At 68.8% G+C, this 54,865-nt stretch carries 60 protein-coding genes, 5 pseudogenes and 1 riboswitch; of the genes and pseudogenes, 37 read left to right on the top strand and 28 right to left on the bottom strand.

The features are described from left to right. Positions 1–14 precede the first annotated feature (14 nt). Together SSPN_RS0128930 and SSPN_RS0128925 are read left to right on the top strand one after the other, a co-directional pair. Positions 15–2,813, top strand: coding sequence for a tetratricopeptide repeat protein (locus tag SSPN_RS0128930; protein ID WP_143539661.1), 2,799 nt, complete (start codon positions 15–17; stop codon positions 2,811–2,813). Between the two features lie 83 nt (positions 2,814–2,896). Next, complete coding sequence (locus tag SSPN_RS0128925; protein WP_010311900.1) at positions 2,897–3,106, top strand: hypothetical protein; 210 nt, start codon at positions 2,897–2,899, stop codon at positions 3,104–3,106. Between the two features lie 336 nt (positions 3,107–3,442). Here the strand turns inward: SSPN_RS0128925 and SSPN_RS0128920 are convergent, their stop codons facing one another. After that, positions 3,443–3,994 (bottom strand): dihydrofolate reductase family protein, encoded by a 552-nt coding sequence (locus SSPN_RS0128920; protein WP_010311898.1) that lies wholly within the window; start codon positions 3,992–3,994, stop codon positions 3,443–3,445. 365 nt (positions 3,995–4,359) lie between these two features. Between SSPN_RS0128920 and SSPN_RS0128915 the strand changes: the two genes are divergently transcribed. Further along, positions 4,360–4,674: a hypothetical protein gene (locus SSPN_RS0128915; protein WP_010311897.1), complete on the top strand. Its 315-nt coding sequence runs from the start codon at positions 4,360–4,362 to the stop codon at positions 4,672–4,674. A gap of 28 nt (positions 4,675–4,702) precedes the next feature. On the opposite strand, the gene SSPN_RS46355 is transcribed toward SSPN_RS0128915, so the two are convergent. Then, positions 4,703–5,065, bottom strand: coding sequence for a hypothetical protein (locus tag SSPN_RS46355; RefSeq protein WP_010311895.1), 363 nt, complete (start codon positions 5,063–5,065; stop codon positions 4,703–4,705). 171 nt (positions 5,066–5,236) lie between these two features. Here SSPN_RS46355 and SSPN_RS62280 point away from each other — a divergent pair, with 171 nt between their 5' ends. Continuing rightward, a complete protein-coding gene (locus SSPN_RS62280) occupies positions 5,237–5,449 on the top strand; it encodes a DJ-1/PfpI family protein (RefSeq protein WP_010311894.1) in 213 nt (70 codons plus the stop codon). A gap of 57 nt (positions 5,450–5,506) precedes the next feature. After that, the gene (locus SSPN_RS62275; protein WP_010311893.1) at positions 5,507–5,827 is read left to right on the top strand and encodes a hypothetical protein; all 321 of its coding nucleotides are present in this window, start codon (positions 5,507–5,509) and stop codon (positions 5,825–5,827) included. 141 nt (positions 5,828–5,968) lie between these two features. Here SSPN_RS62275 and SSPN_RS0128895 read toward each other — a convergent pair whose 3' ends face one another. Then, a complete protein-coding gene (locus SSPN_RS0128895; protein WP_010311892.1) occupies positions 5,969–6,463 on the bottom strand; it encodes an FBP domain-containing protein in 495 nt (164 codons plus the stop codon). A gap of 78 nt (positions 6,464–6,541) precedes the next feature. Here SSPN_RS0128895 and SSPN_RS0128890 point away from each other — a divergent pair, with 78 nt between their 5' ends. The 3 genes from SSPN_RS0128890 to SSPN_RS63020 all read left to right on the top strand — a co-directional run bounded on the left by SSPN_RS0128890 (position 6,542) and on the right by SSPN_RS63020 (position 8,285). After that, the gene (locus tag SSPN_RS0128890) at positions 6,542–7,114 is read left to right on the top strand and encodes a TetR/AcrR family transcriptional regulator (protein ID WP_029535810.1); all 573 of its coding nucleotides are present in this window, start codon (positions 6,542–6,544) and stop codon (positions 7,112–7,114) included. Positions 7,115–7,140: 26 nt separating this feature from the next. Next, entirely contained in the window at positions 7,141–7,359 is a 219-nt protein-coding gene (locus SSPN_RS0128885) for a hypothetical protein (protein WP_010311890.1), read from the top strand. Between the two features lie 329 nt (positions 7,360–7,688). After that, on the top strand, positions 7,689–8,285 hold the full coding sequence (locus SSPN_RS63020) for a DUF899 family protein (protein ID WP_083822158.1): 597 nt from the start codon (positions 7,689–7,691) through the stop codon (positions 8,283–8,285). Here SSPN_RS63020 and SSPN_RS0128880 read toward each other — a convergent pair. Continuing rightward, a complete protein-coding gene (locus SSPN_RS0128880; RefSeq protein WP_010311888.1) occupies positions 8,177–8,665 on the bottom strand; it encodes an ArsR/SmtB family transcription factor in 489 nt (162 codons plus the stop codon). The genes SSPN_RS63020 and SSPN_RS0128880 overlap by 109 nt on opposite strands. Before the next feature lie 52 nt (positions 8,666–8,717). On the opposite strand from SSPN_RS0128880, the gene SSPN_RS46345 reads away from it, so the two are divergent. From SSPN_RS46345 to SSPN_RS0128865, 3 genes are all read left to right on the top strand, one after another. Beyond that, the gene (locus tag SSPN_RS46345; protein WP_010311887.1) at positions 8,718–9,014 is read left to right on the top strand and encodes an SRPBCC family protein; all 297 of its coding nucleotides are present in this window, start codon (positions 8,718–8,720) and stop codon (positions 9,012–9,014) included. 150 nt (positions 9,015–9,164) lie between these two features. Then, a complete protein-coding gene (locus tag SSPN_RS57160) occupies positions 9,165–9,329 on the top strand; it encodes a hypothetical protein (protein ID WP_010311886.1) in 165 nt (54 codons plus the stop codon). A 417-nt stretch (positions 9,330–9,746) separates the two neighbouring features. Beyond that, positions 9,747–10,166, top strand: a complete 420-nt coding sequence (locus SSPN_RS0128865) for a CAP domain-containing protein (protein ID WP_010311885.1) — start codon at positions 9,747–9,749, stop codon at positions 10,164–10,166. A 137-nt stretch (positions 10,167–10,303) separates the two neighbouring features. Here SSPN_RS0128865 and SSPN_RS46340 read toward each other — a convergent pair whose 3' ends face one another. Further along, on the bottom strand, positions 10,304–11,752 hold the full coding sequence (locus SSPN_RS46340; RefSeq protein ID WP_101376795.1) for a helix-turn-helix domain-containing protein: 1,449 nt from the start codon (positions 11,750–11,752) through the stop codon (positions 10,304–10,306). A 254-nt stretch (positions 11,753–12,006) separates the two neighbouring features. On the opposite strand from SSPN_RS46340, the gene SSPN_RS55595 reads away from it, so the two are divergent. The 3 genes from SSPN_RS55595 (at position 12,007) to SSPN_RS57155 (ending at position 13,343) form a co-directional block, all read left to right on the top strand. Further along, the gene (locus SSPN_RS55595; protein WP_143539659.1) at positions 12,007–12,360 is read left to right on the top strand and encodes a hypothetical protein; all 354 of its coding nucleotides are present in this window, start codon (positions 12,007–12,009) and stop codon (positions 12,358–12,360) included. Further along, complete coding sequence (gene hemC, locus SSPN_RS46335) at positions 12,357–13,121, top strand: hydroxymethylbilane synthase (RefSeq protein WP_010311880.1); 765 nt, start codon at positions 12,357–12,359, stop codon at positions 13,119–13,121. Before SSPN_RS55595 ends, hemC begins: the two co-directional genes overlap by 4 nt. A gap of 66 nt (positions 13,122–13,187) precedes the next feature. Next, positions 13,188–13,343 (top strand): NUDIX hydrolase, encoded by a 156-nt coding sequence (locus tag SSPN_RS57155; protein WP_158309664.1) that lies wholly within the window; start codon positions 13,188–13,190, stop codon positions 13,341–13,343. A 211-nt stretch (positions 13,344–13,554) separates the two neighbouring features. Here the strand turns inward: SSPN_RS57155 and SSPN_RS0128840 are convergent, their stop codons facing one another. Then, positions 13,555–14,340 (bottom strand): IclR family transcriptional regulator, encoded by a 786-nt coding sequence (locus SSPN_RS0128840; RefSeq protein WP_044575067.1) that lies wholly within the window; start codon positions 14,338–14,340, stop codon positions 13,555–13,557. A gap of 156 nt (positions 14,341–14,496) precedes the next feature. Here SSPN_RS0128840 and SSPN_RS0128835 point away from each other — a divergent pair, with 156 nt between their 5' ends. The 3 genes and pseudogenes from SSPN_RS0128835 to SSPN_RS46330 all read left to right on the top strand — a co-directional run. Next, complete coding sequence (locus SSPN_RS0128835; RefSeq protein ID WP_010311875.1) at positions 14,497–15,210, top strand: CoA transferase subunit A; 714 nt, start codon at positions 14,497–14,499, stop codon at positions 15,208–15,210. 9 nt (positions 15,211–15,219) lie between these two features. Further along, the gene (locus tag SSPN_RS0128830; protein ID WP_010311873.1) at positions 15,220–15,864 is read left to right on the top strand and encodes a CoA transferase subunit B; all 645 of its coding nucleotides are present in this window, start codon (positions 15,220–15,222) and stop codon (positions 15,862–15,864) included. 147 nt (positions 15,865–16,011) lie between these two features. Further along, positions 16,012–16,602, top strand: a pseudogene (locus tag SSPN_RS46330) (thiolase family protein); the annotation flags it as partial. A gap of 139 nt (positions 16,603–16,741) precedes the next feature. Here the strand turns inward: SSPN_RS46330 and SSPN_RS0128820 are convergent. From SSPN_RS0128820 to SSPN_RS0128810, 3 genes are read right to left on the bottom strand one after another with little or no spacing between them, the layout of a single operon-like run. Further along, positions 16,742–17,401, bottom strand: a complete 660-nt coding sequence (locus tag SSPN_RS0128820) for a GntR family transcriptional regulator (protein WP_010311869.1) — start codon at positions 17,399–17,401, stop codon at positions 16,742–16,744. Between the two features lie 46 nt (positions 17,402–17,447). Beyond that, positions 17,448–18,188: an ABC transporter permease gene (locus SSPN_RS0128815; protein WP_010311866.1), complete on the bottom strand. Its 741-nt coding sequence runs from the start codon at positions 18,186–18,188 to the stop codon at positions 17,448–17,450. A gap of 24 nt (positions 18,189–18,212) precedes the next feature. Continuing rightward, positions 18,213–19,169, bottom strand: a complete 957-nt coding sequence (locus SSPN_RS0128810) for an ATP-binding cassette domain-containing protein (protein WP_029535807.1) — start codon at positions 19,167–19,169, stop codon at positions 18,213–18,215. 302 nt (positions 19,170–19,471) lie between these two features. On the opposite strand from SSPN_RS0128810, the gene SSPN_RS0128805 reads away from it, so the two are divergent. Further along, a complete protein-coding gene (locus tag SSPN_RS0128805; RefSeq protein WP_010311863.1) occupies positions 19,472–20,134 on the top strand; it encodes a hypothetical protein in 663 nt (220 codons plus the stop codon). Between the two features lie 246 nt (positions 20,135–20,380). Here the strand turns inward: SSPN_RS0128805 and SSPN_RS0128800 are convergent, their stop codons facing one another. From SSPN_RS0128800 to pdhA, 3 genes are read right to left on the bottom strand one after another with little or no spacing between them, the layout of a single operon-like run. Beyond that, positions 20,381–21,721 carry a dihydrolipoamide acetyltransferase family protein gene (locus tag SSPN_RS0128800; protein ID WP_010311861.1) on the bottom strand — a complete coding sequence of 447 codons (1,341 nt, stop codon included), beginning with the start codon at positions 21,719–21,721 and terminating at the stop codon, positions 20,381–20,383. Next, entirely contained in the window at positions 21,718–22,746 is a 1,029-nt protein-coding gene (locus SSPN_RS0128795; protein ID WP_010311859.1) for an alpha-ketoacid dehydrogenase subunit beta, read from the bottom strand. The genes SSPN_RS0128800 and SSPN_RS0128795 overlap by 4 nt, the downstream gene beginning before the upstream one ends. Next, positions 22,746–23,798 (bottom strand): pyruvate dehydrogenase (acetyl-transferring) E1 component subunit alpha, encoded by a 1,053-nt coding sequence (gene pdhA, locus SSPN_RS46325; RefSeq protein WP_010311857.1) that lies wholly within the window; start codon positions 23,796–23,798, stop codon positions 22,746–22,748. The genes SSPN_RS0128795 and pdhA overlap by 1 nt, the downstream gene beginning before the upstream one ends. A 105-nt stretch (positions 23,799–23,903) precedes the next feature. Here pdhA and SSPN_RS0128785 point away from each other — a divergent pair, with 105 nt between their 5' ends. Both SSPN_RS0128785 and SSPN_RS0128780 read left to right on the top strand, forming a co-directional pair. After that, positions 23,904–24,404, top strand: coding sequence for an Lrp/AsnC family transcriptional regulator (locus SSPN_RS0128785; protein ID WP_010311855.1), 501 nt, complete (start codon positions 23,904–23,906; stop codon positions 24,402–24,404). Between the two features lie 215 nt (positions 24,405–24,619). Then, entirely contained in the window at positions 24,620–25,549 is a 930-nt protein-coding gene (locus tag SSPN_RS0128780; RefSeq protein ID WP_029535805.1) for a glycoside hydrolase family 16 protein, read from the top strand. A gap of 159 nt (positions 25,550–25,708) precedes the next feature. On the opposite strand, the gene SSPN_RS0128775 is transcribed toward SSPN_RS0128780, so the two are convergent. From SSPN_RS0128775 to SSPN_RS49380, 4 genes are all read right to left on the bottom strand, one after another. Continuing rightward, entirely contained in the window at positions 25,709–26,509 is an 801-nt protein-coding gene (locus tag SSPN_RS0128775) for an exodeoxyribonuclease III (RefSeq protein WP_010311850.1), read from the bottom strand. Positions 26,510–26,945: 436 nt separating this feature from the next. Further along, positions 26,946–27,161 (bottom strand): hypothetical protein, encoded by a 216-nt coding sequence (locus SSPN_RS0128770; protein ID WP_010311848.1) that lies wholly within the window; start codon positions 27,159–27,161, stop codon positions 26,946–26,948. 96 nt (positions 27,162–27,257) lie between these two features. Next, positions 27,258–28,439: an acyl-CoA dehydrogenase family protein gene (locus SSPN_RS46320; RefSeq protein WP_010311847.1), complete on the bottom strand. Its 1,182-nt coding sequence runs from the start codon at positions 28,437–28,439 to the stop codon at positions 27,258–27,260. Beyond that, positions 28,351–28,899: an acyl-CoA dehydrogenase family protein gene (locus SSPN_RS49380; RefSeq protein WP_029535804.1), complete on the bottom strand. Its 549-nt coding sequence runs from the start codon at positions 28,897–28,899 to the stop codon at positions 28,351–28,353. The genes SSPN_RS46320 and SSPN_RS49380 overlap by 89 nt, the downstream gene beginning before the upstream one ends. 218 nt (positions 28,900–29,117) lie before the next feature. Between SSPN_RS49380 and SSPN_RS49375 the strand changes: the two genes are divergently transcribed. From SSPN_RS49375 to SSPN_RS0128725, 8 genes and pseudogenes are all read left to right on the top strand, one after another. Then, positions 29,118–29,702: a beta/alpha barrel domain-containing protein gene (locus SSPN_RS49375; RefSeq protein WP_143539658.1), complete on the top strand. Its 585-nt coding sequence runs from the start codon at positions 29,118–29,120 to the stop codon at positions 29,700–29,702. Positions 29,703–30,038: 336 nt separating this feature from the next. Beyond that, positions 30,039–30,608, top strand: coding sequence for a DNA polymerase ligase N-terminal domain-containing protein (locus SSPN_RS0128750; protein ID WP_010311841.1), 570 nt, complete (start codon positions 30,039–30,041; stop codon positions 30,606–30,608). A gap of 132 nt (positions 30,609–30,740) precedes the next feature. After that, positions 30,741–31,028: pseudogene (gene ligD / locus SSPN_RS62270) on the top strand (non-homologous end-joining DNA ligase LigD); the annotation flags it as partial. A gap of 44 nt (positions 31,029–31,072) precedes the next feature. Continuing rightward, positions 31,073–31,531, top strand: coding sequence for a non-homologous end-joining DNA ligase LigD (gene ligD, locus SSPN_RS62265; RefSeq protein WP_337466360.1), 459 nt, complete (start codon positions 31,073–31,075; stop codon positions 31,529–31,531). Between the two features lie 90 nt (positions 31,532–31,621). Beyond that, positions 31,622–31,855, top strand: coding sequence for a hypothetical protein (locus tag SSPN_RS0128740; protein WP_010311838.1), 234 nt, complete (start codon positions 31,622–31,624; stop codon positions 31,853–31,855). A 64-nt stretch (positions 31,856–31,919) separates the two neighbouring features. After that, a complete protein-coding gene (locus SSPN_RS0128735) occupies positions 31,920–32,411 on the top strand; it encodes a 2Fe-2S iron-sulfur cluster-binding protein (RefSeq protein WP_010311837.1) in 492 nt (163 codons plus the stop codon). After that, positions 32,408–33,394, top strand: coding sequence for an FAD binding domain-containing protein (locus SSPN_RS0128730; protein ID WP_010311834.1), 987 nt, complete (start codon positions 32,408–32,410; stop codon positions 33,392–33,394). Before SSPN_RS0128735 ends, SSPN_RS0128730 begins: the two co-directional genes overlap by 4 nt. Then, positions 33,391–35,472 (top strand): xanthine dehydrogenase family protein molybdopterin-binding subunit, encoded by a 2,082-nt coding sequence (locus SSPN_RS0128725; protein WP_010311833.1) that lies wholly within the window; start codon positions 33,391–33,393, stop codon positions 35,470–35,472. Before SSPN_RS0128730 ends, SSPN_RS0128725 begins: the two co-directional genes overlap by 4 nt. Positions 35,473–35,523: 51 nt before the next feature. On the opposite strand, the gene SSPN_RS46300 is transcribed toward SSPN_RS0128725, so the two are convergent. From SSPN_RS46300 to SSPN_RS57150, 5 genes are all read right to left on the bottom strand, one after another. After that, positions 35,524–36,270: a GNAT family N-acetyltransferase gene (locus SSPN_RS46300; RefSeq protein ID WP_237710769.1), complete on the bottom strand. Its 747-nt coding sequence runs from the start codon at positions 36,268–36,270 to the stop codon at positions 35,524–35,526. Continuing rightward, positions 36,264–37,169 carry an SGNH/GDSL hydrolase family protein gene (locus SSPN_RS46295; RefSeq protein ID WP_237710768.1) on the bottom strand — a complete coding sequence of 302 codons (906 nt, stop codon included), beginning with the start codon at positions 37,167–37,169 and terminating at the stop codon, positions 36,264–36,266. The genes SSPN_RS46300 and SSPN_RS46295 overlap by 7 nt, the downstream gene beginning before the upstream one ends. An 82-nt stretch (positions 37,170–37,251) precedes the next feature. After that, positions 37,252–37,623 (bottom strand): nuclear transport factor 2 family protein, encoded by a 372-nt coding sequence (locus SSPN_RS0128705; protein ID WP_237710767.1) that lies wholly within the window; start codon positions 37,621–37,623, stop codon positions 37,252–37,254. A 222-nt stretch (positions 37,624–37,845) separates the two neighbouring features. Beyond that, positions 37,846–38,805 (bottom strand): type IV toxin-antitoxin system AbiEi family antitoxin, encoded by a 960-nt coding sequence (locus tag SSPN_RS0128700; protein WP_237710766.1) that lies wholly within the window; start codon positions 38,803–38,805, stop codon positions 37,846–37,848. Between the two features lie 210 nt (positions 38,806–39,015). Further along, positions 39,016–39,237: a transposase gene (locus SSPN_RS57150; RefSeq protein ID WP_272941784.1), complete on the bottom strand. Its 222-nt coding sequence runs from the start codon at positions 39,235–39,237 to the stop codon at positions 39,016–39,018. Between the two features lie 608 nt (positions 39,238–39,845). Between SSPN_RS57150 and SSPN_RS46290 the strand changes: the two genes are divergently transcribed. Next, complete coding sequence (locus tag SSPN_RS46290) at positions 39,846–40,391, top strand: IS110 family transposase (protein WP_010311817.1); 546 nt, start codon at positions 39,846–39,848, stop codon at positions 40,389–40,391. 384 nt (positions 40,392–40,775) lie between these two features. Next, a pseudogene (locus SSPN_RS0128680) lies at positions 40,776–41,066 on the top strand (transposase); the annotation flags it as partial. A gap of 127 nt (positions 41,067–41,193) precedes the next feature. On the opposite strand, the gene SSPN_RS0128675 reads toward SSPN_RS0128680, so the two are convergent. Further along, positions 41,194–41,586, bottom strand: coding sequence for a VOC family protein (locus tag SSPN_RS0128675; protein WP_010311813.1), 393 nt, complete (start codon positions 41,584–41,586; stop codon positions 41,194–41,196). 184 nt (positions 41,587–41,770) lie between these two features. Between SSPN_RS0128675 and SSPN_RS46285 the strand changes: the two are divergent. Next, positions 41,771–43,307, top strand: a pseudogene (locus SSPN_RS46285) (helicase HerA-like domain-containing protein). 47 nt (positions 43,308–43,354) lie between these two features. Next, positions 43,355–43,468: riboswitch (TPP riboswitch) on the top strand. Then, the gene (locus tag SSPN_RS0128665) at positions 43,459–44,784 is read left to right on the top strand and encodes a purine-cytosine permease family protein (protein WP_010311809.1); all 1,326 of its coding nucleotides are present in this window, start codon (positions 43,459–43,461) and stop codon (positions 44,782–44,784) included. It overlaps the preceding riboswitch by 10 nt. Before the next feature lie 37 nt (positions 44,785–44,821). On the opposite strand, the gene SSPN_RS0128660 is transcribed toward SSPN_RS0128665, so the two are convergent. Further along, entirely contained in the window at positions 44,822–45,001 is a 180-nt protein-coding gene (locus tag SSPN_RS0128660; RefSeq protein WP_010311806.1) for a hypothetical protein, read from the bottom strand. A 26-nt stretch (positions 45,002–45,027) separates the two neighbouring features. On the opposite strand from SSPN_RS0128660, the gene SSPN_RS0128655 reads away from it, so the two are divergent. After that, positions 45,028–45,411, top strand: coding sequence for a hypothetical protein (locus SSPN_RS0128655; protein ID WP_010311804.1), 384 nt, complete (start codon positions 45,028–45,030; stop codon positions 45,409–45,411). Here SSPN_RS0128655 and ispH read toward each other — a convergent pair. The 5 genes and pseudogenes from ispH to SSPN_RS63015 all read right to left on the bottom strand — a co-directional run. After that, positions 45,391–46,317, bottom strand: coding sequence for a 4-hydroxy-3-methylbut-2-enyl diphosphate reductase (gene ispH / locus SSPN_RS0128650; RefSeq protein WP_010311801.1), 927 nt, complete (start codon positions 46,315–46,317; stop codon positions 45,391–45,393). The genes SSPN_RS0128655 and ispH overlap by 21 nt on opposite strands. Before the next feature lie 101 nt (positions 46,318–46,418). Beyond that, the gene (locus SSPN_RS0128645) at positions 46,419–47,462 is read right to left on the bottom strand and encodes a family 2 encapsulin nanocompartment cargo protein polyprenyl transferase (protein ID WP_010311800.1); all 1,044 of its coding nucleotides are present in this window, start codon (positions 47,460–47,462) and stop codon (positions 46,419–46,421) included. 48 nt (positions 47,463–47,510) lie between these two features. Next, positions 47,511–48,746, bottom strand: coding sequence for a hypothetical protein (locus SSPN_RS0128640; protein ID WP_010311799.1), 1,236 nt, complete (start codon positions 48,744–48,746; stop codon positions 47,511–47,513). 154 nt (positions 48,747–48,900) lie between these two features. Further along, a complete protein-coding gene (locus SSPN_RS60485) occupies positions 48,901–50,028 on the bottom strand; it encodes a Crp/Fnr family transcriptional regulator (protein ID WP_420188317.1) in 1,128 nt (375 codons plus the stop codon). After that, a pseudogene (locus tag SSPN_RS63015) lies at positions 50,005–50,448 on the bottom strand (cyclic nucleotide-binding domain-containing protein); the annotation flags it as partial. The gene SSPN_RS60485 and the pseudogene SSPN_RS63015, both read right to left, overlap by 24 nt. Positions 50,449–51,196: 748 nt before the next feature. On the opposite strand from SSPN_RS63015, the gene SSPN_RS0128630 reads away from it, so the two are divergent. The 4 genes from SSPN_RS0128630 (at position 51,197) to SSPN_RS46275 (ending at position 54,646) form a co-directional block, all read left to right on the top strand. Then, positions 51,197–51,457 carry a helix-turn-helix domain-containing protein gene (locus tag SSPN_RS0128630; RefSeq protein WP_010311796.1) on the top strand — a complete coding sequence of 87 codons (261 nt, stop codon included), beginning with the start codon at positions 51,197–51,199 and terminating at the stop codon, positions 51,455–51,457. Further along, positions 51,454–52,221, top strand: a complete 768-nt coding sequence (locus SSPN_RS0128625) for a bestrophin-like domain (RefSeq protein WP_010311795.1) — start codon at positions 51,454–51,456, stop codon at positions 52,219–52,221. Before SSPN_RS0128630 ends, SSPN_RS0128625 begins: the two co-directional genes overlap by 4 nt. Then, positions 52,221–53,387 carry a DUF6923 family protein gene (locus SSPN_RS0128620; RefSeq protein ID WP_029535801.1) on the top strand — a complete coding sequence of 389 codons (1,167 nt, stop codon included), beginning with the start codon at positions 52,221–52,223 and terminating at the stop codon, positions 53,385–53,387. Before SSPN_RS0128625 ends, SSPN_RS0128620 begins: the two co-directional genes overlap by 1 nt. Before the next feature lie 218 nt (positions 53,388–53,605). Then, positions 53,606–54,646 (top strand): cation diffusion facilitator family transporter, encoded by a 1,041-nt coding sequence (locus SSPN_RS46275; RefSeq protein WP_237710765.1) that lies wholly within the window; start codon positions 53,606–53,608, stop codon positions 54,644–54,646. The last annotated feature ends 219 nt before the right edge of the window (positions 54,647–54,865 follow it).

Raw genomic sequence — 54,865 nt, 5'->3', positions numbered from 1 at the left:
GAGAGGTGGCACCGTTGTCTGACGCCGTGACCGAGATCGAGCGGTTGCTGGAGGAGAGCGAGGTGATTCCGTACGGCCCGGAGGAGTCGGCGATGGTCGCCGATGCCGTCCGGCTCGCGCAGGACGCGGGTGAGGACGATCTGCTCTACGTGGCGCGGATGCGGCAGATCGCCAGCGCGTCGATGACCGGCGACAGCGACACTATGTTCACCGCGTTCTCCTGGTGCCTGGGGCAGCACGACTCCGACCCGGCCAGGTTCCCGAGCGAGATCGACGACATGGACCTGCTCTGGTACTACAAGTGGACGTCCGAGGCGGTCGCCCTGAACCCGGCCTTCCCGCAGAGCCAGGTCGACCAGGTGCTCGACGACATGGAGCGGCGTTACCGCAGGGCCGGTCTCGGGCTGTCCGGCGTCTGGCAGGCGAAGATGTCCAATGCCGCCGCCGCGGGGCGGTTCGACGACGCGGCACGGTTCCGGGCGGCTCGCGAGGAGCTCCCGCGGGACGACTACAGCCACTGCGACGCGTGCGTCCGCAGCGACGACGCCGACTTCTTCCGTCGCTCCGGCGATGAGGCGACCGCGTTGAAGTTGTTCGACGAGATCATCGGGAAGAACGTGTCGTGCGGTTCGGAGCCGGCTCGGGCGCAGGGCGCGGCGTTGCTGCCGCTGCTGCGCGCCGGCCGGTTCGACGAGGCCAGGTGGCACCACTTCCGAAGCTACCGCGCGGCGGCGGCCGACCCTGACGGGTTCGGAATCCTGGCCAGCCACCTGGTCTTCCTCGCGGTGACGGGAAACGCGGAACGCGGTCTTTCGCTGCTGGAGCGGCACATCGGCGACCTGCCGAAGGATCCGCTGGACGTGGCCCGGCGCTTCTACGCGCTGGTGTCCTACGGCGTGCTGCTGGACGCGGTGGCCCGGACCGGGCACGGCGAGATCGAGGTCCGGGGCAGCGATATCCCGGATGTGGCGGCGATTTTCGGTACCGAGACCCGGCGGCGCACCGTCGCCGAACTGGCCGCGGGCTCGTGGCGGTTAGCCGCAGAAATCGCCGAGTGCTTCGACGCGCGCAACGGGAACCAGTACTTCGCGTCGGAGATCGAGCGCGCCCGCGCCTTCGCGGACGAGCACCACGACCTGCCGATCGAGCACCAGACGTTCGTGCCGACGGAGATGACCGAGCCGCCTCAGCCGCAGACCGCGGCAGAAGGCCTGGAACTGGCGCGGGAAGCGATCATCGTCAAGAACGATCCGGATGCCGCGCTGGCGCTGCTGGGGGAATTCGACGACCTGCCCGAGCCCGAGCTGCAGCCCCGGCTCTACCGCACCGTCCTGACGATCTGCCGCGCCCGGGACGACCGGGACGGGGCGTTGGAAGCCGTCAAGGCCCGCACCGAGGCCCTGCGGGCGCAAGGCCTGGTGCAGCTAGCGGACGTCGAGGACGAGCTCGGGTTAGCGCTGTACCCGCCGTTCAACACCGATGAGGAAGCGAGGCTCCGCGCAGTGCTGGACCGCGCCGACCTGGAAGCGGCGACGTGGGTCGAGGTCCTGGTCTCGTTGGCCGGGTTGCTGGGCTCCACCGAGCATCCGGACGAAGCGCTGGAGCTGGCGCGGGAAGCGGTCGGGCTCGCCGAATCCGCGGAGCTGGACCAGCTGTCGGGGGCGCGCTACCTGCTGGCCCAACTGCTGCTGCAGGCCGGTCAGCCGGAGACCGCGGCCGAGGCCCTGGACGCCGTGTTGGCGGTCGAGGCGGAACGGGTCTGGCGGATCCGGGTGCTCGACATGCGGGCGCGGCTCGCCGGCGGCCTCGGCCAGTTCGACGCCGGTGCCCGATTGGCCGATGAGCTGCTGGACCTGCTGACCACGGCCGGATACCGCGACGGTGCTTCTGCCGCGGCCATGCTGGCCGCCCACCTGCTGGCCGACGGCGGGCAACCGGACGAGGCGGTGAACCGCGCGCAGGTCGCGGTGCGGCACGCGGAGCTCGGCGACACCGAAGGCCTCAACGGGCACCGGTTCTGGCTCGGCCGCTTCCAGCTGCAGTCCGGACAGCCGGATCTGGCGGTGGAATCACTGGGCGATGCGGTCGCGGGTTACGACCGCGGCGAAGCCGAGGAGGCCGCCGGCCTGGAGGCGCGGTACTGGCTGGGCATCGCTGCCGGCCGGGCCCAGGACTTCCGCACCTCGTACCAGGCGCTCGTCCAGGTGGCGACCGGGGCCGAAGAGTCGGCGGAGGAGTCGCTGGTCGAGCTGGCGGTCCGGTCCTACCTGGAGCTGGGCAACCTGCTGCTCGCCGTCGAGGAAGCCGACGCGGTGGGCAACTACGAGACCGCGCTCCAGCTGGCCCGGAAGCACGAACGGCGCGAGCTGATCGCCGAGGCCCTGCACCACCTCGGCCAGGCCAAGATGAAGTTCGGTGACGAGACGGGGCTGGCCGATCTCGATGCCGCGATCGCGGTCGGCCGGGAGGCGGAGCTGGACTGGTTCATCGCCGACGTGACCGATACGAAGGCGCGAGTGTTGGCCGCGCTGGAGCGGGTGGAGGAGGCGGTCTCGCACGCGCTGACCGCAGCCGACGGCTACGCGGCGGTTGGTGACGAGGGTTCGGCGGCGCTGGCCGAGCTACTGGCGGGCCGGGTCCTCGCCGAAGCCGGTCGGTCCGCCGAGGCCGTGGGTTTGTACCGGGCGTCGCTGCGGTGGCTGCCGGTGGGAACCCCGGCGCACACCGGCGTGTCCCTCGAATTCGGGGAACTGCTGGAAAAGCTCGGCCAGACGACGGAGGCCGCGAAGGTTCGTGCCGACGTCGCCGAGTGATAGGCGCGTAGCGCGGGGCCCGGCTTCCGGCTCGGAGGGGGCGCCCCTATAGCAATGTCCACAGTGGATCAGGGTGGACATAGTTGTTATTTATCAAGGAGTTTCGCGCCTTCCTGAACAAGCCGGTCCTGAGGTTGGGCAGCGGCAAAGCCCGCTCGGTGCGGGTGGATCTGGTCACGATTCCGAAGGCGCAGTCCGCTCCGACCGTGGACGGCGTGGACGACGACGGCGAGCACACAAGCCCGGAGCTGGACCTCTCCTCGCTTTGGGAGGGAACCCTGGCTTGGTCGTAAACCGGTGCTGCCGGACACTGCGGCGAAGAGCTCGCTGATCGTGCTTGGCGCTGCCGGGATCTGAGCCGGCCTCCGCACGGACCGGACCAAGCACTCGCCCGTTGTGAGCGCTGCAGGTGGTCACGCTCGAGCCAGCCTGGCGGTGGGATTCCGGGCCGATCTCATCGCATTCGCGGACGATGCGCTCGCAGTTCCGGAGGCGGATCTGCCGCAGCTCAGTGTCCTCGACGAACGACCGACCTACCACGCCGCCGACCTGCAGCCAGGGTGGTCCGCGAGTGCTTTTCGGCGCTGTAGCCGACGAAAAGCACGCACGGACCCCCTCGGCGGAGCGGCTCAGGACTTGGCGGGGCCGTAGGTCAGGTGCACAACCCCGTTCTGGAACGCTTCCTGCGCGGCCAGTGCCAGCGGGATGCGCTGCGTGCCCTCGGGGAACAGCTTCGCCCCCGAGCCCAGGACGACCGGGTAGACCAGCAGGTGCAGTTCGTCGATCAGGCCATCGGCCAGCAGCGCGCGCACCAGGGTGCCGCTGCCGCTGATGTAGATGCCGTCGGTCTCCTCCTTCAGCTTGCGGATCGCCTGCAGGTCGTAGGCCCCGAACACCGTCGAGTTCTGCCATTCGCCGGCGGAGGTCAGGGTGGACGACACCACGTGCTTCGGGGAGTCGTTGAAGAACGGCGCGCCCGGATCGTCCTCGGCAGTGCGGCCGGACCAGGCCGGGGCGAACATCTCGTAGGTGGTGCGTCCCAACAGGATCGCCGAGCTGGACTCCGTCAGGTGGCCGATCGACTCGCCCATTTCGTCGGTGAAGCCGTATTCGGCGGTCCAGCTCGGGTTCTCGAACACGCCGTCGAGGCTGACGAACTCTTGAACGCGGATCTTGCCCATCGGTGGACTCCTGTCTCGGCGACGACGCGCAGGTCCGGGCCGAGCGCTCCTCGCCCGGTGCCGACCCCCGCAGCCGATCATCCTGTTGTTCCGGTTTGGCCGATAGTGACTGAAGCAGATCCGCGAACTCATCGGTATCCGGCGAAGTTCCCGCGCGGAGTGCGCGAGGTCACTCGGGTGCTGCCGACGGCCGTCGACCGAAAATCCGCTCGGTTGAGTGGCAAGACCTTGCCACGCTGGGGGAATGCGCTCCGCTGGCGGTGTTGGACGCCGCGACTGCGGGGTTGTGGGCCCTGGGCGCGCTGCCCAGGTCTGGCGAATGCGGTAGTACTCGGCGTGTCGCCGGATTCGCAGGGAGAAAGCGCATGACAGCCGCGGACGTGCCCTTCTCGATGTATCCACGGACCACCGCCGTGCGCATCCGAGATCTGATGCGACGATGCGCGATCACCCACGACCACGCCGAACGGGCCGCCCTGCTGGAGAGGCTCGCCGCCGAACTGGACCGGGCCGCGCGAGACCTGCTCGACAACCGACCGACCGAGGAGTGCAGCCGACGTGAGCTGGCGGCGGGCCTGCACGGCCAGGCCGGCATGGTCCGGTTCTTCGCCGACCTCGAACGTCGTGATCGCGCCAGGCAGGCCTTCGATCCCGCGCATCCGCGGGTGCGCTACCCGTGACGCCGATCGAAGAGCCGGCTGGCGAGCGTCAGCAGAAACCGCGCGGCGGCCAGAACGGTCCGGACCGGATCACCCGGCTCGGCGCACCGGGCTCATCGGGCGCGGGGAGGGCGCGAAGCGCGTCGATGGCGGCGGTCAACGAGCCCGAGGATTGCCAGACGACCCCTCCGCGCGTGCCCGGCGAGTCGACGCGCAGCCGAACCGCGAGGGCCTCGCGGCGATCGACGATCCACAGCGCATCGCTGTACTCCGGCCAGTTCAGCACACCGACGAGCCACTCCGGGCGCCCGGCCGTGTCGGTCAGGTACCAGAAGGTCCACAGGGCGTGCGAGAGCCCGATCAGGACAGCGAGCTCCGGGTAGAGCTGCAGGGCCTCGTCGATGCTGGTCACGGATCGGCATCTTTCGTGACGTTCGGGCGTCTGGGTAGCAGATCCGATGGCGCGTCGCTACCTGCCGCCCTTATGGGTGATACGCCGGAGTTCTCGATCGGTATCGGGGGCGGGGATCCTCGGCGGTGGATCTCATGTCCGAATCTGTAGGTTATATGCCGTTGTGGTCATGTGGACGGCGGGCCGGAAACCCTGCCCCGGCGGATCGGGACCGTCGTCGTGCCCGGGCGACGCGACTGGCCGCAGGCAGTTGCCAACCGGGAACTGGTCGCCCTCGCGGCAGGTCTCGCGCGTCGAACCGCACGCCTGACCTCCGTGTGCGCCGGGGCGTTCGTGCTGGCCGCGACCGGCGCGCTGGACGGCCGACGAGCCGCAACACACTGAGAACTCACCCGGAAACTGGCCAAGGCCTTCCCGGAGGTGCGGGGCGAGGCAGATCCGGTGTTCGTTCGCGACGGCAACGTCACCACGTCGGCCGGGGTCACCGCCGGTATCGATCTGGCGCTCGCGCTGGTCGAAGAAGATCACGGAGCCGACCTGGCCGGCCGCGTGGCAGCCGCTCAGCCGTGCAGTAGCCCTGGGCGCTTGCGCAACGGTCTGGGCGCCTACCAGGTCGATTGCGGGCAGGCGTTCTTCGGCGCGAAGGGGCCGTTGTTGTTGAAGGCGTGTCCGGCTAAGCGCTCTCCCATGCGGCGTTGGCCCGCCGCGTCCGGGTCGAGCTGGTCGGGCAGCGGTAGTTCCTCGAAGTCCGGTTCTCCGTAGCGGGCGCGACCGTCCAGGTAATGGAGGTTCGGGTCGTCGGTCGCTCGTTGTGCGGTGATTCGGGAGAGTCCGTCCCGGATGACGTTGAGCGTCAGCCGCCCTACGGCCCGGTCCGACGGGGTGCCGAAGCCCGGAACGCGGTCACCCGACCACTTTGTTCAGGAATCCGGTCAGGTTGGCCGTGGTCCGCTCGACCTTCTCCGCCAACGTGAGCGACTCGTGGAGCCGCTCGCCGGAGGCGACTTCCTTCTTTCCGCGCAGGTAGAGCGAGCAGGCCAGGTCGGTGCAGATGTAGGAGCCGACGGAGTTGCCCTGTTGCCCGGCCCGCCCAGCCCTGCGGGCGGTCATCAGCGAGACGCCGTCTCCGGTGTGCGTGGTCAGGCACAGCGAGCACATGCTGCGCCGCAGATGTCTGGCATGCGGCGCAGCCAGCCGCAGCGCGACGCCCACCAACCCGTCGCCGGACTCGGTGACGAGGTAGGCCCGCTGCGGCGCGGCGGGATCCCGCCACCCGAAGAAGTCCAGGTCGTCCCACGGTTGCGCGGCCAGGTCCCGGGGGACGGGCAGGCGTTTGGCCTCGCCTTTGGTGCAGTTGACGAACGATGCGCGGATGTCGCGCTCGGTAGCAGGCCTCATAAATATGAAGCTACCCCTTCTAGAGTTTTACCACGAATCATTTAGTTGTAACCTAGGAGCCCTAGGAAAGGGGTGCGGATGGCACGCGCGGGGTTGAACGCCGAACGCCTGACCCGGGCTGCGGCGGAACTGGCCGACGAGGTCGGCTTCGCGAACGTGACCGTTTCGGCGCTCGCGCGCCGATTCGGCGTCCAGGACGCGAGCCTGTATTCGCACATCAGGAACGTGCAGGATCTGAAGGCCGGGGTGGCGGCGCTCGCCCTGGCGGAGCTCGCCGACCGGGCCGCCGGCGCGCTGGCCGGTCGCGCGGGCAAGGACGCCCTCGTCGCCTTCGCCAACGCCTACCGCGATTACGCCAACGAGCACCCGGGGAGGTTCGCGGCAGCGCAGATCGAGCTCGACGCGGAGACGGCGGCAGCCAGTGCGGCGCGTCGGCACTCGGAGATGACGCGGGCGATCCTGCGCGGCTACGACCTGTCGGAGCCCGACCAGACGGATGCCGTGCGGCTGCTGGGCAGCGTCTTCAGCGGGTACGTGAGCTTGGAGGCGGCGGGCGGGTTCCGCCACCACCCGCGCGAGGCGGACGCCTCCTGGTCCAGGGCCTTGGACGCCCTCGACGCCGTCCTCCGGAACTGGCCGCCCGCTTCGTGATTCGTGCCAGCCAGTCGAGGCCGAGCATGCGGATGCAGCGGTTGATCGCGTCCGACTCGCCCTTGATCGAGACGTCGCCCGGTGGCAATCGCTTCGAGCAGGGCCAGCATCCGGGCGCCGACCCAGATGAACATGTCGGCGCATTTGACGACGAGATCCGGTTCGGCGCCGCTGACTTGCTGGAACGACACCTACCCGTCCTGGACCTCGATCGTGACCGTCTCGTCGCCGCCCGGAACTCGTAGCGCTGGTCGGCATCGGGGATCTCGGACTCGGTGATCATCGACTGCACGGCCAGGAAGCCCCACTCGGCGCGCTTCGTGCCGATGCATCAACTCGCCGACCGCGACCGAACGGCGGGTTGGCGCCTCGAGCATTTCCAGTCCCTGCCAGCGGTTTCGGCGTCCCGGACTGCCGCAGCGAGGACGTCCATCGCGGGATCGGGCGCGATGAGCGACAAGGCTCCGCCTGCGTGCCCACGGCGTTTGCTGCCAGGCGAGCCAATTCTCGGCCGCACGGTCGAAACACCACGCGGCTTTCCTGTGAGGAGGAGGAATCAACATCATGACGCCTCATGCAGTGGTGGCAGGCGATCTCGCTTCACCAGCGGATAGCGACGTCGTTGAGACCCCTCCGTCTGCCCCGCGCAGCGGAAGGGGATAGGCGTACACCTGATCAGGATAGGGAGCGTTTCGGGGTGTGGCCGCGCACTTGGCGCAGCACACCGCGTTTGAGGTGGTCGCCTCAAGGCGCCGCTGGCGGACCCGCGCTCGTGGTGGCGCCGCCGGGACTGGCACGGTCGGCGTCAGCTGGCACGACATTCAACCGCGACTTCGGAGCCGAGAACGAGGAGCGCGCGCAGGCTCCGGGGGTGTCGGTGTTCGTCCGGGAGGATGCGCTGGTGCGCTACTTCTACAGCGGTCGCCCGGACCTCTCGCCGCGCCAGTCCGAGCGCGGCATCGATCTGCTGTCGCCGGTGTGGCAGGTGCTGGACCTCCCCGGCGGCCGGGGCGACTGGTACGGCCAGCAACGACTACATCCCGGACGCCCACTCCTGACCGGTCAGCGTGGCTTGCGGGATTCCGTTCGTCCGGGGCGACGACTTGGCGTGCGTCGGCGCGGCTCGGCGTCACCAGACACACCGGACTTGCCGGGCTTACGGGAGGACTGATCACCGCCGTCATCCGCGGCCTCGGCTGCGGCCTCGGTTTCGCGTTCCTGCTGCATGCGGCGCTGGCGCGCGCCCTGTGTGAGCTCGGTCCCGAGAGTGTCGAGCCGTTCGTTCCAGAACCCTCGGTACCGCTCCAGCCACATGTCGACATCCTTCAGCGGAGTGGCGTCAACGGCGTACAGGCGCCGCGTCCCCTCCGCCCGGACTGTGGCGAACCCGTTCTCACGCAGGACACGCAGATGCTGCGACACCCCCGGCTGGGAAATGCCGAACTCCTCCTGCACGACAGTGCTGATCTGACCCGCGGCCAGCTCGCCGTCGGCCAGCAGATCCAAGATCCGGCGACGAACCGGATCGCCGAGTACGTCGAACGCGTGCACGGACAAAGTCTATGCGACCAGCTTATATAATTCAATCTTGATAATTCCGCCCGTGTCTGGTGACCTGCGCGAAGGCGGGCACTACGGTCTGGAGGGCAACGCGAACGGCGAGATCCTCCGTTGCGAGCCGCCGAGACTGCTGGGGCTGCAATGGATTCCGCCCGGCGGTGGGCGCCACGACCAGGTCGAGATCCGCTTGGTGCCGGAAGGCTCGGACGCCACGCTGCTGGAATTGGAGCACGCCGCGGTCGCGGACGTCTTCCGCACCGACCCCGACACGGGTTGCTACGGGGCGGCATCGGTTGGGAGGGGCCGCTGCACTTCCGAAATCGAAGCAACGTCGGACTGACGCTCTCCAGACGGTTCCCCGACTTCCGCCGCTCGATGTCTCCTGCGGACCAGTAGTGCATCGGCAACCGGCCGGGAAGTCTTCCGTGGGTGCCTCCCGTTCGGACGTCCGCACCTGCCGGGTTTCCGCTGTGATGCTGGCAGATTCCGCTTGTGGATCAGCATCGATGCGACGGCCAAGGTGAAAGTCGCCAACATCGCCGAGGCGAACAGCGCGGCCGAGGCGAACAGCGCGGCCGAGGCGAACAGCGCGGCCGAGGCGAACAGCGCGGCCGAGGCGAACAGCGCGGCCGGGGCGTTCGTGGCAAAAGCCTGATCGAAGACCCACTACAGGCCGTCGCGGGCTTCAACACGCGCGAGTTCCAGTGCGAGCCGCGCGTCACCCCGAGCGGCTGCTTGCGCGATGACGTCTCGTGCGGGCAGCGGGAGCGGTCACGACGACGTCGGCGAGCCTGGCTTTGTAGAGCACGGTGGTTCCGATCCCCGCTCCGATGGCGAAGGGCATCGCGAAAAGCATGTAAATATGCGCGTATGACTATATATCGAGAACTCTGCTACCGGTCGAGCGGCTGTGGGCTGCGATTGAACCGCTCAGTGGTTGCACCATTACTGTCCGTGCTACGTTGCGTGACTGTTTCCACAGGTTACAGTTTGATCTCAATCTAATGGGGTACATTGCGACGGCATGAAACCCCCGAATTATCGACGCTCCGTAACTGCCCTGACTGCTCTCTTGATCGGTATCGGAACCGCCGCCGCATGGGCACCCGCAGCGGGCGCGGCTTCCTCGGTCGAAGACCAGGTCGTCAACCTCGTGAATGACAAGCGCGCCGACGCCGGCTGCAAGTCCGTTTCGGTGGACTCCCGGCTCTCCGCGTCCGCCAAGGCCCACAGCGCCGACATGGCCAAACGGGCCTACTTCGATCACACCACCCCCGACGGTGTGACCTTCTCGCAGCGCATCTCGAAGGCCGGCTACCCGTCGCCGGGCGCCGAGAACATCGCAATGGGCTACCAGACCGCACAAGAGGTCATGGACGGCTGGATGAAGTCCGACGGTCACAAGGCCAACATCCTCAACTGCTCCAACAAGACCATCGGCGTCGCCGTCGACACCGACGGCTACTACTGGACGCAGGACTTCGGACGCTGAGTCGCCCGGCGGCTGCCCGGCATGCGGCATACCGGCCGCTGATGATGTTGCCGCCAGTGGAGAAGCTGGCAGCCGCCTCGTTCGACGACGACCTCCGACGGCGTCGAAAGCTCACGAGCAGTTGCCGGCGATGGTGGTTAGACGCCGACCGGCGCTAGTGATGGCATGAGCACGCTGGACACTTCCATGAATTCACGGACGGCCGGGGATTTGCGGTGCTTGCGCAGCCGGATACGGAGATCGTTCACGGCATCCAGCGAGCGCGAAGACTGGACGGTTGCGCCGAGTGTGGCCGCCGTGATTGCGGCTGACGCGGTCGCCTGTAGGTCGTGTGCGTCCAAGGCCGCCCGAGCCTGCGCGGCGTGCGCGAGCGAGCCACGGCGGGCGCGGCCCTGCCGTTTCGCGTCTGCGATCGACCGACCGGCAAACTCGGATGCCTCGCGCGGGCGCTGTAGGTCACGGAAGGCGTGTGCGTATTCGCCGTTGAGGTACGCCACGTCAATGAAGCGCGCCCATGCCGGTTCTTCATCATGGTTGACGTTGGCGAACGCCTTTTCGGAGTGGCTTACGTTCCGTGCGGTCGCTTCCGCGTTGCCCATCGCGGCTTCAGCACGGGCTTCGAGCGCGTAGAGATCGGCGAGGCACGCGGGCGAGTGCCCACGGGCGAGACCGGCGCGTCCCGCCTTCGCGAGTTGCGCGCCTTGGTCGGGGCTTCCGGTGAGTGTCGCCTGATCAGACATACCGGCGAGCACGTGTGCGCCGAGCTCTGGCCGTCCGCACTCCTGCGCGAGTCGTAGCGACTGGATCAGGTATCGCTGGGCTAGGGAATGCTCGCCGTTGTCGAACGCCATCCACCCGAGTAGGTAAAGCTGTTCGGCAGCTGATTCGTACAAGGCACGCCCGTTCCCCGTACTCGGGTCGTTCGAGCGCAGCAGGGGCACGAGGTGTGACGTGAAGTACCCGGCGAGCTGGTGACGCGCATGGCCACCGCCTCGCATCACGTCAAGCTCTTGAAAAACGCCGAACGTGCGGCGGATAGCGTCGACCTGATTGCTGCCGATCTTGCGTGCCGTCTGGCCCGCCTCATCCAACGTCGCGAGCAGCCAGTCACGGCTAGGCGCGATCGACGCGGCCACGGTGAACAGTGCGCCACTGAGGAAACGTCGCCGTTCCATATCGTGCCTCCCTAGATCCGCTACGGCATCCACCGTAGCGGCCAGCGACGCGGAGTAGACAAGACCGGCATCGGACGCTCGGCGCACGGGTACTGGTGCCGTCTCTGCCTGGCGACAGGCCTGCGTGAGCGCGGCCCGTCGAGCGCGTATCTCGTGCTCATGGGTCTTGGCTTCGAGGTGACGATATGCCGCGACCAGCGCACCGTCCGCGCTGGTCAAATCGTCCGCTGCCTGCCAGAACCGCTCGTCAGCTCGCGCACGACCGGTCTCGATATGAGCGATGGTCGAACGATGGTAGGCCGTCTGCCGAGCCACGTCGGACTGCGTTAGCTCGGCTGCCTTGCGGAACGCGGCGAGACGCTGTCCAAGCGCGTGACGTAGTTCGACAATCGCGGTCGATTCCCGTGCCATACAGCTCCCGTCCCCGACCTGCTGACTGTGGTCCCGCAGCGTAGCCACACATGACTGCCAGTGTGGCAGTGCGACACACACGGTTACCAACACGACGCCAACACGGTTGCCTTCTCCGTAGGCGGGACAGGTGGTTGTCCCTACCGGTCACCAGTCCCGCTTCTCAGCTCACGGCACGGAAGGCGGTACGTGATGCGCTTGCGAATCAGCCACTCACGCCGGACACCGGCCCGATGCGACGGCAGGTGGCCGCGGTGGTGACTGCACTCGTGCTACTCGGTATGGCCGGCGCGCTTGGCCTGGTGTTCCTCGCGCACCGCGCGCGAACCCGAGGCAGCGGGGCGGACGCGCCGGACCGGCTGACCGTGGCGGAGCTGATACAGCGAATAGCGAAGGAAACCAGCGGCGATCGTGAAGGGCGGCATGCCGTACACAGCCGGGACACCGAGCGTCCGCATACCGGTCGGGACGCCGTCGGGGAATTCGCCACGGACGAAATCCCTATCCCTGTTCAGCGGGACAAGACGGAAATCATTGTCCTGCCGTTGGCTCGCCGCCGCTATGTGCCCGTGCCCTTGGTTCCACAAACGCGTAAGGATCACCGATGAACAGTATCGACGACGGACTACGAGCCTTGATCACACGAGGTTTCCGGTTTCAGCACGTGAAAGACGATCGCGGCGATGTGGCCGTGATCGTTGGGTCCTACGCGTGGGGCGAATTCGACGTGCACGATGTCGTGATCTCCTGCGACAGCCGTCAACTGACCGACCTTCCACCCGGCTCGAAAATCGGCACGTCCGCCGTGCGCCGCCGCGCACAACTGGCCCTGTACCGGCCCGATCTGGTCATCGAACGGGTGCGGGGTGGCATTGACAGCCGGATCAAGAAACTGGACGCCGGGGACTACGACGCCATCCTGTTGGCACGTACGGGATTGCAGCGGATCAACCTGGACGACCGGATCACCGAAGTGTTGCCGACCACGTGGGCCGACGGAGACACCCCGGCGATGGTGCCCGCCGTGGGCTCGGCCGTGATCGGGATACAAGCCCGCACAGCAGACGAACCGGTCATGCGACTACTCGACGAAATCAACCACCCGGACACCGCCCGCCACATCACCGCCGAGCGGACCATGCTGCACATGCTGCGCGGGCACTGCAACAGCCCCATTGCCGGGCATGCGCACACCACGGCGGACGGCCAACTCTCGCTGTTCGGGATGGTGTTCAACCGGGATGGCTCCCAATGGGTCCGCTCGCACGGCTGGGGACCGACCGACGACCCGGCCAGCCTGGGCGCGTGGGTCGCTGGGGACCTGTTGCGTCAAGGCGCGCGACGCCTGATCACCGCCACCCGCAAGTGAGGCGCATTCCGCCCGCGCACCCAGCTACGGCACGCGGGCTGATCTTCGACGCGGCCGGACGGGATCTTGTCACGCCGGATTCGCTTGCGGGCGACCGAACTGGACTCCTGGCAGTGGTCAACCCCAGACGACGCGTTGAGCCTGCTACACCCCGACGTAGCCGACCGGCTCACCGCCCTCCGGTCCAACCAGCCCAGCGCGGTCTACGTCCAGCAACAGTGAAGCCGCAAACGCGCCCGTGCCAGACTGCCGTGCCAGACCGGCCAAGCGGGCCCAAGACGGCAGGCACCGGCACCACCCGGCCACACCGTGTGTCCCGTGGACACACATATGGCCACCACCTGCCACCAACACGTGCCATCTGACGCCATGACCATTGGGGTGGGCGCGCCGAGTGGGCCGGAGTTCCGTGCTGGCTTCTACTGTTTCCGGATCAAAGGTGCGTCTTGCGGTGAGAGGCGTCCAGCGTTCGGCTGAGGGTGTGGGCCTCGTGCAGGAGGAGGGCGCCGAGTTCGGGTTGCCGGTCCGGGCGGAAGCGGGGCTCGATCCCGGTCAGCGTCAGGGCCCACGCGGGCTGCCCCGCGCGGTCGAACACCGCCGCCGCCATGCCCCAGCTCCCCTCGACCACCAGACCAGGGTTTACGGAGTAGCCGTCGCGCCGGGTGCGGGCGATGCGGGCGTGCACTTCCTCGGGGGCGTGCGTCTGGCCCCATCGGCTGGTCAAGTCGGTCCGCTCCAGGTAAGCGTCGATCTCAGCGTCGTCGAGGAAGGCGAGGATGACCAGGCCAGCGGAGACGACTCCGAGCGGGAACCGGGCGCCCTCATAGAGCACGAAGGACCGGATCGGGAAGTCGCCGTCCTCGCGGAGCAGGCACACCGTTTCCTCTCCTCGCAGAGCCGAGAAGAACGCGCTTTCACCGGTCTTGGCCGCCAGCCGGTGCACGCTCGCGCGGGCGTGATGCGTCACGTCGTAGCGGGTGCCGGCCGTCTGCCCCAGCAGGTACAACTCGGGGCCCAGGAACCACCGGCCGGTGCGCCGGTCCCGGTCGACGAACCCCTCATCCGCCAGGGAGCTGAGCAGGCGGTGCACGGTCGGCCGGGGGAGGTCGGTGGCCCGGGCGAGTTCGCTGGTGGCCGCCCCCGCCTCGTTGGCGGCGGACAGCGCCCGGAGCACCGAGCCGACCCGGCCGATCAAATGGGCGTTGGGGCTAGCGCTCATGCCTCCACTCTAGCGTCCACTGAGTGGACCCCAAGGTCGATCAATGGTCACCCGACGAACAGTTCGGCCGTCGTTCGTCCCTGTTTGTTGCGGTGAACACGAGGTTGCTCCTTTACTGCTGCTGTTCGTCCAGCGGACCGATGAAGAGGTGATGAGTTGTCAAAGCTGCGTTCGAGTGCGGCGGAGGCACTGGCCGATGTGCTCGAAGACGGAATGACGATCGCCGTCGGCGGCTTCGGCTTGTGCGGTATCCCGAGCGACCTCATCGAGGTCGTCCGCGACAGCAGGGTCACCGGCTTGACGGTGGTCTCCAACAACATGGGTGTCGACGGCAAGGGACTCGGGCTGCTGCTCGAGAACCGCCAGGTGGCCAAGGTGATCGCGTCCTACGTGGGTGAGAACAAGCTGTTCGCGCAGCAGTACCTGGACAAGGCGCTGGTCGTGGAGTTCGCGCCGCAGGGGACGCTGTCCGAGCGGTTGCGGGCCGGCGGCGCGGGAATCGCGGCGTTCTACACCCGCGCGGGCGTCGGAACCCCGGTGGCCGACGGCAAGCCGTTGGCGGAGTTCGATGGGCAGACCTACGTCCAGGAGCGGGGGATCGTCGCTGACGTGGCGCTCGTGCACGCCCACACCGCAGACCCGGCCGGCAACCTCGTCTACCGGGCGAGCGCGCGGAACTTCAACCCGGTCGTCGCGACCAGCGGGAAGGTGACGGTGGTCGAGGTCGAGCACCTGAGCGAGGAGTACCTCGACCCGGAACGGGTCATCACCCCGGGCATCTACGTCGACCGCCTGGTCCTTGCCCGGCCCCGAATCAAGGACATCGAGAAGCGCACGGTGCGGCCCCGCGTCCCCGCCCTGGCCGACTAGGAGCAACCCATGACCTGGACTCGCGACGACATGGCGGCGATCGCCGCCGCCGAACTCCACGACGGCGACTACGTCAACCTCGGGATCGGCATCCCGACGCTGGTCGCCAACCACATCCCGGACGGCGTGCAGGTGACGCTGCAGAGCGAGAACGGCATCCTGGGCCTGGGGCCCTTCCCCTTCGAGGGGGAGGAAGACGCCGACCTCATCAACGCCGGGAAGCAGACCGTCACGGTCAATCCCGGCGCGAGCTACTTCGATTCGGCGGAGTCGTTCGCGATGATGCGCGGCGGGCACATCGACATCGCCATCCTGGGCGCCCTCCAGGTGAGCGAGGACGGCGATCTGGCGAACTGGACGATCCCCGGTGCCCTGGTGAAGGGCATGGGCGGTGCGATGGACCTGGTCGTCGGTGCCCGCAAGATCGTCGTGCTCACCGATCACGTGGCCAAGGACGGCACCCCGAAGATAGTCCAGCGGTGCACGCTGCCGCTGACCGGTGCCGGCGTGGTCGACCGGATCGTCACGGACCTGGCGGTGCTCGACGTGACCGCGGAGGGGCTCCGCCTGGTTTCACTCGCCCCCGGCATCACCGAAAGCGAGGTCCGGGACAAGACCGCCGCCCCGATCCTGGAACCGGTTGCGACGCGGTGATGCTCACGAGCATCGGCGTCGGTCTCGCCGGTGACCCGGGCGTCAATCCCGAGCAGACGTAGCAGCTTTCGGACGCGACGTACAGATTTTGGGAGTGGACCAATGGAAAGAGCACGAACGACCGGTAGTTCTGTGATCGTGGCGGGTGCGCGGGTTGAGGTGCCGCGTCGTAAGGGTGATCCGTTGGTGGTGGATGCCGATGAGGGCATTCGTGCCGGTACCACGGTTGAGACGTTGGCGAAGTTGCGTCCGGCGTTTGCTGCGGATGGCACGATCACGGCGGGTTCGGCGTCGCAGATTTCCGATGGTGCGGCGGCGGTCGTGGTGATGAGCAAGGCCCGGGCTGAGGAGCTGGGGTTGAGCTGGTTGGCCGAGATCGGTGCGCATGGTGTCGTCGCGGGTCCGGATGCGAGCTTGCACGAGCAGCCGTCGAATGCGATCAAGGCCGCGTGTGTGAAGGAGGGGGTCGACGTGGCGGGTCTGGATCTGGTGGAGATCAACGAGGCGTTCGCGGCGGTGGGGATCGTGTCCGCTCGTGCGTTGGGTGTGGGTGAGGAGAGGGTCAACGTCAACGGTGGTGCGATCGCGTTGGGTCACCCGATCGGCATGTCGGGTGCGCGGTTGGGGTTGCATCTGGCGTTGGAGCTCAAGCGGCGTGGTGGTGGCATCGGTGCGGCGGCGCTGTGCGGCGGCGGGGGCCAGGGCGATGCCCTGATCCTGCACGTCCCCAAGGCCTGACATCGGGTTCGTAGGCGCGCAACCGGGCTCCAACCCGGTTGCGCGCTCCAGGGCGGATCGCTTGCCGCCGCGCGGGTTGTCCGCGCACTGAGCTCCGCGAATGTGGCGCGCCGATCAAGGCGCCGCAAAGCCCGAGCGGTCAGGGCAGCATCCGTTCCAGGACCATTCGCTGGCTGGACAGGACGTGCTGTCGCGCGACCGCGGCGGCCTGGTCGACGTCGCCGGCGGCGATCGCGGACTGGAGCTGCTCGTGCTCGGTGCAGACCCGCTCGGGCTCGAGGTTCATCCGGAACAACCACGCCAGCCGACCGTGCAGCGGTTCCAGGATCGATGCCATCAATTCGTTGCCCGCGAGCGAGACCAGCTTGTCGTGGAAGGACGCGTTGGAGCTGGACATCGTGTCGACGTCGCCGGCTTCGTGCGCCTCCCGCGCCCGGCGGGCCAGATCGGCCAGCTGTGCCACCTCCGCGGGCTCGGCCCGCTCAGCGGCCAGGCGCGCGGCGTAGACCTCAAGGGCCTCGCGCACCTCGAACAGCTCCTTGGCTTGCTGGCGGTCCAGCCCGCGGACGAACACACCACGTCGGCGCGGCAGCACGTCGACGAAGCCCTCGCTCTGCAGCATCCGGATGGCCTCGCGCACCGGAACCCGGGAGATCCCGAGTTCGGCGGCGAGGTCCTGCTCGAAGATCCGGTCACCGGGGCGAAGCCGGCCGTCGGAGATGCGGGCCTGCAACTCCTCGCGCACCTGGTCGCGCAGGGGAACGCGGGCATCCGCGGCTTGCTCATCGGTGACCGACACGTTTCCTCCTCCTGAGGTCGCTGCCCCCAGCCTATGCGAGGAGGGCTCAGATGCCGCACCTCATCGCACGAGTGCCAGACCAGAGGCCGACCGCGGCGATCGCTGCGGCCGCGATGATCCCGTGCAGCACCGACGGGTCCAGGAGTTGGCCGGAGAACAGCGCCCGCTCGGCTTCGGCGATGTGCGAGACCGGGTTGAACTGCGCGGCGACCTGCAACCACGCCGGGCCGAAGTCCATCGGCAGCAGCACACCGGACAGCAGCATCAACGGGAACAGCACGAGTTGCGTGACCGCGTAGAACAGCTCGCCGCCCGGGTGCGAGGCGATCGCCAGCACGTACGATAGCGAGCCGAGTCCGACGCCGAACAACAGCAGCAGCGCCAGCCCGGCCAGCACCCCGGTGGCGTGCAGCTGGAAACCCAGCGGTACGGACAGGGCGATGAGCAGCACCGCCTGCACCAGCAGCAGGGCGAACTCCTTCAGAGTGCGGCCGACGGAGCGGTTCATCGGCGTCACCAGCATGCGCTCCATCGAACCGCCGCCGAGCTCGACCAGCAGGTGGTAGCCGGCCATCATCGGGCCGAACAGGCACATCATCACCAGGATGCCCGGCACGAACCACTGCCACGGCGAGGTGTCGAGCCCGGAGGTGCCGGCCAGCAGCGGGCCGAACAGGAACAGGAACAGCAGCGGCTGAGCCATGCTGAACAGGATCGCCACCGGCGCGCGCAGCGTCGGGGTGATCTCCCGGCTGAAAACCGTTGCGGTGTCGCGGAAGAAGTGCATCGATCGGTCCTTTTCATTGGGATTTCAGGATTCTTCGGCTTCGCGGAGGCTTCGGCCGGTGAGTGCGAGGAAGACGTCGTCCAAGGTGGGGCGTGCGGTTTCGGCCGCGATTGCCTTGATCCCGGCTTCCTCGAAGGCGCGCAGGTATTCCGGCAGCGCGGAGTCGGCGCGCGGCACCCGGACCTTGATCGACGGGCCGTCGAGGGTGACGGCGTCGGGGGAGGCGATCCGGGCCGCCGCCTCCGCTGCCGGTGCCGCGTCGGGCTGCGCGACGGTGATGTTGATGTGGTCGCCGGCCAGATCCGCCTTGAGCTGCTGCGCCGTGCCGTCGGCGATGACTCGGCCGTGGTCGATGACCACCACCCGCTCGGCCATGCTGTCGGCCTCGTCGAGGTAGTGCGTGGTGAACAGCAGCGTCGTGCGGTGCTCCGCGCGTAGCCGCAGCACGTGTTCCCAGATGTTGGCACGGCTGTGCGGGTCGAGGCCGGTGGACGGCTCGTCCAGGAACAGCAGTGCCGGGCGGTTCACCAGCCCCATCGCGATGTCGAGGCGACGGCGCTGCCCGCCGGAGAGCGTGTTGGGCTTGCGGTCGGCCAGCGGGGTCAGGTCGAGCAGGTCGAGGACCTCGTCGGCGCGGCGTCGGGCGTCGTGGCGGGTCATGCCGTAGCCGCGGCCCTGGGTGATCAGTTCGTCGCGGACCCGGTAGTTGTCGCCGGCGCTGTTCTTCTGGCCGACGTAGCCGATGCGGGCGCGGACCGCGCCGGGGGAGGTGGCGATGTCGTGCCCGGCGACGGCGGCCGTTCCGGAGGTCGGCGGCAGCAGCGTGGTCAGCATCCGCAGGCTGGTCGACTTCCCGGCTCCGTTCGGCCCGAGGAACGCGACCAGCTGGCCGGGTTCGACGTCGAGGTCGAGGCCCCGCACGGCCTCGACCGGTCGGCGTTTGACCATGAACCGGCGGGTCAGTCCGCGGGCGTGGATCATCATCGGCTCCTTGCTGTCCGGGTTCCCGCTGCGCGCGGGCACGACGAAGAAACCCCAGGTCAGGGGTTCTTTTGGGAGATGGGCTGATCCTTGCCTGGGAAAGCCCGGCAGTCAAACGTGAACATCGCATTCATGTTTGCTCTGACCTGCGAAAACTCTAAGCGAGTCGGGCTCGTCGGGACGATTTCACGTGGACGAATGCGCAGTTCAGCGGACATTTCGGGAATTCGTCGAAGGAATTTGACTGTAAACCAAAGGTTTACAGTGGTACTGTGAACCCGAGGTTCACAAGGAGGTTGGACATGTCAGCGGAAGAGGCCGAGCGGCTGGTTCGCCAGCTGGCGGTAGCGGTACCGGTGGAGGCGATCGATCCGGGCCCGAAGGGCAGCGACGTCGGCGACGAGCAGGAGCGCCGGGTGGCCGCGCTCGGCAGGCTCCGCGCCGCGCTGGAGGCGGAGGAGTTGATGTCCGATGCGGCGTGGCGGCAGGCTGCCTCGGCTGCGGAGGAGACGGTGTGGCTGGGCGCGAGCCTCGCGGACCTGAGTGCGATCACCGGCCGGTCGCGGCAGGCGGCCCGCAAGCGGTGGCCGGAGCTGGGCAGCATCTACCGCCGCCGCAAGTGGCTCGGCAACCACGTCGATGACATCGCCTACATGGCCGGCCAGCTGGCGTCCCGCGCCGACGACCTGGTGCCCAGCCGAGGTCACGGCACGTTCATGAAGCTGATCCGGCAACTGCGCGAGGGCCTGCGGCGGTGTGAGGCGGACTTCGCCCCGGAGACCCAGGAACGCACCGACCCGGCGGCCCGCTGGCGAGCCCTCGACGACCTGGTGAACGTGACGATGCGCGAAATCATCGAGATGGCGGGGAAACCGGCAACCCCGGAGGCCGACTTCGCCCTCCACGGAGCCCGCGGCACCCTCACCTACTACGACCACGCCACGGCTGAATCCGCAGAGGGGTGATGGACCGGTGAACCTTTTTGGGCGCCGTAGGGGCTGTTTCAGGCTCTTCCTGGGCGGCGGTGCGGGTAGCGGAACCTCGGACGCCGCCTGGTCTCCGGGATCCCCGGCTTCTGTGTGCCAATCCGCCACGCTGGGACTGTCGTCGCCGGACGACGTCTCGGAACCCGTGGCGGTGCGAGCCGCGAGGGTGGGCTAAGCGTCTTCGGGGTTCAAAAGCCCGCCCTACCGCACCCAAAGCGCTCACTGTCAGAGGTCGGCCAGTGCCGTGATCGGGTTCTCGACGCAGTCGGCGACGTAGCGGAGGAAGCCTCCTGCGGTGCCTCCGTCGCAGACCCGGTGGTCGAAGGTCAGGGACAACTGGGTCACCTTGCGCAGAGCCAGTTCGCCCTCGAAGGCCCACGGCTTGTCGATGATCCGGCCGACGCCCAGGATCGCGGCCTCCGGGTGGTTGATGATCGGGGTGGAGCCGTCCACGCCGAACACGCCGTAGTTGTTGAGCGTGAACGTTCCGCCGGTGAGGTGCTTGGGCTCGAGGTCGCCCTCGCGGGCCAGTCCGGTGCGGTGCGCGAACGCTTCGGACAGCTGCGCCGTGCTCATCCGGTGGGCGTCGCGGACCACCGGGACCATCAGTCCGCGCGGGGTCTGCGCGGCGAAGCCGAGGTTGATGTGCCCGAACTGGACGATCTCGTCGCGTTCGGTGTCCACCGAGGCGTTGAGCTCCGGGAACCGCTGCAGGCCAGCGACGCAGAAGCGGGCGATCAGCGCCAGCAGGCTGATGCCGCTGCGCTGCTTGAGCAGCGCGCGGGCCTCCAGCAGGCGGGTCGCGTCGACATCCACCCAGGTGCTGGCGTCCGGGATCTCCCGGCGACTGCGGGTGAGCTTGTCGGCGACGACCCCGCGCAGGCCGCGCAGCGGCGTGCGGAGCTCGCCTTCCTGCTGCGTCGGCTGGGCTGGTTGGGGCCGCGCGGCGGAATCCACGTCGCGGCGCAGGATGACGCCGCCCGGTCCAGTTCCGACCACATTGGACAGATCAATGCCGTGCTGCCGGGCGAGCCGACGCACGATCGGCGAGAGCACGCGCGGAGCTCCGGTGCGGTTCGGGCATGGCTCCGTGCGCCCGTCGTTGAGCGACACGGCAGCAGGCGCACTGGTCACGGGGTGGGAAACGACAGCCGAAGAGCCATGCGCAGTGCGTGACCCATCGTGCGCCGCACCTGACGCCGTGCGCGACGTGTGATGGGCGCGTCGGCGTCGGCGCGGCGGCGCGCTGGAGGTGCCGTAGCCGATGAGCACGTTGCCCGAACCGGCACGCTCCTCGGTCCGGTGCTCCTCGTAAGCCGAATCTTCGCAGGCGATCGTGGTCAACGGCGCACCCACGGCCAGCACCTCACCGGCCGCGCCGTGCAGCGCCTCGACCACGCCCGCGTGCGGGCAGGGCACGTCGACGACGGCTTTGGCGGTCTCCACCTCGACGACCACCTGGTCCGCCTCGACCCGGTCACCGACCTCGACGTGCCAGCGGACGATCTCCGCCTCGGTCAGGCCCTCGCCGAGGTCGGGCAGCGCGAACTCCGCGGAGCGGGTCATGCGGCATCCTCCTGGTTCCGGACTCCGTCGAGCCACTTCGTGTCCGGCTGGTCGTCCCACTGCAGCCGGGCCAGCGCGTCGAGCACCCGGTCGACACCCGGCAGGTGCACGTGCTCCAGCTTCGGCGGCGGGTACGGCACGTCGAAGCCCGCGACGCGCAGCACGGGCGAGGCCAGCGAGTGGAAGCAGCGCTCCTGCACCCGCGCGGCGATTTCCGCTGCTACTCCGGCGAATCCCGGCGCTTCCTGCAGCACCACGCAGCGCCCGGTGGCGCGCACGGCTTCGGCGATCGTCTCGTCGTCGAACGGCACCAGGCTCCGCGCGTCGACGACCTGGACGTCCCACCCCTCCTCCTCGGCCGCCTCGGCGGCCGACACGGCCAACGGCACGGTGGGGCCGTAGGCGATCAGCGTGGCGTCGCGGCCCGGTCGGCGGATCGCGGCCCGCCCGATGGGCTCAGTGGTCGTCGGCAGCTCGATGTCCTGCTTGGACCAGTAGAGCTTCTTGGCTTCCAGGAAGACCACCGGGTCGGGATCGTCGATGGCCTCGCGCAACATCGAGTAGGCGTCGGCGGCGGTCGCCGGGGCGACGACCTTGAGCCCCGGGGTGTGCGCGTAGTACGCCTCGCTGGAGTCGCAGTGGTGCTCGACGCCGCCGATGCCGCCCGCGAACGGAACCCGGATGACGATCGGCAGGCCGACCGCGCCCCGCGTCCGGTTGCGCATCTTCGCGATATGCGAGACGACCTGCTCGAATGCGGGGAAGGCGAACGCGTCGAACTGCATCTCTACCACCGGGCGGAACCCGGACATGGCCATCCCCACCGCGAACCCGGCGATGCCCGATTCGGCCAGCGGGGTGTCGAAGCAGCGGTCCTCGCCGAACGAGGCCTGCAGGCCGTCGGTGATCCGGAAGACGCCGCCGAGCCGCCCGACGTCCTCGCCGAAGACCATCACCCGCTCGTCCTCTGCGATGGCGTCGCGCAACGCGGCGTTGAGCGCCTGCGCCATGCTGGTCGGTGCCACTACAGCGCCTCCTGTTCGGTCCGGAGCTGGGCGAGCTGCTCTAGCAGCTGCGGGGTCGGTTCGGCATAGACGTGCCGGAAGAGGTCCTCGGGATCGACCTCCGGCTCCTCCTGCATACGCGTGCGCACCCGCGCCGCGAACTCCTCGGCTTCCCCGGCGATCCGCTCTGCCGTCGCATCGTCGAGGTGGCCGCCTGCGCGCAGATGGCGTTCCAGGAGGCTGATCGGGTCCCGCTGCTGCCAATGCTCGACTTCCTCAGGCGATCGGTACCTCGCCGCGTCGTCGGCGTTGGTGTGCGGCTCCATCCGGTACGTGTGCGCCTCGACCAGGAAAGGCCCGTTCCCCGCGCGGGCGTGCGCCACCGCACTGTCCAAAACGGACAGGACTGCGGCGGCGTCGTTGCCGTCGACCTGCTCGCTGCGGACGCCGTAGCCGATGCCCTTGTGCGCCAGGGAAGGTGCGGCGGACTGCTTGGCGAGCGGGACGCTGATGGCGTAGCCGTTGTTCTGCACGAAGAAGACCACCGGGGCGCGGAACACCGCGGCGAAGTTGAGCGCCTCGTGGAAATCGCCTTCACTGGTGGCGCCGTCGCCGAGCAGCGCCATCGCCACCGTGTCGTTGCCCTTGCGGGACTCGCCGTGGGCCAGGCCGACCGCGTGCAGGGTCTGCGTGGCCAGCGGGGTGCACTGCGGCGCGGTCCGGGTGGACGGCACGTCATATCCGCAGTGCCAGTCCCCGCGTAGCAGCGTCAGCACCTCGACCGGGTCGATTCCCCGGCTCACCAGCGAGACCGAATCCCGGTAGGTCGGGAACAGCCAGTCATCGGTGCCGATGCTCAGCGCCGCGCCGACCTGGCAGGCCTCCTGGCCTCGCGAGGAGGGGTAGACCGCGAGCCGGCCCTGTTTGGTGAGCGTGGTGGCCTGCGCATCGAACCGGCGGCCGATCACCATCGCCCGGTACGTGGCCAGCAGCCGGGACGGCTCCGGCAGCGCGTAGTTCGGATCGGGTTGCTCCAGCAGTCGCACCGGGCTGCTCGACGGAAGCCATTCCACGGCCGACACCTCCTCAGGACGTATGGCTTGAGATGGTCGGCCAGGGTGGTCACGTGATACAAGTCATCCAGAGATAATCGGAACGAATGGCATCGAGGAAGCACAATGGCTGACCAAACGTCCATCAGGATCGATTCGCGTGGCGGCCGGGCCGGACGATCGGCTCCGGCGCTGGACGAGATCGACGCGCGCATCGTCGCGGAGCTCGGCCGCGACGGGCGGATGTCCATCCGCACCCTGGCGGAGCAGGTGAACATCTCCCGCACCAGCGCGCACAGCCGGGTAGAGCGGCTGATCGACGACGGCGTGATCACGGGCTTCCACGCCCGGGTCGACCCGGCAAAGACGGGCCGGGGCACCGCGGCGTTCATCGGCCTGTCGATCGAGCAGGGCACCTGGCCCGAGGTGTCCAGGCGGCTAGCCGCGATCGCCGGCGTCGAACACGTGGCTCTGGTGGCGGGGGATTTCGACTTCGTGGTCCTGGTCCGCACCGAGGACAACCTGTCCCTGCGGAACCTGGTCTTCGACCACATCCAGTCGCTGCCAGGCGTCCGGACCTGCCACACGTGGCTGATCTTCGACGAATTCGAACCCGAACACCCCTGAATCGCCGGAGGTGCGAGGCGTCGGACGGGTTTCTGGCGCGCCTGGGAATCTGGGAACGCCGAGAAAGCGTTGCTCTGCCCTTCGCAGGGGAATGGTGCGTTTGCCGGTTGTTTGTTGTGAGCCCAAACGTTTTCATGGTAGCGGATACCGTGATCGAGATCACAGGTCCCTCGGGGGGTGCTCACTGGAAGGTAAAGGACCGTCGGGAGGAACACTTGAGAACCAGGTTGACACGACGCCGCATCGCCGCCGCTGCCCTTTCCGCCGGGCTGGCAATCGTCGGATTCTCCGTCCCCTCCGCTTCGGCCGACGTGCCGCCGCCGGAGGCAGGCTGGACGCTGACCTTCAGCGACGACTTCACCGGGGCCGCCGGCGCGGGGCCGTCATCAGAGTGGATCACCGACACCGGAACCTCCTACCCGGGCGGGCCGCCCAACTGGGGCACCGGGGAGATCCAGACCTACACCTCCGACCCGGCCAACCTCGCCCACGACGGCGACGGGAACCTGAAGATCACGCCGCGACGCGACGCCGCGGGGAACTGGACCTCGGCGCGGATCGAAACGCAGCGGACCGACTTCAAAGCAGCTGCGGGCGGCGTCCTCCGCATCGAGGCCCGCCTCCAGGTGTCCAACGTCGCCGGAGAGGCGGCGCTCGGCTACTGGCCCGCGTTCTGGGCGCTGGGGTCGCCGTACCGCGGCAACTACCAGAACTGGCCCAGCATCGGCGAGTTCGACGTGATGGAGAACGTCAACGGCAAGAACGAGACGCACGGCGTCCTGCACTGCGATGTCGCCCCCGGCGGGTCGTGCAACGAGATGACCGGTCTCGGCGGCAGCCGCCCCTGCCCCGACGTGGCCTGCCAGGCGAGGTTCCACACCTACCGCTTCGAGTGGGACCGGACCAGCCCCACCGAGGAACTGCGCTGGTACGTCGACGGCAAGCAGTTCCACTCGGTGAGCGAGTCCCAGATCAGCCCGGCGGCCTGGCAGAACATGACCTCGCACGAGGGCTACTTCCTGCTGCTCAACGTGGCGATGGGGGGAGCGTTCCCGAACGGCGACTCGGGTACGACGACTCCCAACCCGGCCACCGAACCCGGCCACCCGATGCTGGTCGACTACGTGGCCGTCTACAACCGCTGATCGAATACCTGGAGGCCGATGCCGTCGCCCGACGTCGGCCTCCAGCACGTCGCCGGTGACGGCGGACTCGGCGTCAAGCTGCTCCGCTGCGCGGGCCGGTGGAGAGCTCGGGTCCAGGCTTGTGCGGACCGGACAATCGAGGATCGCGCTGGGGATCGATCACGGCACGTCGAGGTCGACGACCACCGGGGCGTGGTCGGAGGTGCCCTTGCCCTTGCGGGCTTCGCGGTCCACGTAGGAATCGGTGACCGCGCCGGTGAACTTCTCGTTGCCGTAGACCAGGTCGATGCGCATGCCCTGGTTGTTCGGGAAGCGCAGCGCCCGGTAGTCCCAGTAGGTGAACGGGATGTCGTACTTCAGAGCCCGCGGATAGACCTCGGCGAGGCCGGTTTCCGCGAGCGCGGCAAGCGCTTTGCGCTCGTCCTCCGTGACGTGGGTGCTGTCGGCGAAGGCCGCGATGTCCCAGACATCGGCGTCGGTCGGGGCGATGTTGAAGTCGCCGAGCACGGCGAACGGCCGGTCGGCGGCCATCTCCTCGATGACGGTGGCGCGCAGTGCGTCGAGCCACCGCAGCTTGTAGGCGTAGTGCGGATGGCCGACTTCGCGGCCGTTGGGGACGTACACGGACCACACCCGGACGCCGCCGCAGGTCGCGCCGATCGCCCGGGGCTCCTGGGTCTCGAACATCGCACCGTCGACCTGGAATCCCGGCTCGTCGAGCAGCCCGTGGCGCACCTCGTCGATGCCCACCCGGGACAGCACGGCCACGCCGTTCCAGCGGCCGGTGCCGTGCGCGGCGACCTCGTAGCCGAGCTCGCCGACCTCGTCGAAGGGGAAGGCGTCGGCGGCGCACTTTAGCTCCTGCACGCACAGCACGTCCGGCTCAGCGGTGCCCAGCCAGTCGAGCAGCTTGGGCAACCGGGCACCGACGGAGTTGACGTTCCAGGAAGCGATCCGCATGACCCGAACCTTGTCACACCACCCCGTCACCTAGGTGAGGGGCACCCATCGTGCGCGAAGCTGGATCGGTGGGGCGAACGGACTGTTCACCGCTTCTATTGACGCGAACAGTCCGTTCGCTTCACACAGCGGAACGCGAGCGCCACCTGGTGGAGGTCACGGGGGAGCCATTGTGGTCTGCTGGCCCCGCGGGGAGCAGGACGTGGCGGTAGGCGCCCGGTGTTTCCGTCATGCGGACCTGGTCCGCGACGCTTGGCTGGGGCAGATGAGGTGATGGATGTCGCCGGGCGAAAGTGCCATGACCGGTGTGGGTGACGGAACCTCGGGAGATCCCCGACATCAGGAACGCGGATTCGCGGATCGCCGGGGAAGAGCCCAAGCCCACACCGGAAGCGGTCACGGCGCGGTGATTCCCGTTGTGGGCACGAGAGCCCGGTCAGCGGAAGATGGCTTGCTCACCCGCGTACTGGTAGCGCCACACGCCGTCCGCGCGGCGGTCTTGCCGGTCGTAGCGGGCGTACGGTGCCTCGCCGTCGCGGGGCGCCGGGAAGGTGAACTGCCCGATCGGTAAATCCGTCTCCGGGGCGGGGATGATGAACGAGCGGCCGTCTTCGGGGCCGCCGATCAGCTCGGCGTGCACGTGCTGCTGCATGGTTCGTCTCCCTGGGGTCGGCCGCACCGCCTGTCGGTTTCTCTTCTCATGGGAACAAAATCTGCTGCGCCCGGTTCCAGACTTCACCCGATCGTCTCAACGCGACCACCCCACTCCGCTCACAGCGGCGCCAAGCCGGGGTGCCGTGCGCCGCGTGACCACTTCGGCGGGCCGAGGACGCGCTCGGCGATGATGTTGCGCTGGATATGGTTGGTGCCGCGGGCGATCCGGCGCCCGCGGCTCCCAGGAAGGCGCGCTGGAACTCGTCGCCCCGGTAGCCGCCGCCCGGGTGGACCAGGCCGCCGAGCCCCCGCAGGGACAACGCGGCGGCAACGAGGTCGCAGTGCAGCTCCGACCAGTTGATCTTGTCGATCGCCAGCAGCTCCCGGACCGCGTTCCCGCGTGCAGCTCAACGGCGACGCGGCGGCCCGTGTAGCGCATCAGCTCGACGCGGATCAGCAGCCGGGCGAGCTCGTCGCGCACCAGCGGATCGGCCAGCCTGCCGAGGTCGCGCAGCCGCGCCACCAAGTGGTCGAACTCCGCGCGGTAACCAGGTACCGCGCGGTGATCTCGCCCGCTTGCTCGGCGCCGAGCGTGGTCATCGCGACGAGCCGGCCGTTGCCGAGACCGCCGGATCACGTTGGACAGCGGGGCGCGGGCACCGTCGATGAACTCCTCGCAGTAACCCGCCCCGCCAGCCATCTGCCGGATCGGGCGGACTCCGATGCCGTGGCCGGACATCGGCACGAGCTCGTAAGTCAGGGCGCGGTGCCGCTCGGCGTCCGGGTCGGTGCGGCAGAGCAGGAACATCATGTTCGCCTCGGTCGCGCCGGACGTCCAGATCTTGTGCCCGTGGACGACCAGTTCGTCGCCGTCGACGACGCCCGTGGTGCGCAGGCTCGCGAGGTCCGATCCCGCGCCGGGTTCGGAGACCCCTCGGGAGTACCCGTCCTCCCCGGACAGGATGCGAGGCAGGAAGCGGCGTTTCTGCTCCTCCGTGCCGCGCGCCAGCAGCACCGGGGCCACGAGCGACTCGCCCATTCCAAGGTGCGGGCGGCGAACTCCGGCGCGGGCGAATTCCTCCCCGACCGCGAGGCATTCGAGCTCTCCCAGGGCACGTCCGCCGTACTCCTGGGTCCAGGACAGGCACACCCAGCGGCCCTCGCGCAGCAGGTCCAGCCAGCGATCCTCACGTTCGTCGGCGCGGTGTTCGTGCGGCGGGTGCGCGCCGACCGCGTGCATCGCCTCGGCCCGGTGGGCGGCGATCCAGTGACGCACTTCTGCGCAGTTCCTCTTCCAGGTTTCCGGTCACGTCCTCTTCCCGGTTTCCCGTCCACGTCCTCTTCCCAGTTTCCGGGCACGCCAGTGCTCCGCACAGTCCTGCCAGGTCGGCCAGCCTCGCGCGGTGCTGAGCTGGGTCGCTGAACAGCAGCTCGCTGGTCTTCGCCCGCTTGAAGTGGAGGTGCGCGTCGTGCTCCCAGCTGTAGCCGAGCCCGCCGTGGATCTGGGCGGTGGCGCTGGCGGCGTCGGTGTACAAATCGGCGCAAGGCGCTTTGACCAAGCTGGCCAGCATCGGTGCCTCCGGTGAGCCGTCGGCCGCCGCGCGGGCCGCGTAGTACACGGCCGACCGGGCTGGTTCGATCGCTCGCAGCATGTCCGCGCACATGTGCTTGACCGCCTGGAACGATCCGATCGGACGGCCGAACTGCTCGCGCGTCCGCGCGTGCGCGACACTCACGCGGAACGCAGTACACATCGGCTGAGTTTCCGCGCGTCTGCGCGTGCGCGACGGTCAGCTCCAGGCATCGCGCCGCGCCGCCGACCTGCTCGACTGCCAGGGCGATGGCGGCCGCGTCCAGCACCCGCGCGATCCGCGGCTGCGCATCAGGTTCGCAGAGCGCCCGGCCCGCGGCGGACTCGAGGACGACCATCGACATCGGGCGTGTCAGGTCGATCATGTCGAGCCGTCGGCGGGTCACGCCCGGCTTCGGCGCGGCGACGGCGAAAAGCGCGTTGCCGTCAGGGGTTCGCGCGGCGACCGGCAGCCGGTCGGCGACCTGCCCGTCCGGCACGAACTCCGCGATGCCGTGCAACGTCCAGCCGGATCCGGAGCGTTCTGCACGCACCTCGTCGGCGCTCAGCACCGGAGCGGTGATGGTCGTGCCGGAAGCCAACGCGCGCAGCGGTTCTGGAATTGGACAGCAAGAGCCTTCCCGTCAGCGAGGCGTTCTCCCGGCTCATCGACGTCGAACACCCGTGTTCGGCTTCACCCACAGCACCGAGGTGGTCGCCATCGTGTGCGCCAGCGGAGGGCTCGGCGTGTGTGGCGCGACGCGGTCCACGCCGACGGAGATCGAAGCCGGACCCTCCGACATCCGCGACTGCATCCGCGACCGCATCCGCGGCCGCCCGTTCGGCATCGACCTCGTCCTGCCCAAGGGCATGCCCGAGCGCGACGACCGGGCCGCGATCGAGGCGGAAATCCCGGACGAGGACCGGGATTTCGTCGCCGACCTGCGGGTCCCGCTACGCCGTCCCTGACAACGGGCCAGTCCATCGGCTACTTCGACCGGCCCACCACGGTCGCGGAGGTGCTGGCGAACCTGGTCACCGAACCCGGGAACGTGCTTTCCGGACTCCGCTGACGGCACACCCGCCACCGAACTCCTCGTGAGCGCCCCTCGGGGGCTTCCCGATCCCGTTCCGGGTAGCGCGGTGAGTGCGGTGGTCGGTCTCGGGGTTTGAAGTGAACGGACTGTTCGCTTCGGTAGGCGGCACGAACGGTCCGTTCGCTTCACCCGCCTCCTGCCGGCCCGTCCGGTTCCTGATCGATCGGGTGCCGGTTAAACCCGGCCGCGCGTCGGGTACGCCGACAGAATGTCCGGGAAGAAGCTGTCCACCTACCACCACAAAAGCGATCTCGAACGCTCCGGGAAACCCTCCGGTGGCGAGCCGGGCGACGAGCCCCGGTTCGTGGTGCAGAAGGACGAAAGGTCGAGCCTGGGCTACGACTTCCGGCTGGAGGTCGACGGCGTGCTCAAGTCGTGGGTGGTGCCCAAAGGCCCGTCGCTGGACCCGCGCGAGAAGCGGCTGGCCACCCCGAACGAGGACCACCCGCTCGACTACGTCGAGGGCGAGGGCGAGATCCCGGGGGGCTACGGCGCGGCCACGGTCGTCGTCTGGGACACCGGAACGCACCGCAACGACACCGAGCGGGGCGGCGAGCCGGTCGCGATGGCAGACGGGCTCTCCGCCGGGCACGTCAAGGTCTGGCTGGACGGCGAGAAGCTGCGCGGGGCTTTCACCCTGTCCCGCACCGACTTCCGCGGCCGTGAGCAGTGGTTGCTGTTGAAGGTGGACGACGAGGGCGCCGACCGGCGGCGCAACCTGGTCCGCGCGCAGCCCGAATCAGTGCTGACCGGCCGGACCCACGACGAGTTGTGGTGATCGCCCGTGGCCGCGCAGATCGAGGTCGAGGGGCGGCGGATCGAGCTGTCCAACCCGGCGAAGGTCCTGTACCCCGATGACGGCTACCGGAAGCATGACGTGGTCGAGTACTTCCGGTCGGTGGCGGCGGTGATGGTCGCGCACACGCGCGGCAAACCGCTGACGCTGCGCCGTTTCCCGGACGGCATCGGATCCGGCGGGTTCTTCCAGAAGGAGGCGTCGAACCACTTCCCGGAATGGGTGCGCGTGGCGTCCGTGCCGCAGCGAGGCGGCCAGGGCGTGGTGCACCACGCAGTCGTCGACGACGCGGCGACACTGCTCTACCTGGCAAACCTGGCGTGCCTGGAGTTCCACGTCGGCTTGTCCACAGTGGATGATCTGGACCGGCCGATCCTCGCGGTGCTGGACCTGGACCCGCCGGAGGGAGCGGACCTGGCGGGACTCCGCTACGTGGTGCGATTGGTGTGCGAGCGGTTCCGGGTTCCGGGCTGTCGCCGCACGTGCAGGCAACCGGCGGCAAGGGATTCCACGTCGCCGCCCCGCTGCGCGGCGAACGGGGATTCGACGAGGTTAGGGCGGCCATCCGGGAGCTCGCCGAGGCAATGGCGCGCGGTGAGCCGGACCGGCTCACCGTCGAACAGCGCAAGGACAAGCGTGGCGACCGGATCTTCCTGGACACCAACCGCAACGCCTACGGCCAGACGATGATCGCGCCCTACTCGCTGCGCGCCCGTGCGGGAGCCCCAGCCGCGACCCCGCTCGACCTCGGCGAGCTCGGCCGCGTGACGCCGCAGTCGTACGGCCTGGCAAACATGGGGCGGCGGCTGGCGCAGCAGGACGACCCCTGGACGGGCCTGGAGGATGCGCGATCCGGGAGCGACTTTCCGCATCCCGACAATCAGGGTCAGCCGGAAGGGGGGTGACGAGCTTGTCGGAGCCGCAGCGCAGAGCCGAGGTGCAGGAACCGACGACGTTGCAGGGCGCGGAGCGCCTCGACGCGGACGAACTCGGCGGTGACCCGGTGGAACGGGGAGTCGAGCTGCCCGAGCACTGGTTGCGCGGAGACCCGCAGCCGCCCGGCCCCTCGGGCGGCTGCGGGAGGCGAGTCGCTCGACGAACACCTGGCCGAGGAGGTGCCCGACATCAAGCCGGATCAGCCGCGATCCCGCATCTACAACCTCGACGAGACCCCCGACGACCTCGACGAGACCACCGACGAGCGAGCTGCGGACGAGGAAGATCTCTGAAGCGGCGTGCGTGACGCGGCAGCCTCGCGGGTAAGCCTGGTAACAGGTTGGAGGTGAGGGCACCGTGGAAGCCGAAATCACCCTCGTCGTGGACGGGATCGAGCACCGCCTCACCGTCGACACGCGGACGACCGTGCTCGACGCCCTGCGGGAGCGGTTGGGGATCACGAGCCCGAAGAAGGGCTGCGACCACGGCCAGTGCGGCGCGTGCACCCTGCTGCTGGGGGACCGGAGGGTCAACAGCTGCCTGATGCTGGCGGTCGCCTTCGACGGCGCGGAGTTCCGCACCGCGGACGGCCTGGCCGGCGCGGATCTGCACCCGGTGCAGCGGGCCTTCATCGAGCACGACGCGTTCCAATGTGGATATTGCACGCCCGGCCAGGTCGTGTCGGCCGTCGGCGTGCTGTGCGAGATGCACGACGGTGAGCCGAGCGCAGTCACCCCAGACGGTGCCGGGCTCGACGACGAGATCCGCGAGCGGATGAGCGGAAACCTCTGCCGCTGCGGCGCGTACGCCAACATCGTCCCCGCCATCGCGGAGGTGGCGCAGCGATGAAGCCGTTCCGCTACCAGCTCGCCCCCGACGTCGGTACCGCGGTGAGCACCCTCGCCGCAATGCCCAACGCGGAGTTCTTGGCGGGCGGCACGAACCTGGTCGATCTGATGAAGCTGGAGGTCGAGCAGCCGGACGTGCTGGTCGACGTCCGGCAGCTGACCTCCGACCGGGTCGCGCAGCACCCCGAGTTCGTGCGCATCGGCGCCGCGGTCACCAACAGCGCCCTGGCGGCCGATCCGGTGATCCGCGACCGCTTCCCGATGTTGTCGCAGGCGGTACTGGCGGGCGCTTCCGGCCAGCTGCGCAACCTCGCGACGGCTGGTGGGAACCTGTTGCAGCGCACCAGATGCGTGTACTTCCAAGACGTCACGACGCCCTGCAACAAACGGGATCCCGGGACGGGCTGCTCGGCGAGGGACGGCTTCCACCGCGAGCACGCGATCCTCGGCGCCTCCGAGTCGTGCGCCGCCACGCACCCGTCGGACATGGCGGTGGCGATGGTCGCGCTCGATGCGGTGGCCAACACCCAGGGGCCGCACGGGCAGCGGGCGATTCCGCTGGTCGGGCTGCATCGGCTGCCCGAGGACGAGCCCGAGCGGGACACGGTCCTGGAGCACGGTGAGCTGATCACCTCCATCGACATCCCGTCGCTGGACTTCGCGGCGAACTCCCAGTACCGCAAGGCCCGCGACCGCGCTTCCTACGCGTTCGCGCTGGTATCGGTGGCCGCTGCGCTGGACGTCGCCGACGGCGAGGTGCGCGACGTCCGGCTGGCGTTGGGCGGTGTCGCGCACAAGCCGTGGCGGGCGACGCGGGCCGAGGCGGTGCTGCGCGGTGCCGCCGCGACGGAGGAGGAGTTCCGTGAGGCAGCCGCTGCGGAGCTCGCCGACGCCCGCCCGCTTCCCGGCAACGAGTTCAAGATCCCGTTGGCGCACAACATGATCGTCGGAATCCTCACCGAGCTCCTGGAGGTGCGGCGATGACCGTCACGACCCCCTTGATAGGCGCGCCGATCGACCGCATCGAGGGTGCCGAGAAGGTCCGGGGCGCAGCCCTGTACGCCGCCGAGCACCCGGTCGACCGGCCGGTGTACGTGTTCCCGCTGCAGTCCCGCATCGCGCTTGGCCGCATCACCGGCATCGACGCCACGGAGGCGATGGCCGAACAGGGCGTGGTGGACGTGCTGACCCACGAGAACGCGCCACGGCTGGCCTCGACGCAGGACGCCGAACTGGCGATCCTGCAATCGCCAGAGGTCGCCTTCCGAGGGCAGTTCATCGGCGGTGTGCTGGCCGAGAGCGCGGAAGCCGCGCGGCGCGCGGCGAACCTGGTGCGGCTGAGCTACGAACCGCGCGAGCACGACGTCTCGTTCCACGCCGCCCGCGCCGACCTGGTCAAACCCGACGAGGTCAACGGCGGCTTCCAGACCGACACCACCGACGGTGACGTGGACGACGCCCTCGCCTCGGCGGCAGTGCTCCTCGACGCCACCTACACCACGCCGCAGGAGCACAACAACCCGTTGGAGCCGCACGCCACCATCGCGATCTGGTCCGACAACGAACTCACCCTCTACGACTCCACGCAGGGTGTGCACTGGGTGCGCGACTCCATCGCGGCACTGTTCGGCATGGACCCGCAACGGATCCACGTGGTCTGCCCGCACACCGGCGGCGGCTTCGGTTCGAAGGGGCTGCCGCACGCGCACGTGGTGCTGGCCGCGATGGCGGCGCAGCTCGTCGCCCCGCGCCCGGCGAAGCTCGTGCTGACCCGGCAGCAGATGTTCTCGGTGGTCGGCTACCGCACCGGCACCATCCAGCGGATCCGCATGGGCAGCGATGCGTCCGGCCGGCTGACCGCGATCAGCCACGACGTGGTCGAGCAGACCTCCCGGATCAAGGAGTTCGCCGAGCAGACCGCCGTGCCGACCCGCCTCATGTCCCCAACCCGCCGCACCACGCACCGGCTCGTCGAGCTCGACGTCCCGGTGCCGTCATGGATGCGCGCGCCCGGCGAAGCCCCGGGCATGTTCGGCCTGGAGGTCGCGATGGACGAGATGGCGATCGCCTGCGGCCTGGACCCCGTCGAGTTCCGCATCCGCAACGAACCGGAGACCGACCCTGAGACGGGGCGGCCGTTCTCCAGCCGGAACCTGGTCGCGTGCCTGCGCGAGGGCGCCCAGCGGTTCGGTTGGGCGGAGCGCGACCCGGCGCCGCGCGCGCACCGCGACGGGCCCTGGCTGGTCGGCACCGGGGTGGCCGCCTCGACGTATCCGGTGTTCAGCATGCCGGGCTCGCGGGCCACAATCCAGGCCAGGCCGGACGGCCGGTACCGGGTCCTCATCGGGGCCGCCGACATCGGCACCGGGGCGTGGACCTCGCTCACCCAGATAGCTGCGGACGCGCTGGGCGTCGAGATGTCCGAGGTGGTGCTGAGCATCGGCGACACCGATCTGCCGTACGCCTCCGGTGCCGGCGGCTCGACCGGGATCCTGTGCTGGGGCTCGGCGATCGTGGACGCGGCCCGCCGGCTGCGCGCGGAGCTGCCCAGCAGCAGCCCGATCCCCGACGAGGGCGTCGAGGTCACCGGGGCGATCCCGGACAACCCGTACGCCGGGCAGATGTCGATGCACAGCTTCGGCGCGCAGTTCGCCGAGGTACGGGTGCACACCAGCACCGGGGAGGTGCGGGTGCCGCGGCTGCTGGGGATCTTCGCGGTCGGCCGGATGATCAACGCCAAGACCGGGCGGTCGCAGCTGATCGGCGGGATGACTATGGGGCTGTCGATGGCGCTGCACGAGCACAGCGTGGTAGACCACCGGTTCGGCCACGTGGTCAACCACGACTTCGCCGGGTACCACATCCCGGTCAACGCCGACATCGGCAGCATCGAGGCGGACTGGATCGACGAGCACGACCCGTACGTGAATCCGATGGGTGCAAAGGGGATCGGCGAGCTCGGCATCGTGGGCACGGCGGCGGCGATAGCCAACGCCGGCCACCACGCAACCGGAATCCGGGTCCGGGACCTGCCCATCACCCTGGACAGGTTCCTCACCTGACCCTGTTGTGGCGGCTGTTGCCAGGCTCGTCCTGCGTGGCGGTGCGGGACCTCAGACGCCGTCTGGACTCCGGGATCCCCGATTTGGGTATGTCCAATGCGTTCGGCCCGCCCGGACGGCACCTGCGACCCGACCCAGATCACGGCATGCGCCAACCGGTCGATCGGTAGCGAGAACCCGCCCGATGAAACCGGCTAAGCGCTCATCTTGCGCGCCACTCTGCGGCGCGGAGGGACCAGACCTCGGTGTCGCGGCGACGGCCCTGGTGGGGGAACTGCTCGCGCAGCACTCCGTCCAAGCGTCGTACCCAGGCGCCCGGCGACCGCTTTGCTCGGGTGGTTGTCCGCGTCGTTGCGCCATTTCCACCCGGCTCATGCCCCGCACGTCGAACACCGAACCGATCAGGTGCGTCGCGGCGCGGGTGATCAGGCCGCGGCCCTGCGCCTCCGGCGCGAGCCAGACGCCGAGTTCGCACACCCCGGCGGGCACGTCGAAGATCCGCAAAAGGCTCCCGCCGACGAGCTCGCCGTGCAGCCTTGTCCCGTAGATCCGGCCGTCATCGGCGGCCTTCGGGTCGCTGGCCTTCGGGTCGCTGGCCTGCCCGTCGGCGTAGCGCTGGAGGAAGTTCCTGGCCGCGGTTTCGTCTGCGACGAGTCCGGCCCACGGGAGCCACGGCGCGAAGTCTTCGCGGTAGCGGTCGGCATGCGCGGCGAATTCCGCCGCCTGCCGGGATTCGAGCGGTGTCAGCACGGCATCTTCGGTCAGCACGGCGTCTTCGGCGAGCGGATGACTTAACATGCATCTCCGTTCGGAGTCGGCCGGGTGCATCCTCGTCCGACATCGCGAAGGTGCTCAGCCGTTTCCCCCTCCGAGCTCCGAATGTCCTCAACGGACAGATGTGGTCCGGTTCGCCGCTTGCCCAGCGCGGCGTCCAGCAGGGTCCGCAAGGAAAACCAGAGCAGGTCGTGACCGCGTCCGAGCAGCCACGGCAGACCCTTGGCGAGCAGCCACCGCAGGTGGTCGAAGCCGCTGACCCGCGCGCCCCCGGAGCATTCCAGCGAGACCTCGCCGGACACGGCCAACCCGGCTGCCGCGAACCGGTCGGCGAAGGCTGCCGCGAGCATCCGGTGCCCGAGTTCGGACGGGTGCAAGCGGTCGATGCTCCACGTTGCCGGGCTATAGGTGCCCGGCAACCGGTCCAGGTCCACCACACCGATGGCATGCGTCTCGGCGACGGCGTCCAAGATCCGGTTGAGCTCGCCGATGCGCCTGGCCAGTGCCCTCCGCAGCGGCCCGGGCAACCGGAAGACCCGGCCGTGGTCGTGGTACCGGATCGTCACGACCGTCGCGCCGGCGGCGGTGAGCGTGCGCACGACGTCGTTGAGCTGCCGCAGCAGGCGTCGGGCGTCGAAGTCGGAGCGCATCGTGTCGTTCATGCCGACCATCACCACGGCCGCATCCGGCGTGGCACTGAGGGCGGCGGGCAACTGGGCGTCGTGCACGGCTGCGACGCGCGCCCCGCTCGATGCCACGTTCGTCAGCTCCCCGGCGCCGAGCGCTTCGGCCAGCAGCGGCGCGAACCCGCGCCACCCGCCGACCACCGGATCGCCCATGCCCACGGCAACCGAATCGCCGAGCACCGCCAGGGTCCGTGTTCGTCGCGGGCCGGGCGGGCCCGCCGTGATCGCGTCCTGCACGTGAGCATGGTGATCGCCGAGCCTCCTGCGGCGGTGAGGCGGCGGTGACTATCCGGCGACCGCTTGGCGAAGAATCGGCGTGTCAGCGGGGTTCGGCGCGGTAGTCCTTGTCGGGCCAGAACGGCCATTCCTCGAAGGCCAGGCACTTCCCGTCCAGGGCGAACCGCACGATCCACAGGTCCCGGTACTCCTGGGGCACCGGGCCGCCGTAGCGGACCTCCACCCGGACGACGGCGGTGTCGCCTTCGAGCGCCACCGGGCTGCTCGTCAGCCGGAACTCCTCGCCGGGCCCGACGCGCTCGGCCTCCCACATCCGCCCGATGGCGTCGAGCCCCACAACGGGCTCGAGGTACGGGGCCTGCTGGTACGTCGCGTCCAAGGTGAAGATCTCGGCGAGCACGTCAACCCCGGGCGTCCGCCACGCCCGCTCGTACCCGCCAACCCACTCAAGCACTCGCTCCCAGTTCATGGTCCGAACAGTCTGACACCCGCAACGCGCAAGCGCAGGCTCCGGAAACCCCAGTAGCGCACCGTTCGCAGCTGCGGAAGCGAACGGCCCGTTCGCCTCGATAGACGGCGCAAACGGTCCGTTCGCCTCAGCCGAGCGTGCCGGGAGTGGTGGTGCGAACGGGCCGTTCGCCTCGATAGGTGGAGTGAACAGGCCGTTCGCTTCTCCTCATTTGATTCGGGTGACGGCGGTGACGGGTGGGCGTGGACGGCGCAGCGCCTGTTGGTACGCGTTGCGCAACTCCGCCAACACTTCTTGCGGCTCGGTCCGGAGCTGTGATGGGAGCGTGTGTACCACGACGATCCCGGCTGCCGTCATAGCCGTGTGCCGACGCACGGTGAGCGCGTAGTCGGCCGGCGACAGGTGGTATTCGAGTGAATCGATCTGCCACGCCAACGCGACATCGTCCAGCCAGCCGTCGGGGATGCCCAGCAGTTTTCCGGTGGGGTCGAGTAGGCGGACATTCCACTGCATCTGTGGAAGATCACTGCGCTTCAGCAGTCGGTACGCCCATCCTTCCGCTGGTGAGTGGACGTCGGCGAGCATTTCGCGCATGACTTCCCGGCACCGCGCCGTGCCTCGGCATGAGCCCCCTTCCAACTCTTCGGCGAGGGCCGACGGATCGACCAATCCTCGTTGAACCGGCTCGGCCAGCAGCGCGCGAATCTGGTCGATGTTGGTGAACCGCCGCGCCGCATCGAGGACGGCTCGCGCAAGCGGAGCTGTCGGAAATCCGGAGCGGATATGCGGTTCGGGAAGACGCGAAGTTCGCTCGACGACCACGTAGCCGGTGGACGTCCGCTTGCGTGCTTCCGGTATCAGCACGTGCACCTCCGAGAAAGGCGGCATTCGCTGGAGGCCGTGCAGTTCGGCAGCTGGAAGGCCGGTCAACTGCGCGCCTTCTCCTGCGTAGCGCAGCGCCGACTCCAGCCGCTGACGGTTCGTGGGTGTCCCGTTGCTCAGCAACAGCACGCCCGGGAGCAGGCGGGTCCAGGGGCCGTCCCTGCTTGCTCGTCGGTGAACTGTTCGTCGCGGGACGCCAAGCAGGTCCAGTTCTCTCGCCGTGATGATCTTATGGCTGGCAAGGGTCGACACCGCATCCCAGTCGATCAGAGCTCGCTTTGGCATGCGAATCACTGTGGTAGACGGTGGATCATCACCGCCAGACCCCTTTTCATATCCGTGGATGAACAGACGGCCTGTGGATAATTCGCGTCACCCCAATGGATGTTTTGGACTGAACGGCCTGTTCGCCTCGATAGGAGCCTGTTGCGGTTTTGGTTTTGGGTGTTGTGGTTGCTGGACAAGGGGGTGGGCTGGAGGCCGGCCCCCCTTTGTTCAGGGTGTGGTGGTGTGGAGGGTGGTGAACAGGCGGCGGAGGTTGTGGGTTGTGGCGGTGAGGTTGAGTTCGCCGAGGCGAGCGGTCAGGCCGCGCAGGCTGAACCGCCGGAGTCGGTGGCGGTCTTTGATCATGCCGTTGACGGATTCGACGGTGGCGCCGCGTTTCTTGTAGAGCTTCGCTGCTTCGGGGGTGCGTAGCCGGTGCCGCATGGCCTCGATGGGGGTGGGCCGCTGGCGGGTTTGGTGGCGGCCTCGCGCGGGATATGGCGGGATTTCCCTGGTGCGATCAGCCGGTCCGGTCCGGGATGGGTGAGGTTGTCCTCGCTGAAGTAGCCCGCGTCGAACAGGGCCGTGCCGATGTTCTCGGGGGGTTACGGTGGGTGTCGAGCAGCTGCGCGGCGAAGCGCCGCACGACGTGCTGGTGCCGGCGGCACCGGAGATCGTCGACCGCCGCTCGGTCCGCCCGCTTTGATCGCCTAGCAGACGTCTTGCCCGGTCGGTTCCCATGAGGGTGAAGCGAACGGACTCTTCACTTCGATAGACGGCACAAACGGTCCGTTCGCTCCACCCATCCGACGCAGACCACGGATACTTAGAACGGACAGTGATGATGTGTGTAGTGACGCCGCTGGTGGGTCTGACCCTCGAACGGACTGACGGCTTGCCTGTCCTTGAACGGATCCGTCGGCCTTACCGGGCGTTGCTACGCACGCGGCCGGACGGGCGTTTGTGACCTCATAGGAGCTTGGCCAAGAAGCCCCGTCACTGTCTTGTCCACCCGCCCGACCGGCGCGTGCCGCCCTCGGAACGGACTGGCAAGGACGGACATGACCAGCATGACGCACAACGCCCCGCAGATCACCGGTGGAGTCGACACCCACGGCCTGACCCACCACGCCGCAGTGATCGACTCGATCGGCCGGCACCTGGCCGACCAGGAGTTCCCGGCCACCATCCGCGGCTACCGGGACCTGCTGGACTGGACGCGCTCCCACGGCGACCTGGTCGCGGTGGGGGTGGAAGGCACCGGCGCCTACGGCGCCGAGCTGACCCGGGTCCTCACCGCGGCCGGGGTCGCGGTCGTGGACGTGGACCGGCCGGACCGCACAACGCGGCGGATGAAGGGCAAGTCCGACCCGATCGACGCCTACGCCGCCGCAACGGCCGTGCTTTCCGGGCGGGCCACCGGTATCCCCAAGAGCCGGGACGGGGCGGTCGAGGCGGTGCGGGCGCTGCGGATCGCGCGCCGCAGTGCGATCGCCACCACCCTCAAGGCGATGAACCAGATCCGCGGCGGATGGAAAACCCCTGCCGAGATCCTCGAACATCACCTACAATCGCCCCAAACAAGCGGTGTTGCCACGACCGCTTGAATCCGTCCGCTCGCAGATCTCCGCCAAAAGGCACAACCGTCTACCGGTCTCCGGCATCACTGGGAAACTCGCTGGTCGTAGGGTGATGGCCGACGGAGGTTACTGCGGCAACCTGACGCGATCACGTTTTACCAGAAACGACTCACGGGCCGAGCGGTCGGCTCCGAGCTTTGGAGCCGGAGAGAGACCGATGCCCCTTTTCTTCTATTGGCAGGGTTAAGGGGGCACACTTGCCGGGCTTCCCCGGTGGAATGTCGTGTTTTGCTGGCAGTGTCGCTCTGATGTCGCGGGTGCGACGCCGAACGCGCGCATGACGAGAATCCGTGAGGGGCGATGTTTGGCTAGGAACGTTGGTTTCTGCTGGCGGCCCCACGGCGGGTTCCGGAGGCCGGGGAGGGGGGTTTGGCCGCACCGATCCCCGCGTCCTCCGGCCGCACCCACCGCCACCGCCTCAACCGCGGCGGCGACCGCGCCGCCAACAACGCCCTGCACACCATCGTCCTGGTCCGCATGCGCCACGACGAACGCACCCGCGCCTACGTCCAACGCCGCACCAAGGAAGGACTCTCGAAGAAAGAGATCATGCGCTGCCTCAAACGATTCGTCGCCCGCGAGGTCTACCACGCCCTGACCACCACACAAGTCACCCAAAACGACCTTGCACCCGCCGCTTGACATCTATAGGAGCATCCGTTCGCTTCCGTAGGCGGCACGAACGGTCCGTTCGCTTCACCCGCACCTTCTAAAGCAGCCTCAGTAGCGGCCAAAACGCGCACGGGCCCTGACATGGCCAGGTAGTGGGTCAGCTGGATTGGTCGCCGCTGCCGTAGGGGCGGGTGAGGATCTCCAGGACGTGGCCGTCGGGGTCGTCGAAGTAGACGCCGCGGCCGCCGTCCCGGGTGTTGATCCGCCCCGCCTCGTGGTGCCCGGGGTCCGCCCAGTAGGGCAGTCCCCGCGCCTGGATCCGCGCAAAGATCTCGTCGAATTCGCCTTCGCTGATCAGGAACGCGTAGTGCTGCGGGGTGATCTCCTCGCCGGTCTCCAGGTAGTCCAGCGTGACGTCGTTGCTGGTCTGGACGCACATGAACGGCCCGAAGGGTTGCGGATCGGGCAGCCCGAGCAGATCGGCGACGAACCGCGCATTGGCGATCTTGTCGGTGGTGGCGACGATCGTGTGGTTGAGCTGAACGGCCATGAGTTTGCTCGCTTTCCTCGTCGTGCTGCGGTACTCCTGAGACTAGGAGTTCGACCAAGGTCGAGGTCAATGGGAGCGGCAGCCGGACCCGCCTAGGCATCGCTCGTCCGGGTGGCGATTCGCCGGCGCGGGTGCGGCGGCCTACCGTCGAGCAGTCGGGAACCGGCGAGGAGCGGAGAGCACGGTGGCGGACAACGCGGCACGGGAGATCGCTTCGGGCTACGCGACCGATGGGGATGCGGTTGAGCTCGGCGCGGTGGTCGTCGACGGCTCGGTCGACGCAGCTGCCGCCGTGCGGATCCCCCTGGCGACGATGAACCGGCACGGCCTGGTTGCGGGCGCGACCGGCACCGGCAAGACGAAGACGCTGCAGCTGCTCGCCGAACAGCTGTCCGACGCGGGTGTCCCGGTGCTGCTTGCCGACGTCAAGGGCGACCTGTCTGGGCTGGCCCGGCCGGGCGCTGGCGGCGAAAAGGTGACCTCCCGCAGCGCCGAGCTCAGCGATGACTGGCAGCCTGCGGCATTCCCCGTGCAGTTCCTGTCGCTGGGCAACGGTGGCCGCGGCGTGCCGATCCGCGCGACCATCACCAGCTTCGGACCGCTGCTGCTGTCGAAGGTGCTGGGCCTGAACGCGACGCAGGAATCGACGCTGGGACTGATCTTCCACTGGGCCGATCAGCGTGGTCTGGCGCTGCTGGACGCCAAGGACCTGCGCTCGGTCATCCAGTATCTGACCAGTGACGAGGGGAAGGCCGACCTCAAGGGCATCGGCGGTGTTTCGCCCGCCAGCGCGGGCGTGATCCTGCGTGCACTGTCCAATTTGGAGGCCCAGGGCGGGGACGAGTTCTTCGGTGAACCCGAACTCGACGTCGCCGACCTGCTCCGGCAGGTCGACGGCAAGGGCGTGGTGAACCTGCTGGAACTCGACGACGTGCAGGCCAACCCGGTGCTGTTCGCCACCTTCCTGATGTGGCTGCTGGCCGAGCTGTTCGAGGAACTGCCGGAGGCGGGCGATCTGGACCGGCCGAAGTTGGTGTTCTTCTTCGACGAGGCGCACCTGCTGTTCAACGACGCGTCCAAGGCATTCCTGGAACGCATCGAGCAGACCGTCAAGCTGATCCGGTCCAAGGCGGTGGGCGTGTTCTTCTGCACGCAGCTGCCCACCGACGTGCCCAACGCGGTGCTCTCGCAGCTGGGCGCCCGCGTCCAGCACGCCATCCGCGCGTTCACCCCGGAAGACCAGAAAGCCTTGGCGCGCACCGTGAAGACCTATCCGACGACCGAGCACTACGAGCTGGAAAAGGCGCTGACGTCGCTGGGCATCGGCGAGGCGATCGTGACGGTGCTCTCGGAGGTCGGCGCGCCGACGCCCGTCGCGTGGACCAGGCTGCGGGCGCCCCGCTCGCTGATGGGCGCGATCGGCGAGGGCGAGGTACGGGCCGCCGCAGCGTCGTCCGATTTGCACGGAAAGTACGAGCAGGCCGTCGATCGGGAATCCGCCTACGAACTGCTGGCGAAGAAGTTCGCCGCGCCGGGGCCGCCCGAAGCGCCGGAGGCGCCGGAGCGTCGGGAGGAGCCGGGGTTGTTCGAGAAAACGATGGACAACCCCGCGGTGCGGTCGTTCTTTGGACAACCCCGCGGTGCGGTCGTTCTTCCGATCTGCGGCGAGCGCGCTCGGCCGGGAGATCACCAGGGGATTGTTCGGCAACCGCCGCAGGTGATCGGGCCCACCTGACATAGGTCACCTTATCGGGGTATGGTCCCTCCGACTTATCCACGCGGGAGCTCGGGCGCACCGGGCTGAGAGGGTGGCACCGCACGCGCCACCGACCGCAGAACCTGTCCGGATAATGCCGGCGTAGGGAGCTGTTGATGGCGCTTGATGTCGATCGTGCCGAAGTTCCGCACACCCTGGACGAACCGGCGCCCAAGACGCTGCGCGTGCTCGACCAGGGCGCGTTCTGGGGCAACCTGGGGGTGAGCCTGCTCGGGTTCAGCGGGGCGCTGGCCGTGCTCGCGCCGAGCGGAGTGCCGCAGCTGTCCTTCACGGCCGCCGTCACCGCGTGCGTGGTGGGCACCGTGATCGGCAGCATCATGGTCGGCATTTCGGCGATCCCCGGGGCGCGCACCGGGGCGCCCGCGATGATGTTGCTGCGCGGCCTTTTCGGCACCAGGCTGTCGTACCTGCCGACCGTGCTGAACGCCCTGCAGTTGGTCGGCTGGGGCACCTTCGAGTTGCTGGTGATCGCGCAGGGCGCGGAGGCGCTGTTCGGGGGCGGCCCGCGCTGGTTGTACGTGGTGCTGGCCGGGGCGCTGACCACCGCGCTCACGCTGCGCCCGCTCGGCGCGCTCCGCCTGCTGCGGCGCTACGTCAGCATCGCGGTGGCGATCGCGATGGTGTACTTCTTCGTCCAGCTGCTGGTTAGCCACCCGCTGCCGGACATGAACGCCGGTTCCTGGCAGGGGTTCTGGCCGGGCGCGGACGCCGCGCTGGCGGTCGCGGTGTCCTGGATCCCGGTCGCCTCGGACTACTCGCGGCATTCGAAGTCGGCGACCGGCGCGTTCACCGCCGCGACGGTGGGCTACTCGGTTACCCAGATCGCCTGCTACCTGCTGGGGCTGCTCGGATTGGCGCTGGTCGCCGGCGATGCCGACAAGGCGTTCGACCCGCTGCTGGCGGTGCCGCTCGGGGTGATCTTCTTCGGGATCCTGGTGCTGCGCGAGGTCGACCAGTCCTTCGCCAACACCTACTCGACCGCGGTCTCCATCCAGAACCTGCGGCCCAGCGCGGACCGCCGGGTGTTGTGCCTGGTCATCGGCGCGGTGATCACGCTGTTCGCGCTGACCTTGGACATCGCCCAGTTCTCGAACTTCCTGCTGCTGATCGGCTCGGTGTTCGTGCCGATGTTCGGGGTGCTGGCGGTGGACTACTTCGTGCACGCCCGCCGCCGCGACTGGGACCTGTCCGCGCAGGCCCCATCCCGCTGGGGCATGCTGCTGGCCTGGCTGCTCGGCTTCTCGGCGTTCCAGCTGATCAACCCGGGCGAGCTCGGCTGGTGGAGCCAGCTGTGGACGGGTGTGCGGGACGCGCTCGGCTTCACGGTACCGACGTGGATGAGCGCTGCCCTCACCTCGTTCGTCGTGGCGGCCCTCGCGGCTGCGATCATCGGAGCCTTCCGCCGCCCCGAGGGGAGCTGAGCGCAGCGGCATCCGTAGCGGAGGTCGTGGGTGCCCCTCAACCAACTGCTGGTCCGTCTCCCAGCGGGTCCGCGTGCTGGGCGGCACGCGCTGACCGGCCGAGCAGCTTGATCGTGTTCTCCGAGCTGGAATTTTCCGCGGTGGTGACGACGACCACGGACTGCTCCGGCGAGCGGGCGGGCGCGAGGATCTGCCGCGCGACCGCGAGCGTGCCCACGCGGCGGGGCTTTCCACCCCACCATCGTGCAAAGCGGCAGCGGACTGGGCGCGTTTTACGAGGAGCAGGCGGCGCGAGTCGCGCATGCGGCGGCGGGCGCGCTCGGCATCGAGCCTATTGTCACGGACTTCGCCCGGGTGCCGGACGAGCAGCTGGTCGACGTCGTGCCAAAGCTCGACGGCCTGGACCTGAGGACCGGCACCCGGTTCGACACGCTGCTCGGGCTCAGCGCGTTCAGCTTGGTGCTGGACCGCCAGCTCGCCGAAGCCGTGGCCGCGCGTGCTGGTGCAGCGGTCGCCCTCGTCGTCGGCACGAACACTGAGGAGGGCAACCGCTACCCGCCCGACCTGCATCGACGAGTTCGCCTGGCGATCCTCCGGGCAATCCGCTCAGCGGAGCGTGGCTGGTAGGCCGAAGTGGATCTCCTCGCGGGTCGTCTCGTGCTCGATGACCGTGGCCGGTTCGAGGTGGTCGATGACGTCCTCGACCAGGCCCGGCGGAGCCGAGGCTCCCGCAGTGAGGCCGATGGTTTCGGCGCCGGTGAGCCATGCGGGTTGGATGTCGGTGACGTCGTCGATCAGGTGGGCTGCGGTGCCCTGGCGGCGGGCCAGCTCCACGAGGCGCTTCGAGTTCGACGAGTTCGCCGAGCCGATCACCAGCACCAGGTCGCATTCGCCGGCGATCGCCGACAGCGCGTCCTGCCGATTGGTGCTGGCGTAGCAGATGTCCTTCGAGGACGGCCCGCGGACGGCCGGGAAGCGGCGCCGCAGCGCGGCGACGATGTCAGCCGTCTCGTCCACGGCGAGGGTGGTCTGCGTCAGGTAGGACACCTGCTTCGGGTCCGGCACCTCGATCTCGCCGACGTCCTCGACGGATTCCACCAGCACCGTCTGGTCGGGCGCCTCGCCGAGCGTCCCCTCCACCTCCTCGTGTCCACTGTGGCCGATGAGCACCAAGGTGTCGCCGCGCCCTGCGAACCGCCGAGCCTCGGCGTGCACCTTCGCCACCAGCGGGCAGGTCGCGTCGATGACCGCCAAGCCCCGGCGCCCCGCTTCCTCCCGCACGGCAGGGGAAACCCCGTGCGCCGAGAAGACCACGGTGGCGCCGTCGGGCACCGCGTCGAGCTCGTCGACGAACACCGCGCCCCGGCTTTCCAGATCGGCCACCACGTGCGTGTTGTGCACGATCTGCTTGCGCACGTAGATCGGGCCGCCGCGGAGCGCGAGCGTCTGCTCCACGATCTCGATGGCGCGGTCGACCCCGGCGCAGAACGAGCGCGGTGCGGCGAGCAGCACCGTGCGCTGTTGACTCGGCATGACTGCACTCCAAACTCGGTCGGCTGTTGCCGAACCCCGGCCGTCGCCCGGAGGCGATGTTCCGGGATCCGGGCGGCGGCCGGGGTCGGTGGTCGGCGTCGTCAGTGGTCGCGGCGGGTCATCAGGTGGGCGAGGGCGCTGAGCTCCTCGGCCGCGCGCGCGGCCGGGTCGCAGCGGTGCAGGTCGCTCAGCGCAGATGCGAGCAGGTCGTCCGCTTGGTTCTGGCTCCAGGCGCGCCCACCGGCCAGCGCGATCAGCTCGGCGGCTTGGGCCAAGTCGCTGCCGGACAGCGGCTGGTCGCGGAGGTAGAGGGCCGCCAGCCGCCGACCGGCCTGCGTGCCGGAGGTCAGCGCGGAAACCACCGGCAGGGTCTTCTTGCGGGTGCGCAGGTCGGAGAACACCGGTTTGCCGGTGACCGCCGGATCTCCCCAGATGCCCAGCAAGTCGTCGACGTGCTGGAAAGCCAGCCCCAGCCGCTCGCCGAAGCTGCGGAGCCGGGCGATCTGGTCGGCCTTGCCACCGCCGAACATCGCGCCAAGAGCGCAGGCGCAGCCCAGCAGCGCCCCCGTTTTGTCCCGGGCCATCCGCTGGCATTCGGACAGTTCCACGTTGCGCCGGTCCTCGAAGGCGAGGTCCGCGATCTGGCCGTTGATCAGGTTCAGCACAGCGGTGCTCAGCGTCCGCATCGCCGTGGCCGCCTCGGGATGCCGGCACGAGGACAGCACGTCGGCGGCGAGTGAGTGCAGGGCATCGCCGGTGAGGATGGCGGGACCGCTGCCGAACACGGTCCACGCCGTCGGGCGGTGCCTCCGGGTGACATCGCCGTCCATCACGTCGTCGTGCAGCAGCGAGAAGTTGTGCGCCAGCTCCACCGCGACGGCTGCGGGTACCGCGTCGGCCGGATCTCCGCCGACGGCGGCGGCGGCGAGCAGCACCATCGTGGGGCGCAACGCCTTTCCCCGGTCGGCGCGGACCGGATTGCCGCGCTCGTCGAGCCAACCGAGGTGGTAGCCGGAGATCTGCTGCATGCGGGTGGGCAACCGGTCGACCGCTGCCCGCAGGGCGGGCTCGACCATCGCGCGGCTGCGCGTCAGCGCCTCGTAGGCCATACCCGCCTTGTCGGCATCCTGGTGAATGGTGGTCATCCGATTTCCCTTCGACCGATCTTGCTGTGCTGGGAAGAAGAAGCGCTGTCAGCGGGCTATCTCGACGCGTTCGAGGACGCCGAGGGCATCCGGGACCAGGACGGCGGTCGAGAAGTAGGTACTGACCAGGTAGGAGATGACGGCTTGGTCGTTGATGCCCATGAAGCGCACCGACAGGCCGGGCCGGTACTCGTCGGGGACGCCGGTCTGCTGGAGGCCGACGACGCCCTGGTCGTCCTCGCCGGTGCGCATCGCCAGGATGGAGCTGGTGCCACGGTCGCTGATCGGGATCTTGTCGCTGGGCAGGAGCGGCACGCCCCGCCAGGCGTGCACCTGGCGGCCCTGCACCTCGGTCGGCCGCGGGTAGATGCCACGGCGGTTGCACTCCCGGCCGAAGGCGGCGATGGTCTGCGGGTGGGCCAGGAAGAACCGGGTCTTGCGGCGGCGGGAGAGCAGTTCGTCGAGGTCGTCGGGGGTGGGCGGGCCGGTGCGGGAGATGCCACGGCGGTTGCACTCCCGGCCGAAGGCGGCGATGGTCTGCGGGTGGGCCAGGAAGAACCGGGTCTTGCGGCGGCGGGAGAGCAGTTCGTCGAGGTCGTCGGGGGTGGGCGGGCCGGTGCGGGTGTGGATCCGCTGGCGGAGGTCCGCGTTGTGCAGCAGGCCGAAGTCGCGGTTGTTGATCAACTCCATTTCTTGCCGTTCGCGCAGTGCTTCGATGGTCAGCCGCAGCTGCTGCTCGGTCTGGTTCATCGGCTGGTTGTAGAGGTCCGCGACGCGGCTGTGTACGCGCAGAACCGTTTGCGCGACGCTGAGTTCGTATTCGCGGGGCGCGAGTTCGTAGTCGACGTAGGTGCCGGCCAGCGTCGGTTCGCCGGAGTGCCCGGAGGCGACCTCGATGTCCGCCTCGCCGTGCACGTTGATGACCTGGCCCGGCTCGAACTCACGCTGCTCGAAGCGGTCGGCCAGCGCACCCAGCACCGAATCGTCGTCGAATCCGCGCAGCAGCGGCAGTTCGCCGAGTTCCTGCGGAATGACCCGCACGTCGGCGCCGGTGTTGGTGAAGGTGATCCGCCCGTCCCCGACGGCGTAGGTCAACCGCCTATTGACCCGGTAGGTTCCCGCCGACACGTCCACCCACGGCAGCATGCGCAGCAACCACCGCGAGGTGGTGCCTTGCATCTGCGGCTGGGACTTGGTCGTCGTCGCCAGGTTCCGCGCTGCCGCCGTGCTGAGGCTTTGCGCGTTCTGCTCCTCGACGCCGAGGTCCGGCTCTGTCACGGTCACGATGTCTTTTCTCCTTGAGGCGCGAAGCTGGTGCCGGGTTCATGGCGGTGTCGGTCGGATGCGCATCGGGGACCGGAGCGGGCGGGTCGCGGCCACCCGCTCCGGAGCGTTTTCCTTGAACTCCCAAGGCATTCCGATGTGGACGGACGCGGGATCAGCTCTCCCGGCCGAGTTCGACGTGTTCGAGCACCCCGATCGCGTCGGGGACCAGGATCGCCGCGGAGTAGTAGGCGCTGACCAGGTAGGAGATGACGGCTTGGTCGTTGATGCCCATGAAGCGCACCGACAGGCCGGGCCGGTACTCGTCCGGGATGCCGGTCTGGTGCAGGCCGACGACGCCCTGGTTCTCCTCACCGGTGCGGACGAGCAGGATGGAGCTGGTGCGGGTGTCGCTGACGTGCAGCTTGTTGCACGGCAGGATCGGTACCCCGCGCCACGCCGGCACCTGGTGGCCACCGAGGTCGACGCTCTGCGGGTAGATGCCGCGCTTGCTGCACTCCTGCCCGAACGCCGCGATCGTGCGCGGGTGGGCGAGGAAGAACCCCGGGTCCTTCCACACGAGCGCCAGCAGTTCGTCGAGGTCGTCGGGGGTGGGCGGGCCGGTGTCCGCGACGCGGCTGTGTACGCGCAGAACCGTTTGCGCGACGCTGAGTTCGTATTCGCGGGGCGCGAGTTCGTAGTCGACGTAGGTGCCGGCCAGCGTCGGTTCGCCGGAGTGCCCGGACGCGACCTCGATGGCCGCCTCGCCGTGCTTGTTCTGGGCCGGCGCCGGGTTGTCGCGGTTGTTGGCGATGTGCGTCCGAAGTCGCTCGAACTGGTTGTTCACCTCCTGCAACGCCCGAGTGCTCAGCGTCAGTGCGATGCACGGTGTCACCGCCTTGTACGTGTGGTTCCAAATCGCCTGATCGGCGGCCAGCGCGTGTGCGCCGAAGAACTCGCCGTCGGCGAGTACTTTCAGCACGGTGTCGTCGCCGTATTCGCCGGTGCCAATCTTGTTGATCTTGCCGTGTGCGATGAGGTTGTAGAGGTCCGCGACGCGGCTGTGTACGCGCAGAACCGTTTGCGCGACGCTGAGTTCGTATTCGCGGGGCGCGAGTTCGTAGTCGACGTAGGTGCCGGCCAGCGTCGGTTCGCCGGAGTGCCCGGAGGCGACCTCGATGTCCGCCTCGCCGTGCACGTTGTGCGCGCCCTTCGGTCCGGACAGCGCGGACCGGATGTGTTCGCGCAGCGCCTCGGAACTGCCGTTCATGTCGTGGAAGGATTGCTGCCGCAAGGAAAGCACGGTACAGGGCGTGACCGCCTTGTAGGTGTGGTTCCAGGTGGTCGTTTCGCGGCCGAGGATGTGCGCGCCGAAGTACTCGCCGTCGGCGAGCACGCCGAGGACGGTGTCGTCGCCGTACTCGCCGGTGCCGATCTTGTTGATCTTGCCGTGTGCGATGAGCACGACCTGGTCCGCCGGTTGCCCGGCGGTGGCGATGACCTGGCCCGGCTCGAGCCCACCCTGCCCGAAGCGGTCGGCCAGGGCGGCCAGCACCGTATCGTCGTCGAATCCGCGCAGCAGCGGCAGTTCCCGCAGTTCTTGCGGGATGACCCGGATGTCGGCGCCGGTGTTGGTGAAGGTGACCCGTCCGTCGCCGAGGGTGTAGCTCAGCCGCCGGTTGACCCGGTACGCGCCGCCCGAGGCCTGCACCCACGGCAACATCCGCAGCAGCCACCGCGATGTGATGCCCTGCATCTGCGGGACGGATTTCGTCGTCGTGGCCAGGTTCCGCGCCGCCGCCGTACTCAGGCTCAACGGCGACGCTTCGGCGTCGCCGGTGTTGAGCGGATCCGTCACAGTCACGCCAATACCACCAATCATCTCTGTTCGTGAAGGGGCGGCCAGGAAATCTTGAACAGTGATTGTTCAGGGAATTCGAGGTGTCCGAATGGAAATGTCCCGAGGCGGGAATGCCGCCGGTTCCGCAGCGTGCCTTCCTGCTGCCGACGGCGACGTTAGCACTAGCGATCTCGGCCGTACAGTCACCCGAACGTGCTGCGTGTGATGGCCCGGACCGGCGCGAATGTCGTATCGTCAAGATCACCTGAATCGCGGCTTGCACGGAACGCAGCGTGATCTTCGACGCGATCAAATTCCGGTATTCGGCCGAATGGCTTCCGTTCACGTCAATCAAATGCGCAATTTCGGGAATATTCCCTGGGGCGATTGCTCCGGGTGGGCGACGAAGTGTGTGATCTCGGATTCCACGAATCGGGTTATCCGAGTTCTGGTGATCGAGGAGTACTGTTCGATCCACGTTGAAACCGAGTTCTGCCCGGTTCTTCTTCGGAACGTCTGAAATCGCGTCGACCAGACGTTGTCGGCGCCCGCAGCTTGGGTTTGGGAGGCGGGGGAGCGTGTGCGAATGTGGGGTCCAGTCGATCGGAGCGACTCGGGGGGAGATGTCGGCATGAAGTGGAACCTGCGGTTGGTCGCGGCGCAGCGCGGCATCTGGAAGGCCACCGAGATGCAGCGGCAGCTCGCCGAGCGTGGCCTGGTCATCTCCGCCGGGAAGATGTCCGGTCTGTGGTCCAAGACCCCGGCCAGCCTGAAACTGGACGACCTCGACATCATCTGCGCGGTGCTCGGGTGCGGCGTCGGCGACCTGCTGGTGCCTGAGCCCCGGCAGGTCGTGGTGCGCGGCGAATCCGTCGCCGGAGGCGCGGAATGAGCATCTACCTCAACGGCCTGATCTGGGTGTTGAGCGCGTCGGTAGCCGCCGCGGTGATCGGCTACCTGGTGCGCCGGCTCGGTCAGGACGAGGGGTGGCCGAGCAACAACGACGCGGCCGGCCAGGTGTTCACCATCGTCAGCGGTCTGCAGGCGGTGGTGCTGGCCTTCGTGCTGGTGACGTTGTTCGACACCGTGGCCGACGCGCGTGAAGGCGTCTACCGGGAGGCGCAGGCCCTGGTTTCGGTTTCCTGGGCGGCGGAATCGCTGCCCGGGGCGACCGGCGACGAGGCGCGCGAGCTCAGCGCGCAGTATGTGCGGACGGTCATCGGCGGGGAATGGCCCGTCATGCAGCAGAGCGGCCAGGTGGACGGCCCAGGTTGGGCGCAGCTCGACCAGTTGCGGGCGACGGTGCTGGAGGCGCCCGCCGACGGGGAGTTCCAGGAGGGCCGCAAGACCGAGGCGATCACCCAGCTCGGCCAGGTCTACCAAGAGCGGCACGAGCGGCTCACCAGGGCGTTCGACCGCGGCGTGGTCGCGGTCGTGTGGTTCGTGCTGATCCTGGGCAGCGTGGTGTGCGTGCTGCTGCCGAACCTCTTCGGCGGCACCAGGCTGTTCCCGCACATCGTGCTGGTGTCCACATTGGCCGGTGCGTTGGCGTTGCTGCTGTTCGCGATCTTCCAGTTGCAGAACCCGTTCAGCGGCGGAGCGCGGATCGGTCCGGACGCATTCCGGTGGGCGCTCGAACGGCTCGGTCGAAGTTGATGCGTTGGCGTTTCGTGGCGGTGCCAGCGGCCCTTGCGGCGGTGCTGGCGGCCCCAGCGGGCCGGGGGGTGTCCGCGGGAGAGGCACCGGGATGCACGGTGCTGCAGGTCCGCAACATCGGGCCGGGCTCGGTTTCCGCGCTGTACCGAGTGTTGCTACCGGCTGCGGACAGCACCGGGCTCGGCATGCTGGAGTACCGGATGAACGCGCTCGGCTATTCCAGTTCGCAGGACCTGGTGTACGGCATGGCCGAGCGGGGCCCGTTCGGGCGGTTCCCCGACGGCGCCCACGTGGTGGCGCTGGACCGGGCCGGACTGGCGGATGACCTGGGCCCGGTGCGAGCCGCCGCGCGTCCGCTGACCGCCCCGAAAGCCGGTGCGATCAAAGGGAACCGCTGGTACGTCGGGGATGGCGGATTCCTGTACGCAGTGGACATCGATCCGACGAGTGCGACGTACCTGAGCGTGCTATCGATGACGGAGATCCAGCCTTGGCACGGGCCGTTCGCGCTGGACGACTTCGACGTCGATCCGGTGGACGGCGAGCTGTACGGGGTTTCGATGACCTACCACGGCCTGCCGGCGGTCGTGCGAATCGACCGGGGCACCGGGCGCGTCAGCAAGCTGGCGGATGCGCCGGGGTTGCCGCCGAGTGGCTACGGATCAGTGGTGATCGGTCCTGACCGGGCCCTCTACGTCACGGCCAACCAGGTCGGCGGGCTGTACCGGGTCAGCCGCGACGGTTCGGTGACGAGGCTGGCCGTGGTGCCACCGGTGACGAGTTCCGACGCCGCCGGGTGCCTGCGCCAGACCCCACCGCCCAGCGCTCCGCCGCCCCAGCCGCCGACCACGACTTCGCCGACCACGACCCCATCGACCACGACTTCGCCGACCACGACTTCGCATTCGACGACCCCAGAACCGACCTCGGCGCTCCCCAGCCAAAGCTTCACTCCGCCAGCGCCGAGCCGGGTTCCGCCATCGACACTGCCGACGTCCTCCCGACCGTCCCCCGCACCGCCTCCGGAGCCCGGCGCCTACGCTCCGCCGACGCAGGAACCTGGCGCTGATCACGCTGGGCATGACACCAAGGAGAAGCGGCGCTGGGCCCTGGCGATGTTGCTCCTGTTGATCGGCGGCAGCGCCGCAGTGCGCCGCCTTCGCTGAGACCGACGTTTCCGCTGTTACCTACCCATGAGCGGTTCTGGTCGCGATGGCGAGCCAAACCAGTCGCAGGCTAGTCGGGCCGATTCGTCCACTTCGGACTTCAAGCGGTTTCGCAAATGGCCTCCAGTTGCGATTTACTCTCAGTAGCAGCGTTGTCGCGTGCCTGGTCAGCGGCCTATCGTTCGGGGTGTTCCGGTCACCGAACCCGAGGAGGACCGGTGGCTTCCGGAAGTCGAACTCCGCAACGCGGACGCGGTCACGGCCACACGCACCGCCGCGGCGGCGTGTGGGCGCGGCTGAAGCATGCGGTGACGCCGCACAGCCACAACGCCGCCGAGGTCGTCGACGGGGTGTTGGAAGCCAGCCGCAAGGGGATGCGGGCGTTGTGGATCTCCTTCGCGGCGCTGCTGGTCACTGCCATCGGCCAGGCGTACCTGGTGGCATTCACCGGGTCCGTCGCACTGCTCGGCGACACGCTGCACAACTTCGCCGACGCGCTGACCGCGGTGCCGCTCGCGATCGCGTTCCTGCTGGCCCGGCGCGCGGCGACCCGCCGCTTCACCTACGGGCTCGGCCGGTCCGAGGACCTGGCCGGGCTGGTTATTCTCGCGGTGGTCGCGGCTTCGGCGGCGATGGCGGGCTGGGAGGCGATCCGGCGGCTGATCGACCCGCAGCAGGTCGATCACCTGGGCTGGCTCGCGGCCGCCGGGCTGCTGGGTTTCGCCGGGAACGAGTTGGTCGCCCGCTACCGCATCCGGGTCGGCCGGGAGATCGGCTCGGCTGCCCTGGTCGCCGACGGACTGCACGCGCGCACCGACGGGTTCACCAGCCTCGCGGTGCTCGGCTCGGCCGGCGGCGCCGCGCTGGGCTGGCGTTGGGCCGACCCGGTGATCGGCCTGCTGATCACGGCGGCGATCGTTGCGGTCCTTTGGGGCTCGTCGAAGGAAGTCCTCGGCCGGGTGCTCGACGCGGTGGACCCCGAATTGGTCGGCCGTGCGGAACTGGCGTTGACCAGCGCGCCCGGGGTGCGCAGGGTCGACGGGCTGCGGATGCGCTGGATCGGTCACGCGCTGCACGCCGAGGCCGAACTGGACGTCGCCCCGGAGCTCAGCCTGGCGGATGCGCACCGCATCGCGCACGACGCCGAACACCGGCTGTGGCACGCCCTGCCTCGACTCGGCGGAGCGATGATCCACACCCACCCGGCGGGCCCGCAGGCAACCGCCGACCACGACCTGGTCGCTCACCACCGCCGCTGAACAGGACCACAAGTCGCTAGAGCCGTCACCAAGGCTGTTCGGCAGGCGGCGTTGTGGTGCGGCCGCGCGCGTCTCTGAAGCGCCGAGACGCTCAAACTACCCACGCAAATCAAGTGATGGGTGCAAGCGAACGGCCCGTTTGTAGCGTCTATTGGCGTGAATGGTCCGTTCGCTTCACGGCGGTGGGGTGGGGGGGGGGGGGGGGGGGGGGGGGGGGGG

Source organism: Saccharopolyspora spinosa NRRL 18395 (genome assembly GCF_000194155.1).
Classification (GTDB): Bacteria; Actinomycetota; Actinomycetes; order Mycobacteriales; family Pseudonocardiaceae; genus Saccharopolyspora; species Saccharopolyspora spinosa.
This window is presented reverse-complemented; position numbering and strand designations above follow the sequence as displayed.

Coding starts and splice junctions, on each gene's coding strand:
- SSPN_RS0128830 (WP_010311873.1), top strand. CDS start 15,220: ATGACCTGGACTCGCGACGACATGGCGGCGATCGCCGCCGCCGAACTC.
- SSPN_RS0128725 (WP_010311833.1), top strand. CDS start 33,391: ATGACCGTCACGACCCCCTTGATAGGCGCGCCGATCGACCGCATCGAG.
- SSPN_RS0128800 (WP_010311861.1), bottom strand. CDS start 21,721: ATGACCCGCTCCGCGGAGTTCGCGCTGCCCGACCTCGGCGAGGGCCTG.
- SSPN_RS49375 (WP_143539658.1), top strand. CDS start 29,118: ATGTCGAGCCGTCGGCGGGTCACGCCCGGCTTCGGCGCGGCGACGGCG.
- SSPN_RS0128895 (WP_010311892.1), bottom strand. CDS start 6,463: ATGAGGCCTGCTACCGAGCGCGACATCCGCGCATCGTTCGTCAACTGC.
- SSPN_RS0128810 (WP_029535807.1), bottom strand. CDS start 19,169: ATGATCCACGCCCGCGGACTGACCCGCCGGTTCATGGTCAAACGCCGA.
- SSPN_RS0128700 (WP_237710766.1), bottom strand. CDS start 38,805: ATGCCAAAGCGAGCTCTGATCGACTGGGATGCGGTGTCGACCCTTGCC.
- SSPN_RS46340 (WP_101376795.1), bottom strand. CDS start 11,752: ATGGCACGGGAATCGACCGCGATTGTCGAACTACGTCACGCGCTTGGA.
- SSPN_RS0128815 (WP_010311866.1), bottom strand. CDS start 18,188: ATGCACTTCTTCCGCGACACCGCAACGGTTTTCAGCCGGGAGATCACC.
- SSPN_RS0128750 (WP_010311841.1), top strand. CDS start 30,039: ATGTCCGGGAAGAAGCTGTCCACCTACCACCACAAAAGCGATCTCGAA.
- SSPN_RS0128915 (WP_010311897.1), top strand. CDS start 4,360: ATGACAGCCGCGGACGTGCCCTTCTCGATGTATCCACGGACCACCGCC.
- SSPN_RS63020 (WP_083822158.1), top strand. CDS start 7,689: ATGCAGTGGTGGCAGGCGATCTCGCTTCACCAGCGGATAGCGACGTCG.
- SSPN_RS0128630 (WP_010311796.1), top strand. CDS start 51,197: ATGAAGTGGAACCTGCGGTTGGTCGCGGCGCAGCGCGGCATCTGGAAG.
- SSPN_RS46300 (WP_237710769.1), bottom strand. CDS start 36,270: ATGTTAAGTCATCCGCTCGCCGAAGACGCCGTGCTGACCGAAGATGCC.
- SSPN_RS0128885 (WP_010311890.1), top strand. CDS start 7,141: ATGCGGATGCAGCGGTTGATCGCGTCCGACTCGCCCTTGATCGAGACG.
- SSPN_RS0128620 (WP_029535801.1), top strand. CDS start 52,221: ATGCGTTGGCGTTTCGTGGCGGTGCCAGCGGCCCTTGCGGCGGTGCTG.
- SSPN_RS0128785 (WP_010311855.1), top strand. CDS start 23,904: ATGGCTGACCAAACGTCCATCAGGATCGATTCGCGTGGCGGCCGGGCC.
- SSPN_RS0128920 (WP_010311898.1), bottom strand. CDS start 3,994: ATGGGCAAGATCCGCGTTCAAGAGTTCGTCAGCCTCGACGGCGTGTTC.
- SSPN_RS0128770 (WP_010311848.1), bottom strand. CDS start 27,161: ATGCAGCAGCACGTGCACGCCGAGCTGATCGGCGGCCCCGAAGACGGC.
- SSPN_RS0128805 (WP_010311863.1), top strand. CDS start 19,472: ATGTCAGCGGAAGAGGCCGAGCGGCTGGTTCGCCAGCTGGCGGTAGCG.
- SSPN_RS0128890 (WP_029535810.1), top strand. CDS start 6,542: ATGGCACGCGCGGGGTTGAACGCCGAACGCCTGACCCGGGCTGCGGCG.
- SSPN_RS0128730 (WP_010311834.1), top strand. CDS start 32,408: ATGAAGCCGTTCCGCTACCAGCTCGCCCCCGACGTCGGTACCGCGGTG.
- SSPN_RS0128775 (WP_010311850.1), bottom strand. CDS start 26,509: ATGCGGATCGCTTCCTGGAACGTCAACTCCGTCGGTGCCCGGTTGCCC.
- SSPN_RS0128675 (WP_010311813.1), bottom strand. CDS start 41,586: ATGGCCGTTCAGCTCAACCACACGATCGTCGCCACCACCGACAAGATC.
- SSPN_RS46290 (WP_010311817.1), top strand. CDS start 39,846: ATGACCAGCATGACGCACAACGCCCCGCAGATCACCGGTGGAGTCGAC.
- SSPN_RS0128625 (WP_010311795.1), top strand. CDS start 51,454: ATGAGCATCTACCTCAACGGCCTGATCTGGGTGTTGAGCGCGTCGGTA.
- SSPN_RS0128840 (WP_044575067.1), bottom strand. CDS start 14,340: ATGAGCGCTAGCCCCAACGCCCATTTGATCGGCCGGGTCGGCTCGGTG.
- SSPN_RS0128645 (WP_010311800.1), bottom strand. CDS start 47,462: ATGACCACCATTCACCAGGATGCCGACAAGGCGGGTATGGCCTACGAG.
- SSPN_RS0128665 (WP_010311809.1), top strand. CDS start 43,459: ATGGCGCTTGATGTCGATCGTGCCGAAGTTCCGCACACCCTGGACGAA.
- hemC (WP_010311880.1), top strand. CDS start 12,357: ATGAACAGTATCGACGACGGACTACGAGCCTTGATCACACGAGGTTTC.
- ispH (WP_010311801.1), bottom strand. CDS start 46,317: ATGCCGAGTCAACAGCGCACGGTGCTGCTCGCCGCACCGCGCTCGTTC.